The sequence below is a fragment of the Bifidobacterium tissieri genome (genome assembly GCF_002259645.1).
Taxonomy (GTDB): Bacteria; Actinomycetota; Actinomycetes; order Actinomycetales; family Bifidobacteriaceae; genus Galliscardovia; species Galliscardovia tissieri.
In genome coordinates this window covers 230,687-282,028 of the sequence record NZ_MWWV01000006.1, presented here as the reverse complement: position 1 = coordinate 282,028, position 51,342 = coordinate 230,687, and the positions used below count along the sequence as shown (strand labels likewise).

42 protein-coding genes, 2 tRNA genes and 1 pseudogene (1 of these 45 running past the window's edge) are annotated in these 51,342 nt (G+C 60.5%); 16 read left to right on the top strand and 29 right to left on the bottom strand.

The window, feature by feature from the left end:
- A pseudogene (locus tag BTIS_RS06375) lies at positions 1 to 425 on the bottom strand (IS3 family transposase); the annotation flags it as partial.
- Between BTIS_RS06375 and BTIS_RS06370 the strand changes: the two are divergent.
- From BTIS_RS06370 to BTIS_RS06360, 3 genes are all read left to right on the top strand, one after another.
- Positions 424 to 2,907: a Spy0128 family protein gene (locus BTIS_RS06370; protein ID WP_094663716.1), complete on the top strand. Its 2,484-nt coding sequence runs from the start codon at positions 424 to 426 to the stop codon at positions 2,905 to 2,907. The pseudogene BTIS_RS06375 and the gene BTIS_RS06370 overlap by 2 nt on opposite strands.
- 101 nt (positions 2,908 to 3,008) lie before the next feature.
- Positions 3,009 to 3,413 (top strand): PH domain-containing protein, encoded by a 405-nt coding sequence (locus BTIS_RS06365; RefSeq protein WP_094663714.1) that lies wholly within the window; start codon positions 3,009 to 3,011, stop codon positions 3,411 to 3,413.
- 83 nt (positions 3,414 to 3,496) lie between these two features.
- Positions 3,497 to 4,048, top strand: a complete 552-nt coding sequence (locus BTIS_RS06360; protein WP_094663713.1) for a type 1 glutamine amidotransferase domain-containing protein — start codon at positions 3,497 to 3,499, stop codon at positions 4,046 to 4,048.
- 71 nt (positions 4,049 to 4,119) lie between these two features.
- On the opposite strand, the gene BTIS_RS06355 is transcribed toward BTIS_RS06360, so the two are convergent.
- On the bottom strand, positions 4,120 to 5,055 hold the full coding sequence (locus BTIS_RS06355; RefSeq protein WP_094663784.1) for a LysR family transcriptional regulator: 936 nt from the start codon (positions 5,053 to 5,055) through the stop codon (positions 4,120 to 4,122).
- Between the two features lie 294 nt (positions 5,056 to 5,349).
- On the opposite strand from BTIS_RS06355, the gene BTIS_RS06350 reads away from it, so the two are divergent.
- Positions 5,350 to 6,792: an aspartate ammonia-lyase gene (locus BTIS_RS06350; protein WP_094663711.1), complete on the top strand. Its 1,443-nt coding sequence runs from the start codon at positions 5,350 to 5,352 to the stop codon at positions 6,790 to 6,792.
- A gap of 53 nt (positions 6,793 to 6,845) precedes the next feature.
- On the opposite strand, the gene BTIS_RS06345 is transcribed toward BTIS_RS06350, so the two are convergent.
- The 10 genes from BTIS_RS06345 to BTIS_RS06300 form a co-directional block, all read right to left on the bottom strand.
- Entirely contained in the window at positions 6,846 to 7,766 is a 921-nt protein-coding gene (locus BTIS_RS06345) for a Nif3-like dinuclear metal center hexameric protein (protein ID WP_245819338.1), read from the bottom strand.
- Positions 7,767 to 7,873: 107 nt separating this feature from the next.
- Complete coding sequence (gene polA / locus BTIS_RS06340) at positions 7,874 to 10,702, bottom strand: DNA polymerase I (protein ID WP_094663709.1); 2,829 nt, start codon at positions 10,700 to 10,702, stop codon at positions 7,874 to 7,876.
- 38 nt (positions 10,703 to 10,740) lie between these two features.
- Positions 10,741 to 11,346 carry an ANTAR domain-containing response regulator gene (locus BTIS_RS06335; RefSeq protein ID WP_375137732.1) on the bottom strand — a complete coding sequence of 202 codons (606 nt, stop codon included), beginning with the start codon at positions 11,344 to 11,346 and terminating at the stop codon, positions 10,741 to 10,743.
- A 134-nt stretch (positions 11,347 to 11,480) separates the two neighbouring features.
- A tRNA-Leu gene (locus BTIS_RS06330) sits at positions 11,481 to 11,554 on the bottom strand.
- 141 nt (positions 11,555 to 11,695) lie between these two features.
- Complete coding sequence (gene pyk / locus BTIS_RS06325; protein WP_094663707.1) at positions 11,696 to 13,138, bottom strand: pyruvate kinase; 1,443 nt, start codon at positions 13,136 to 13,138, stop codon at positions 11,696 to 11,698.
- 348 nt (positions 13,139 to 13,486) lie between these two features.
- A complete protein-coding gene (locus BTIS_RS06320; protein ID WP_094663705.1) occupies positions 13,487 to 14,476 on the bottom strand; it encodes a TerC family protein in 990 nt (329 codons plus the stop codon).
- A gap of 91 nt (positions 14,477 to 14,567) precedes the next feature.
- Positions 14,568 to 16,682 carry an excinuclease ABC subunit UvrB gene (uvrB, locus tag BTIS_RS06315; RefSeq protein WP_094663703.1) on the bottom strand — a complete coding sequence of 705 codons (2,115 nt, stop codon included), beginning with the start codon at positions 16,680 to 16,682 and terminating at the stop codon, positions 14,568 to 14,570.
- 105 nt (positions 16,683 to 16,787) lie between these two features.
- Positions 16,788 to 17,414, bottom strand: a complete 627-nt coding sequence (coaE, locus tag BTIS_RS06310; protein ID WP_094663702.1) for a dephospho-CoA kinase — start codon at positions 17,412 to 17,414, stop codon at positions 16,788 to 16,790.
- Positions 17,415 to 17,556: 142 nt separating this feature from the next.
- Positions 17,557 to 19,038: a 30S ribosomal protein S1 gene (gene rpsA / locus BTIS_RS06305; RefSeq protein WP_094663700.1), complete on the bottom strand. Its 1,482-nt coding sequence runs from the start codon at positions 19,036 to 19,038 to the stop codon at positions 17,557 to 17,559.
- 223 nt (positions 19,039 to 19,261) lie between these two features.
- Positions 19,262 to 20,290, bottom strand: a complete 1,029-nt coding sequence (locus BTIS_RS06300) for a metal ABC transporter solute-binding protein, Zn/Mn family (RefSeq protein WP_158216855.1) — start codon at positions 20,288 to 20,290, stop codon at positions 19,262 to 19,264.
- Between the two features lie 186 nt (positions 20,291 to 20,476).
- On the opposite strand from BTIS_RS06300, the gene BTIS_RS06295 reads away from it, so the two are divergent.
- The 3 genes from BTIS_RS06295 (at position 20,477) to BTIS_RS06285 (ending at position 23,303) form a co-directional block, all read left to right on the top strand.
- Positions 20,477 to 21,352 carry a bifunctional methylenetetrahydrofolate dehydrogenase/methenyltetrahydrofolate cyclohydrolase gene (locus BTIS_RS06295; protein ID WP_094663696.1) on the top strand — a complete coding sequence of 292 codons (876 nt, stop codon included), beginning with the start codon at positions 20,477 to 20,479 and terminating at the stop codon, positions 21,350 to 21,352.
- A 212-nt stretch (positions 21,353 to 21,564) separates the two neighbouring features.
- Positions 21,565 to 22,476, top strand: coding sequence for an ABC transporter ATP-binding protein (locus tag BTIS_RS06290; protein WP_094663694.1), 912 nt, complete (start codon positions 21,565 to 21,567; stop codon positions 22,474 to 22,476).
- A complete protein-coding gene (locus BTIS_RS06285; RefSeq protein WP_094663692.1) occupies positions 22,473 to 23,303 on the top strand; it encodes a metal ABC transporter permease in 831 nt (276 codons plus the stop codon). The genes BTIS_RS06290 and BTIS_RS06285 overlap by 4 nt, the downstream gene beginning before the upstream one ends.
- A 98-nt stretch (positions 23,304 to 23,401) precedes the next feature.
- On the opposite strand, the gene ispF is transcribed toward BTIS_RS06285, so the two are convergent.
- Positions 23,402 to 23,932, bottom strand: coding sequence for a 2-C-methyl-D-erythritol 2,4-cyclodiphosphate synthase (ispF, locus tag BTIS_RS06280; RefSeq protein WP_245819337.1), 531 nt, complete (start codon positions 23,930 to 23,932; stop codon positions 23,402 to 23,404).
- Complete coding sequence (locus tag BTIS_RS06275; RefSeq protein WP_094663690.1) at positions 23,932 to 24,552, bottom strand: CarD family transcriptional regulator; 621 nt, start codon at positions 24,550 to 24,552, stop codon at positions 23,932 to 23,934. Before BTIS_RS06275 ends, ispF begins: the two co-directional genes overlap by 1 nt.
- Positions 24,553 to 24,781: 229 nt before the next feature.
- On the opposite strand from BTIS_RS06275, the gene glgB reads away from it, so the two are divergent.
- From glgB to BTIS_RS06260, 3 genes are all read left to right on the top strand, one after another.
- The gene (gene glgB / locus BTIS_RS06270) at positions 24,782 to 27,028 is read left to right on the top strand and encodes a 1,4-alpha-glucan branching protein GlgB (RefSeq protein WP_094663688.1); all 2,247 of its coding nucleotides are present in this window, start codon (positions 24,782 to 24,784) and stop codon (positions 27,026 to 27,028) included.
- Positions 27,029 to 27,153: 125 nt separating this feature from the next.
- Complete coding sequence (locus BTIS_RS06265; RefSeq protein ID WP_094663686.1) at positions 27,154 to 27,873, top strand: response regulator transcription factor; 720 nt, start codon at positions 27,154 to 27,156, stop codon at positions 27,871 to 27,873.
- 97 nt (positions 27,874 to 27,970) lie between these two features.
- Positions 27,971 to 28,981 carry a sensor histidine kinase gene (locus tag BTIS_RS06260; protein ID WP_245819344.1) on the top strand — a complete coding sequence of 337 codons (1,011 nt, stop codon included), beginning with the start codon at positions 27,971 to 27,973 and terminating at the stop codon, positions 28,979 to 28,981.
- 27 nt (positions 28,982 to 29,008) lie between these two features.
- Here the strand turns inward: BTIS_RS06260 and BTIS_RS06255 are convergent, their stop codons facing one another.
- Both BTIS_RS06255 and BTIS_RS06250 read right to left on the bottom strand, forming a co-directional pair.
- Positions 29,009 to 29,761, bottom strand: coding sequence for a ComF family protein (locus BTIS_RS06255; protein WP_094663682.1), 753 nt, complete (start codon positions 29,759 to 29,761; stop codon positions 29,009 to 29,011).
- A gap of 61 nt (positions 29,762 to 29,822) precedes the next feature.
- Positions 29,823 to 30,641 carry an HAD-IIB family hydrolase gene (locus BTIS_RS06250; RefSeq protein WP_094663680.1) on the bottom strand — a complete coding sequence of 273 codons (819 nt, stop codon included), beginning with the start codon at positions 30,639 to 30,641 and terminating at the stop codon, positions 29,823 to 29,825.
- A gap of 204 nt (positions 30,642 to 30,845) precedes the next feature.
- Between BTIS_RS06250 and BTIS_RS06245 the strand changes: the two genes are divergently transcribed.
- Positions 30,846 to 31,316, top strand: a complete 471-nt coding sequence (locus BTIS_RS06245) for a metallopeptidase family protein (protein WP_094663778.1) — start codon at positions 30,846 to 30,848, stop codon at positions 31,314 to 31,316.
- A gap of 55 nt (positions 31,317 to 31,371) precedes the next feature.
- Here BTIS_RS06245 and BTIS_RS06240 read toward each other — a convergent pair whose 3' ends face one another.
- Genes BTIS_RS06240 through BTIS_RS06230 form a run of 3 tightly spaced genes read right to left on the bottom strand, consistent with a single transcriptional unit; the run spans position 31,372 to position 36,449 of the window.
- Positions 31,372 to 32,922, bottom strand: a complete 1,551-nt coding sequence (locus BTIS_RS06240; protein ID WP_143248887.1) for a DUF5719 family protein — start codon at positions 32,920 to 32,922, stop codon at positions 31,372 to 31,374.
- Positions 32,919 to 36,065, bottom strand: coding sequence for a glycosyltransferase family 2 protein (locus tag BTIS_RS06235; RefSeq protein WP_143248886.1), 3,147 nt, complete (start codon positions 36,063 to 36,065; stop codon positions 32,919 to 32,921). The genes BTIS_RS06240 and BTIS_RS06235 overlap by 4 nt, the downstream gene beginning before the upstream one ends.
- Before the next feature lie 42 nt (positions 36,066 to 36,107).
- Positions 36,108 to 36,449, bottom strand: coding sequence for a WhiB family transcriptional regulator (locus BTIS_RS06230; protein ID WP_245819336.1), 342 nt, complete (start codon positions 36,447 to 36,449; stop codon positions 36,108 to 36,110).
- A 403-nt stretch (positions 36,450 to 36,852) separates the two neighbouring features.
- On the opposite strand from BTIS_RS06230, the gene BTIS_RS06225 reads away from it, so the two are divergent.
- The 4 genes from BTIS_RS06225 (at position 36,853) to BTIS_RS06210 (ending at position 42,070) form a co-directional block, all read left to right on the top strand.
- Positions 36,853 to 38,217: an LCP family protein gene (locus tag BTIS_RS06225; protein ID WP_094663674.1), complete on the top strand. Its 1,365-nt coding sequence runs from the start codon at positions 36,853 to 36,855 to the stop codon at positions 38,215 to 38,217.
- Positions 38,218 to 38,290: 73 nt separating this feature from the next.
- Positions 38,291 to 39,643 carry an LCP family protein gene (locus tag BTIS_RS06220; protein ID WP_094663672.1) on the top strand — a complete coding sequence of 451 codons (1,353 nt, stop codon included), beginning with the start codon at positions 38,291 to 38,293 and terminating at the stop codon, positions 39,641 to 39,643.
- A 100-nt stretch (positions 39,644 to 39,743) separates the two neighbouring features.
- Positions 39,744 to 41,693 carry an FtsK/SpoIIIE domain-containing protein gene (locus BTIS_RS06215; protein ID WP_158216854.1) on the top strand — a complete coding sequence of 650 codons (1,950 nt, stop codon included), beginning with the start codon at positions 39,744 to 39,746 and terminating at the stop codon, positions 41,691 to 41,693.
- 98 nt (positions 41,694 to 41,791) lie between these two features.
- Entirely contained in the window at positions 41,792 to 42,070 is a 279-nt protein-coding gene (locus tag BTIS_RS06210; RefSeq protein ID WP_093961469.1) for a WhiB family transcriptional regulator, read from the top strand.
- Between the two features lie 218 nt (positions 42,071 to 42,288).
- Here the strand turns inward: BTIS_RS06210 and BTIS_RS06205 are convergent, their stop codons facing one another.
- Positions 42,289 to 43,770, bottom strand: coding sequence for a sensor histidine kinase (locus tag BTIS_RS06205; RefSeq protein WP_094663668.1), 1,482 nt, complete (start codon positions 43,768 to 43,770; stop codon positions 42,289 to 42,291).
- A 221-nt stretch (positions 43,771 to 43,991) separates the two neighbouring features.
- On the opposite strand from BTIS_RS06205, the gene trhA reads away from it, so the two are divergent.
- Positions 43,992 to 44,858 (top strand): PAQR family membrane homeostasis protein TrhA, encoded by an 867-nt coding sequence (trhA, locus tag BTIS_RS06200; protein ID WP_094663774.1) that lies wholly within the window; start codon positions 43,992 to 43,994, stop codon positions 44,856 to 44,858.
- A 114-nt stretch (positions 44,859 to 44,972) separates the two neighbouring features.
- Here trhA and BTIS_RS06195 read toward each other — a convergent pair whose 3' ends face one another.
- The 9 genes from BTIS_RS06195 to BTIS_RS06155 all read right to left on the bottom strand — a co-directional run.
- The gene (locus tag BTIS_RS06195; protein ID WP_094663666.1) at positions 44,973 to 45,458 is read right to left on the bottom strand and encodes a GreA/GreB family elongation factor; all 486 of its coding nucleotides are present in this window, start codon (positions 45,456 to 45,458) and stop codon (positions 44,973 to 44,975) included.
- 79 nt (positions 45,459 to 45,537) lie between these two features.
- On the bottom strand, positions 45,538 to 45,948 hold the full coding sequence (locus BTIS_RS06190; protein ID WP_094663664.1) for an FKBP-type peptidyl-prolyl cis-trans isomerase: 411 nt from the start codon (positions 45,946 to 45,948) through the stop codon (positions 45,538 to 45,540).
- A gap of 146 nt (positions 45,949 to 46,094) precedes the next feature.
- Positions 46,095 to 46,721: a 4-hydroxybenzoate polyprenyltransferase gene (locus BTIS_RS06185; protein WP_143248885.1), complete on the bottom strand. Its 627-nt coding sequence runs from the start codon at positions 46,719 to 46,721 to the stop codon at positions 46,095 to 46,097.
- Between the two features lie 144 nt (positions 46,722 to 46,865).
- Positions 46,866 to 46,945 (bottom strand) — tRNA-Leu (locus BTIS_RS06180).
- A gap of 85 nt (positions 46,946 to 47,030) precedes the next feature.
- Positions 47,031 to 48,038, bottom strand: coding sequence for a Ppx/GppA phosphatase family protein (locus BTIS_RS06175; protein WP_094663660.1), 1,008 nt, complete (start codon positions 48,036 to 48,038; stop codon positions 47,031 to 47,033).
- A complete protein-coding gene (locus BTIS_RS06170; RefSeq protein WP_094663658.1) occupies positions 48,035 to 48,673 on the bottom strand; it encodes a DUF501 domain-containing protein in 639 nt (212 codons plus the stop codon). The genes BTIS_RS06175 and BTIS_RS06170 overlap by 4 nt, the downstream gene beginning before the upstream one ends.
- The gene (locus BTIS_RS06165) at positions 48,670 to 49,173 is read right to left on the bottom strand and encodes an FtsB family cell division protein (protein ID WP_245819335.1); all 504 of its coding nucleotides are present in this window, start codon (positions 49,171 to 49,173) and stop codon (positions 48,670 to 48,672) included. The genes BTIS_RS06170 and BTIS_RS06165 overlap by 4 nt, the downstream gene beginning before the upstream one ends.
- 254 nt (positions 49,174 to 49,427) lie before the next feature.
- Positions 49,428 to 50,726, bottom strand: coding sequence for a phosphopyruvate hydratase (gene eno, locus BTIS_RS06160; RefSeq protein WP_094663654.1), 1,299 nt, complete (start codon positions 50,724 to 50,726; stop codon positions 49,428 to 49,430).
- On the bottom strand, positions 50,713 to 51,342 hold the 3' portion of the coding sequence (locus tag BTIS_RS06155; RefSeq protein ID WP_211279434.1) for a DHA2 family efflux MFS transporter permease subunit. The gene runs 966 nt beyond the window's last position; only the last 630 of its 1,596 coding nucleotides appear in the window; its start codon lies off the right edge, out of view — the gene reads right to left on this strand; its stop codon occupies positions 50,713 to 50,715. Before BTIS_RS06155 ends, eno begins: the two co-directional genes overlap by 14 nt.

The following is a 51,342-nucleotide window of genomic DNA, read 5'->3' as shown; positions in this document are numbered from 1 at the left end:
CCCTCCGCCGCCTCACGCGAGCTCGCTCCACCGGACGCGACCTTGAGCACGGCCTCGCGCTTGAGCTCCTCAGGTATGGGCCCGTGGCGAAGCCGGCGTTCGCCGGGCGCGAGCTCGTCAATCCACGAGGCCAGCAGCGTCTTGCTCGGATACCCCATTTGGCGGATCGTACGGCTCGCTCGCCGCCCGTGCGTCAGGTAATGGTCCACCGCGGCCCGCCTCTGCTCCAACGTGTAGCGCGAATACCGCTCGCCACGCGTCGAGGGTATTCCCGTCCTCTGTTCCTCGAGCCAGTCCCGATGCCACATACGCAACGCCTCACGACTGGGATACCCCAACTCCCGGATCGCGTCCGCCGCGCAGCACTCATACCTCACATACAACTCCACCGCACGCCGACGCTGCTCCCTCGTATACCTCGCCATGATGACTCCTCCCGGATCACAGTCCAAGAAAACGTCACCACCTCGCAACGCCACACTCTCCCCGCCCGATCCCACCAATCAGCCTGGCGGCAGCGATGATGGCGTGTTCACGCCCGACATCGACTACATCCATAAGCGACTCGATTCGAGCGCCTCCACGAACGATGCCGGCGAAGCCATCTGGACCTCGACCATCTACACCTCCCGCATGCCGGCTTCGACCGATCCCACCACGCTCGAGTTCGCCGACGCACTGACCGGAAAGCCACAGGGGGCGACCTTCCACTTCAAGGACAAGCCGACGTTCAAGGTCGGAGACACGATTCTCGTGGAAGGAACCGACTACGACTTCACACGTTCCTTCTTGCCCGGCGAAACGACCTCATTCAACGTCAAGTTCAAGGGAGACACAGTCAAGGCAGCCTTCGGCAAGACCGACATCATCGTCACCTACACCACCGTCTGCAGCAAGGCCCCCGGAGATTACGCTAACCGTTCCGTCGTCAAGTTCGGGAACAACCCCAGTCAGGGATACAACGCCACAGACCACGTCGAGAAGACCAATCTGGTCTCCAAAAGCGGCAAACTCAGGTGGGACAAGGACTTCAAGTGGAACACCATCGATAAGAACGACACGTCCGTGGGCGCGTGGGTGGCCGACTGGACCGTCATGGTGAACGAGGACGCCGACCCAAACAACCATCATGGTCTGGTGAACACCGAAGGCAAGCCCATCGTAGTGCAGGAGACACTGCCCGAGGGCATGCGCTACGTGCCAGGTGGCACATACGATATCCAGGCCGGTCTGGATGTTGGACCATTCACGGGTCAGGACCTCGACAAGACCATTACCTCCAACAACAATGGCCGAATCGAGTTCACCATCCCCACGGACAACCTGAGGCAGAACGACGGATACTACAAGGCCTTTGCAACGCTTACCTATAGAACCGCGGCAAAAAGCACCGGCAAGGATGTCTCCTACACCAATACTGCGAGCGCCTCGACGGGTTCCACCAATCTCGGTAGCAGCTCGGCCACGGTCACCGGCAGGAACAACGTGGTCGACAAGACGGCGGTTGCCGAGGAGAAGCTCAACCATGTTCGCTACACCATTCTGGTGAACCCCGAAGGCGTCGACATCGCGAAGGATTCCGACACGGTGACGCTCTCGGACGTCATGGACTCCAAGGGAACCTTCCTGCCCGGTTCGCTGAACATCACCGATGACACCACAGGTGATGCCATCGACGTACCGGTTCAACTTGACGACATCGTCGATGCCGATGGCAATCCGACACAGAAGCTCACACTTACCCTGCCTGATTCCATGCCGGTGAGGGTCGTGTACGCCGTCATGCCTTCCGGCAAGCCTGGAGACAAGGTGAATCTCAAGAACGTCGCCACGCTCGAGGGGCAGATGGGTGGTAGCTCCACCAACGAGAACCAGTGGAATGTCACCAACGCGCAGGCTGGCACGGTCGGCACAGCGGGTGCCATCGCCATTACCAAGGTGGATGCGTCGCATCTATCCCGGTTCCTGCAGGGGGCCGAGTTCGCGTTGTACAAGGTAGACATGGATAAGCTGGACCGGGTCCTCTCCCCCGGTAGCAAAGCCACCGACGAAATGATTGAAGGTGCCGCCACAAAGGTGTACACCGGTATGACCGGGCCGAACGGCACATTGGAATTCGGCACTGTCGATGAACCACTTGAGAACTATGCGCTCTACTATTTTGTGGAGACCAAGGCACCCACATTCACGGGATCCGACGGCGTCGTCGTGCACTACTCTCTTGATTCCGCCAAGCATTACGCCATGATCAAGGGCGATGATGACCAGGCGTATGAGAACGCTATCGCGAAAGCCCGGAGACTCGGCTTGGCGGTCTCCCCCAACACGGCATTCACGGTAACGGACAAGCGCATTCCCATACCGGTCAAGGCGTCTATGAAGCTGGGCAAGCAACTGTCCGGCCGTGCCTGGACCGACGCGGATGCGTTCGACTTCCAGCTCACGATCGACCCTAGCGGCAGCAGGGGCGTCAACGAGTCCGACCTTGTCGACGCTATGCCCAAGCCGGACACCGTCACGGTGCGTAAGTCCGGTTCGGGAGCCAATGGCAGTGTTTCACCCGTGACGTTCGGTGACTTCACATTTACCAAGCCGGGCACCTATGCCTATGGCGTGCATGAGACAAGCCAGCCCGGCAACGGTGTGACAGTCGACTCCCGCATGGCCAGAGTGACTTTCACCGTGGTCCCAAACGCTGCCGGCGATCTCACCGTCACGAGCAGGACTTCAGGGCTGAACGATGTGAATGGCACGCAGACGTTTGTCAACACGTATAGCTCGATAACTGCGCTACCACTCACCGGTGGGTTCGGTACACCACGAAGCTGGGCCATTATCGGCGGCCTGCTCGCGGCGATGTCCGGTATCACCATGGTGATACCGGACCGACGCAGGCGGGATATGTGATACACCGTGTCCGCTGTGCTTGATACTCGCGTTGCCCGTTGGCATCCGATAGTCTGGAGAAACGGACACCCGACGACGGCCGTCGGGAGGAAGGGAAAATCATGATCGATTTCAACACCACGTTCACCAAGATGGACGACATGGGTCATGGTGAAGCCAACACGTTGCTCGATGGACTGCTGCTTGACGGCGAGACCGTCCACGCCGCGTTCACCGGTACGCGCGGCTGGGTGGCATTCACCGATCGGCGGGTCATCATCGTGACCGCACAAGGCATAACGGGCAAGAAGAAGGACTACACGACCTTGCCGTATTCCGGCATTCGTGCAGCCAGCGTCGATACGACAGACGGATTCGAGACGGATGCCAATATGGAACTGTGGATCGGAGATTTGGGATTCTCCGGTCTGGTCGGAGTAGCTACGCCATGCAAGATCCGACTTGAATTCGTGCCGGGTGTCGATGTGCGTGATCTCGAACGATTCGTCGTCGATAGAATCCTGTAGTCGTTTGATGTCGTACCATGTGTTGCGTACATGGTATTGGCACACCATCGTCATCACACGACCGCTATAAGGAGAACAGGATCATGGCCATCGAAAACGCCAATGTACTGATCATCGTCAACAACTGGGGCATCGAGGAGACGGAGCTGACCCGTCCGTTGCGCGATCTCAAGGCCGCCGGCGCGAATGTGACGCTCGCCGCCACCACGCTGGACCCGTGCGAAACCGTGCAGCACGACCGTTATGAAGGTGAGACGCTCACCCCGGACGCCAAACTGTCCGACGTGCAGGCCGCCGACTACGATCTGCTGGTGATTCCCGGCGGCACCTGCAATGTCGATCGCATTCGCGTGAACGAGGACGCGATCACGCTCGCTCAGGAGTTCGCGCACGCCGGCAAGCCGATCGCCGCTATCTGCCATGGTGCGTGGCTGCTGGTCAACGCCGGTCTGATCGCGGGAAAGACGTCGTCCCCCTGCCGTTACATCGCCGCCGACATCGAAAACGCCGGTGGCCACTACGTCGACAATCAGCTGACCGTGGATGACGAGAACGGCTGGCGCCTGATCACGTCCCGCAAGCCCGACGATCTGGACTACTTCGTGGGCGCGATCAAGGACACGCTCTCGGCCTGACGCCCGCACGTTTTCGGCTCATGCGCAACATGCAGAGTCACAGGCAGCCGCATGCGCATGACGGCACAGCATCACATCACCGGCGGCCGCACTAACACCTCGTCGGCACCGTCGGCATTCGACAGCAACATGTCGACGGCAAGTCCGGCGAGGTATTTCGCCATTGGTGACAGCTCCCAGTTCTTACGAGTCACCAGTGCGAACGTATCGTAGATAGGCTCGGCGAGTGACGTGGTGTAGACGCTATCGGGGAATCCTTCCGCATCCGCCACCGCCCGAGGCAGTATCGTGTCGCCAAGTCCGAGGGAAACCAACGACAAGGCGGAATCAACCGATTCGATTTCAATCATCGGGTCCAACGTCACCCCATGCATCTGCGCCTGCTGGGCAAGCTGCCTACGCGAAGGGTCCCGCCATCCATGGTGGGCATCGTAGAGGATCAACGGCTCATCGGCTATCCGTTCCACACGCATCGGTTGCGCGCACCGCTCCGGTTTGCTGCTGGCCCATAGAATCTCCTGTCGCATCAGAGGCGTAATCGCCAGTCCGTCAGTGGGAATCGGCAGGCAGAGCAATCCGGCTTCGAGTTCGCCGTCACGCACCGCGTCCGCAACCTCGAACGAGTTCTGACCGACCAGTCGCAGATGCACGTTCGGATGGGCTTCACTGAAGACGGACGCCAGATCCGACAAGCCGTAGTAGCCGGCATTGCGCAGAATGCCGAACGACACCGTGCCGCCTCGCCCGGTCAGCAAGGCGTTCAACGCCGTGTCCGCGCCAAGCGATCCATCCATCAGACGCTTGGCCCACGGCAACAGCGTGCGGCCCGCAGTGGTGAGCACCAGACGCCGTCCACCACGTACGAACAGTTGCAGTCCGTAATTGGCTTCGATGCGTCGCACCAGTTCCGACACAGTCGGCTGGGTCATGCCCATGTATTCGGCCGCTGCGGTGAACGACCCCAAGGTGGCGGCGTAATAGAACGCCTGTATCTGCGTCAACGTCATGGCAATCATGGTGAGACCGCAGTGATGCGAAATGGTGTCGCCAATATGTTCGGCATGTAAATCGGTGTAAACGATATCGGACCTTCGCACGATCACACTTCCGATTGTCGGGCTTACCAACACCCGTGTCACCCCGTCATAGTCTTCTTCTATGGGAAATCAAGGAATCGGTGCTCTTGTATGGTGTGTCGTCTCCGCGTATGGTCTGATGTCATCGAAGCCCACCGGCAACGATGACATCCCACAACCATCACCACAAGCCCGGCACAACCGGGAAACAGGGAGGCACCTCAAATGACCGCTGTGATCCTTACCGACACGGTACGCACCAATACCACCGACCGCTCCGCCCGCATCGAGAAGGACTGCATCGGCACATTGCCGGTTCCGGCGAATGTCTATTGGGGTATTCACACGCAGCGTGCCATTGAGAACTTCCCGATCTCCGGCGTTCCGGTGAGTCACCATCCCGAACTGATTCGCGCCTATGCGCTGGTCAAGCAGGCGTGCGCCCAGGCGAACGTGGCGCTGGGTGGCATCAGTCATGAGCAGGATCGTCTGATCGAGCGGGCGTGCAAGGACGTCTACGCCGGCATGTTTGACGATCAGTTCCCGGTTGATGTGTTGCAGGGAGGCGCCGGCACCAGCACGAACATGAACATGAACGAGGTAATCGCCAACCGTGCTCTCGAGCTCGGCGGCCATGAGCGTGGCGAATATACGATCATTCATCCCAACGATACGGTGAACAAATCGCAGTCCACGAACGACACCTATCCCGCAGCGGTTCGACTGTCCCTGATCTTCGCACTGCGCACGCTGATCCGTAGCGTCGACGCCCTGTCCCTGTCATTCCTGGCCCTGTCCCGTCGCACCGCCGATGTGGTCAAGCTGGGTCGCACACAATTGCAGGACGCGGTGCCCATGACGTTCGGTCAGGAGTTCGGCGCCTTCCACGCCACCATCGCCAGTGATTCCCGTAGGCTTTCCGATATGATCGACCGGCTTGCGGTGGTGAACCTCGGCGGCACCGCCATCGGCACCGGCATCTGTGCGGACGCCCGGTTCCGGAACCTTGTCACGGAACGGCTGCGTGCCGTATCCGGAATGCCGGTGATTTCAGCGGAGGATTCGGTCGCGGCGACCAGTGACATGGCCGATTTCGTTGATACCTCGTCGGCGTTGAAGCGTCTGGCCGTTCATCTTGGCAAGATCGCCAACGATATTCGTCTGCTCACATCCGGGCCGCAGGCAGGTCTCGTGGAGATCCACATTCCGGCACGGCAGGCTGGTTCCTCGATCATGCCCGGCAAAATCAACCCGGTGATTCCGGAAAGCGTGAACCAGAGCGTATTCACGGTGATGGGCATGGACACCACGGTCAGTTTCGCCGCCGAGGCCGGACAGCTGCAGCTCAACGCTTTCGAGCCGGTTATCGCCCACTCGCTGCTCGATGGGATGATGATCCTCGCCCATGCCATGGATACGCTGCGTACCCACTGCGTGGAAGGCATCACCGTCAATGCCAAGGTCGGCCGGGAACGCGCGGAGCATAGCGCATCACTGGCCACTTCGCTCAATGGCTACGTCGGCTACGAGGAGGCCGTCCGGCTCGCGCATAAGGCTCTGGCCGAAGGTCGCAGCGTTCATGACGTGGCCATGGACGAGGGCCATATCCGCAAGGAGATTCTGGATGATGTGCTCGACCCGCTGAAGCTTGCGCATCTCGATCGCTGAATGGAGCCGAGGTCCGGTGCGGGATCGTGGAGGTTCCGCACCGGACCTCAGTTTCAGCCGACGCGGAAGGTCCACGGATCGGTGCTGGTCGTGGACAGCGTGACCTCCACATCAGCGCCGAGGGTTCGTTGGATCGCCTCAGACACATCAGGCACCAGATAGTGGAACAGCGAGCGCTCGATGGCTGAATGTGGCGTGTTGATCAACGCCGGACGGGGAACGGACGCCCCAGTCGGGGATTCCACGCGTCCGACGGCGAACCCCCGGCCGCGCAATTCCGCTTCGTACAGGGCCTGTTGCCATGCGTCGGTGGCAGGATGATGACGGAGGTCGCTGGTGATGTACACGTCGGCACCGGTTGCCCGGACCTCGTCGAACATCGAATCCCCGGAACCCGGTAGCGTGGCGACAAGCTGTACCTGCTGATCGGGGTCTCCCGCCACCTGAATGCCGAGTTCGGTATGCGGCAGCAGGTTCGCCACGCGTTCGGCGAGTGCGCGAAGCGTAACCGGTTCGGGAAGCTCGCCAACACGTCCGAGTCCGACGGCATGGTCAGTGTTTGGATCGGCGATGGGTTCCAGCGGCCTCTGGTCGACGAGGCCGAGCCGGTCGGCGAACGCGTGTGCGGTGCCGCGATAGGCGGAGTCGGCGTTGGTGTGGCCGACCCATAGTCCGCAATGATTGGCGATCAACGTATTGACGATATCACCGCGGAATCCGAGTCCGGAGATCTGATGTACGGATCGGAAGAACAGCGGATGGTGGGTGATGAGCAGGTCCGCCCCGTAGTCGATGGCTTCGGCCACGATTTCCCGGGTGGGATCAACCGCGCAATAGATACGACGGACCGGCTGGGAGAGGTCACCCACGATCAGGCCGGGTTCATCCCATTGTTCCGCATATCGGAGAGGATACAGCGTTTCCAGCACGTCGACGATCTGCTTGAGTGTGGGTGCCATGGTCGGTTCGGTCATTGTCATTCCCTTCCGAATATGCGGTTGCGATACTACACAAAATAATACGGGTCCTCAGGTCCTTGGCTTCAGAAGCCCGAGGACGTGAGGACCCGTATACCGGTGACTCAGTGCGCCGCGAGCTGCCAGTCGTCGCCGATGCCGGTGGAGACATCGAGCGGCACGTCGAGATGCACGGCGTTCTCCATGGCGTCGCGGATCAGGTCGGTGGCGGTGTCTGCCTCGCCGGGGGCGATCTCCGCCACCAGTTCGTCGTGGATCTGCAGAATGATACGACTATGAAGGTCATGATCGCGCAGTGAATCGGCGGCACGGATCATGGCGATCTTCATGATGTCGGCGGCGGTTCCCTGGATCGGCGCGTTCAGTGCGGCGCGTTCAGCCGCATCGCGGACACGGCGGTTCGTCGACTTGAGGCCGGGGAAATAGCGACGACGTCCGAACATGGTTTCCGTGTATCCGTTGCGCTTGGCTTCGGTCACCAGGGATTCCAGATAGTCGTGCACCTTGCCGAATGTGGCGAAATACTTGTCCTTGAGGACGTCCGCCTCGGCCGGTGAGATCTTGAGCTGTTGCGCGAGACCATACGTGCTCAGTCCGTAGGCCAGTCCGTAGCTCATCGCCTTGACGTGGGACCGCTGGTCGCCGGTGATCTCGTCCACAGGAATCTGATAGACGAGCGAGGCCACGTAGCGGTGGAAGTCCGCTCCGGAACGGAACGCCTCGATCAGCACTTCGTCGCCGGACAAATGTGCCATGATGCGCAGTTCCACCTGCGAATAGTCGCAGCTCATCAACGATACATATCCCTCGCCCGGCACGAACGCTCCGCGGATCTCACGGCCAGCGGCGTTGCGGTTGGGGATGTTCTGCAGGTTCGGTGCGGCCGAACTCAGCCGTCCTGTGGCGGCCACGGTCTGTTCGAAGGTGGTGTGGATGCGACCGTCGTTCTGATTCACCTCGTCCAGCAGACTCTGCACGATCTGCTTGAGCTTGTTGGTTTCACGATGCCGTAGCAACGCCACCAGGAATGAACTGGCACGCTCGTTGTTCACATTGCGCACCGCCATCTCCTGCAATGCCGCTGCGTCGGTGGTGTATCCTCCGGATTTGGTCTTGCGGGTGCCGCGCAGTTGCATGTCGTCGAACAGCACTGCCTGCAGCTGCTTGGGGCTTTGCAGGTTGATGTGTTTGCCGGCAGCGTCCCATGCCTGTTCCTGGGCGTCCCGCGCCTCGGTGGCGAACCGATCACGCATGGCGATCAGACGGCCTTCGTCCACGGCCGCCCCGACCGATTCCATGCCGAACAATACTTCGGATACCGGCAGTTCGATGGTGTGCAGCAGAGAATACTGCTTCCTCTCCACCACCTTGGGTGCAAGATCACGGGCAAGTGCGCGCACGAGCGCGATATGGCGGACCACGGACGCGGGCTTTGCCGTCTCCGGTTCCTCGTCGATGTCGAGTGCGAGTTCTCCCTGCGTCGCCCCGGCATCGGCCTCGTCCATTGGCAGATCAAGGAAGTGCGCCGCCTCGGCGTCCAATGAATCGGGATGATAATCGGATTCGACCAGATATCCGGCAAGCTGGGTGTCGAACCACGGTCGAGGCACATGCACGCCGATGGTGGCAAGCAGATGCGATTGGTCTTTGAGCCCGTGCAACACGCACACGCCCGCACGATCGTTCAGCAACTGCTGCAGCACGTCGCGGCATGCAGCGGCCGAGTCGGCCTGCAATATCACGGCATGATTATCGGGACCCAACAGCGAGATCGCCTGCAATATGGTGGTGCCGGGGTGAACGTCCCCCTCAGCGTGGAGGAACCACGAGGATTCCAAGGATTGTGAGGCATCGTCAAGCTCACTGTCGGGCACAGTCTTTGGCTGGACCGCGGAAACGATGTGGTCGTTGATCCACTGTCGTACCTCGTCCACGACCGTATCCTCATTATCTGCGATCGTGTCGATGATCGGCTCGTCCAGCACCGGTTCAGCGAGGCCGGATTCCGCGTCGGTAGCGGTCCCCTCCCCTACGATGCCACCGGGGAACGCCTTAAGCAGCCGGGTCTTGGTCCGGGGGCCGAACTCCAGCTTTGTGAACAGCACATCGATCGCGGTAAGGTTCGGCGGAGACATCACCAGATCACCCACGTTGACGCCGAGATCAAGGTCACGCACTAAGGCGTTGACCTTGCGATTGAGTTTCACCTGATCAATGTTCTCTCGCAGGGCCTCGCCCTTCTTGCCCTTGATCTCATCGGCATGCTCGATGATGCCGTCAAGATCGCCGAACTGGTTGATCCATTTGGCCGCGAAACCGTCGCCCACACCAGGGACTCCGGGAATGTTGTCCGCGGTCTCACCGCGGAGCGCCGCCAGATCGGGATACCGCTGCGGGGTGACCTTGTACTTGTCCTCCACGGCCTGTGGCGTCATATGCTTGAGGTCTTTGAAATGATGCCCGGGATAGAGCACGGTGATGCGATCATCGATCAGCTGAAAGGCATCACGATCGCCGGACAGCACCAACGCATCAAAGCCCGCCTTCTCCCCCATGGTAGCGAGCGTGGCGATGATGTCATCGCCTTCATATCCCGGCTTTTCGATATAGGTCACGCCCAATGCCGTGAGCATGTCCTGAATCACCGGCAGCTGCGGCAGCAGATCCTCCGGCGCGGCATCCCTTGTGCCTTTGTATTGCGGGAGCAGATCGTTGCGGAACGTGCCACCTTTGACATCAAACGCCACCGCAACGTGTGTGGGATGTTCGTCCAGAATCACTCGGGTGAGCATGTTGGCGAATCCCCACACCGCGTTGGTGGCGAATCCTGCGGATGTCGTGAAATTCTCGGCAGGCAACGCGAAATACGCGCGGAATGCCAGAGAATGCCCGTCGACGACGAGCAGTCTGTTCTCTGCCGTCACCTTGTCCATATCGTCAGAAGCGTGCGAAGACAGAGTCATGGATCAGCTCAGCCCTGCACCTGCTCGATGACCGCGTCGGCGACCTCCTGCATGGTCAGACGACGATCCATCGACGTCTTCTGAATCCAGCGGAACGCCTCCGATTCGGTAAGGCCCATGTTCTCCATCAGCAGGCCCTTGGCACGATCGACACGCTTGCGAGCCTCGAAGCGCGCCTTCATGTCGGAGACCTCGTCACGCAGCGCGTTCATCTGATCGAATCGGCTGATGGCCACCTCGATGGACGGGAACAGCTTTTCGGGAACGAACGGCTTGACCACATACGCCATGGCACCGGCGTCAGCAGCCTTCTCCACCAGGTTCTGCTGGGAAAATGCGGTGAGCATGACCACGGGGGCAAGATTCTCCTCAGCGATCTCCTTCGCCGCAGTGATGCCATCCTTGCCCGGCATCTTCACATCCATGACAACAACATCGGGAACCAGTTCACGGACCAGATCCACGGCCTCCTGACCGCTGGCAGCCTCACCAACCACATCGTAACCGGCGGCGCGCAGCGACTCGACGATGTCGAGACGAATCAAGGCCTCATCCTCGGCCACGACGACGGTGCGTCCCTTCGAATCCTCCGACAGCGCATCCATATCAGACATATCCGTCCCTTTCCGCGTTTTGACCATAATGAATCGCGTTACATCATCGTAACCAATTCAAATCACGTACTATGCAACGCAACACATTCAATCACGTAAGCGATGGCGGTAACGTTCCCTCATCGCCACGTCAGTGCCCCGGGTGGGACTCGAACCCACACTGTACAGATTTTGAGGCTGTCTCCTCTACCAATTGGGATACCGGGGCAATCCTTAAGAGAGGGTACACCATTTATCGAAATGACACAAAAGTTTGGGGCCCATCCGCGTGTTTCGCCACGCGGATGGGCCCCAGAATCATGCCGTACGGTTACCGATCAGCGGTACCATACCGCCGATTCATCTATGCTCACGCGGCGTTGCCGACGGTGTGCACGTAGATGGAGTCGGTGCTACCGGGCTTGTGGTCACCCTGGGAGCAGCTGAGCACGACGATGTGGTCGCCGTCCTCGACCTTGCCGGCGGCCTTCAGCGTGGCGTCGGTGAGGGCCATGACTTCCTTGCGGGTCATGTCGTGGTAATCCTTGTCCAGCAGGAAGGCCTCGGTGCCCCAGCTCAGAGCCAGCCAGTGGTAGGTGTGCTCGTTGTTGGTCAGACCGTAGATCGGGGCGGCCGGACGCTCACGGGCGATGCGGTGCACGGTGTCACCGGTCTGGGTGAAGGCGACGATGGCCTTGGCGTTGAGCTTCTCGGCCAGGTCGACGGCGGCGGAGGACACGGCACCGGACTTGGACATATCCAGGTTCTTGAGCTCCGGGATGCGCTCGAAGCCGTGGGAGGTGGCGTACTCGGAGATGCGGGACATGGTGGCCACGGTCTCGGTCGGGTACTTGCCGACGGCGGTCTCGTTGGAGGTCATCGTGGCGTCGGCGCCGTCAAGCACGGCGTTGGCGCAGTCGGAGGCCTCAGCGCGGGACGGAACCGGGGAGTTGACCATGGAGCCGAGCACCTCGGTGGCCACGATCACGGGCTTGGCGTACTTGCGAGCCAGCTCGATGATGCGCTTGGTGGCCAGCGGGACCTCTTCCAGCGGGCACTCAACGGCCATGTCGCCACGGGCGGCCATGATGCCGTCGAAGGCCTTGACGATGTCCTCGAGGTTCTCGAGGGCCTGCGGCTTCTCGATCTTGGCGACGATCGGGATACGACGGCCTTCCTCGTCCATGATCTCGTGGGCGCGGTCGATGTCGGTGGCGAAACGCACGAAGGACATGGCGATGATGTCGGCACCGGTGCGGATGGCCCAACGCAGGTCGGCCTCATCCTTCTCGGTCAGGGCGGGCAGGCTCACGGCCACGCCGGGCAGGTTGATGCCCTTGTGGGAGGAGACGGGGCCGGCCACGACGACCTTGGTGTGCACGTTGTTGCCCTCGACGCTGGTGACCTCGAGACGGACCTTGCCGTCGTCGATCAGAATCGGATCTCCCGGGTGGCAGTCGCCGGGCAGACCCTTGAAGGTGGTGGAGGTAATGGTCTCGTCGCCTTCGATGTCGTCGGTGGTGATGGTGAACTCCTGACCGGCCTTCAGGAAGACCTTGTCCTCACCATCAGCGTTCTTCTTAAACCAACCGCAACGAATCTTCGGACCCTGCAGGTCAACCAGGGCAGCCACGTTGCGACCGACGGTCTTGCCGGCCTCGCGGAGGTTGTTGTAGACCCTCAGATGGTCCTCGGGCGTGCCGTGAGAGCGGTTCAGACGAGCGACGTCCATGCCGGCCTCAACGAGCTTGGTGATGTTCTCGAGGGATTCGGTAGCCGGTCCGATGGTATCTACGATCTTGGCTTTACGCATATTGCCTGCCTATTTCTTCTAGACGGAACGAGGAACAGGATGTTTCCCCGCTGTTGCCATGGATTAGCTTACTAGCTGTTCCAGACCGAGCAAGGTGTGATTACGGCGTGTTGTGTTAGCGTTCACATATTGGACAGCCAAGCGTCACCTTCCCGAAAAACTTGGAATATCAGGCCAAAACCATCGTTAATCCATCATCATTCTTCGGGATGGCGGCGTGAAAAACAGCAATCATACGACGAGGTCCCGTGCGTGTCATCCATGCACGGGACCTCGTATCGTCACTACGTAGTGTGATGCAGACAGAACGATCATGCGTCCGTCAATGCATCGGCAGCTGGTCGGCCGTCAGTTCTGCGCGTCCTTCTTCTCCACCGCCTTCATCTTGATGACGCTGGCCGCCGCTGCAATGCCGATCGACAGCACGATCACCGCAAGGGAGAGCCACGTGGGGACTTCCGGCACGGCATGAATGGGCTGGCCACCGTTGATGAACGGCAGCGTATTGGCGTGCAGGGCCTCCATGATCAGCTTGACGCCGATAAAGCCCAGCACCACGGACAGACCGATCGGCAGGTACACCAGTTTGTCAAGCAACGCGCCCAGCAGGAAGTACAGCTGCTGCAGACCAAGCAGGGCGAACACATTGGAGGTGAACACGATGAACGGGTCCTTGGTCAGACCGAAGATCGCAGGAATGGAATCGAAGGCGAACATCACATCGGTGGTTCCGATCGCCAGGAAGACGATCAGCATGGGCGTCCAGTACTTGACGCCATCCTTGGTGGTGCGCAGACGCTCACCGTCATACTCGTCGGAGATGCGAATCACCTTGCGCAATGTGGAGATCAAGGCGTTCTCATGGTATTCCTCGTCATCGTCCTTGCCGAAGGCGAGTTTGAACGCCGTCACCAGTAGGAACGCGCCGAAGAGGAAGAACACCCATGTGAACCGGGTGATGATGGCGGCACCCAGCAGGATGAAGATACCACGCAATATCAGCGCGATCGTGATGCCGATGGACAGCACGAACTTCTGCAATTGCTTCGGGACCGCAAAGTTCGCCATGATGATGACGAATACGAACAGATTGTCGATGCTCAACGAATATTCGGTAAGCCAGCCGGAATAGAACTCCAGGGCCGGCTTGGAACCCGCCACGGCCCAGATGAGTCCGCCGAAGATCAGCGCCATGACCACGAAGAACGCGATGTGTCGCACGCATTCCGCAGTGGAGGGCACATGAGGACGACGACCGATGATCAGCAGATCGACGATAAAGAACACGGCGAGCACCACGAAGGCACTCACCATAAACCATAAAGGAGTCTCAGCCATGGGTCACCATCATACGGACCATCGGTGACCAGTGGAACCGGACATAGACAATATATGGCAATTGTCGCCGCTGCACGACGTCATTTATTCGCTATTTATTCGCTTCGGTCATCTGTCGCAGTTCCTTCTTCAGGTCACGGATTTCGTCACGGAGTCTGGCGGCCAGCTCGAACTGCAACTGCTCGGCGGCCGTATGCATCTGCTCGCTGAGCTGACGGATGAGATCGGCCAGATCCTGAGCGGGAAGCCCCGCGGACAGCAGGTCGCGATGCCGACGCTCGGCCTCTTCCGGAGACCCCCCAATGGGGACACCGAAGTGCGAGTTCCCAGCCTTGTTGGCATTGCGATATCCGCCCTCCAGCAGGGTCTGGGTGTCGACGTCCTCCTTGGCCAGCATGTCGTTGACATCGCTGATCTTCTTGATCAGCGGCTTCGGATCGATGCCGCGCTCCGTGTTGTAGGCGATCTGCTTCGCGCGGCGACGATTCGTCTCGTTGATGGCCTTGGTCATGGCCTCGGTACGACGGTCCGCATACATGATGACCGTGCCGGACACATTTCGTGCCGCACGACCGATGGTCTGGATCAGCGACCGATAGGAGCGCAGGAAGCCTTCCTTGTCGGCATCCAATATCGCCACGAGCGAAACCTCGGGCAGGTCCAGGCCCTCCCTGAGCAGGTTGATGCCCACGATCACGTCGATTTTGCCCTCACGAAGTTCCCGCAACAGCTCCACACGCCGCAACGTGTCGACATCGGAATGCAGATACTCCACCTTGATGTCACGTTCCAGCAGATAGTCGGTGAGGTCCTCGGCCATCTTCTTGGTCAGTGTGGTGACGAGCACACGCTCGTTGCGCGCCACGCGGTCCTTGATCTCGCCAAGCAGATCGTCCACCTGTCCCTCCACCGGACGGACATCGATCTTGGGGTCGACCAATCCCGTTGGCCTGATGATCTGTTCGACCACGCCATCGGACAGGCCGAGCTCATAGTCACCGGGGGTCGCCGACAGGTACACGGTCTGTCCGATGCGCTCAAGGAACTCATCCCATTTGAGCGGACGGTTGTCCATAGCGCTGGGCAGACGGAAGCCGTGTTCCACCAGTGTGCGTTTGCGCGAGGCATCGCCCTCGTACATGGCGCCGATCTGCGGGATCGTCACATGCGACTCGTCGATGACCAGCAGGAAATCGTCGGGGAAGAAGTCAAGCAGGGTATGCGGCGGAGTGCCCGGAGCACGGCCGTCGAAATGTCGCGAATAGTTCTCCACGCCCTGGCACACGCCGATCTGCGACAGCATCTCCAGATCATAGGTGGTGCGCTGGGTGAGACGCTGCGCCTCCAGATCCTTGCCCTGCTTCTTCAGCACGGCCACGCGCTCGTCAAGTTCCTCACGAATCGTCTTCAGTGCATGCTGCATGCGCTCCGGTCCCGCCACATAATGCGACGCCGGGAAGATATGGACCTCGGTCTCGTGCGCGATCTCGTCGCCGGTCAGCGGATGCAACGTGGAGATGCGATCGATCTCGTCGCCGAAGAACTCGATGCGCACCGCCAGTTCCTCGTACACGGGGATGATCTCCACCGTATCGCCACGCACTCGGAACGTTCCACGAGTGAAGGCGATGTCGTTGCGCTTGTATTGCATGTCGACGAACTTCCGGAGCAGATCGTCGCGATTGATCTCCTGCCCCTCCTTGAGGAACAGCATGCGCCCGGCGTATTCCTCCGGCGTGCCCAGTCCGTAGATGCAGCTGACGGTGGCCACCACCACGCAGTCTCGCCGCGTCAGCAGGTTCGCCGTCGCCGCATGACGCAACCGCTCCACGTCGTCATTGATGTTGGAGTCCTTTTCGATATAGGTGTCGGTCTGCGGGATGTACGCTTCCGGCTGGTAGTAGTCGTAGTAGCTGACGAAATAGCTCACGGCGTTGTCGGGCATGAGTTCGCGGAATTCTGCGCAGAGCTGTGCCGCCAATGTCTTGTTGGGTTCGAGGATGAGCGTGGGACGTTGCAGTCGTTCGATGAGCCATGCCGTCGTGGCGGTCTTGCCGGTGCCGGTGGCACCCATGAGCACCACATCGTTCTCGCCGTTCTCGATGCGCGTGGCCAGTTCCTCGATGGCCGCCGGCTGGTCCCCCGATGGCTTGTACGGCGATTTGACCACGAAGGGACGGTTGGTTCGTTCGATGTTATAGCCCATGCCATGCCTCTGTTGTGATGTCTTCCGGAGACTCTAGGAACGGCTGCCTTGCTGCACCATATGCACAGCCAATAGCCGCGGCCTCCCCGTCACCCGCATTCGCACTTAGTACGACGGATGCGTCAGTACGTGATACAGCCTATCAACATCTTCAAACATCTGTTCTAGGGGTTTGGTGGAATCGATCACATAATCGCAGATATCGAACCGCTGCTGCTGGGAGGCCTGGTTGTTGATGCGGGCGACGGCCTCATCACGCGTCATTCCCCTATTGCGAATCATGCGTCGTATTCGGGTCTCCTTGGGGGCTTCGACGGTGATGATCGCATCGAAGTAATCCCACCGCGAAGTTTCAACCAGCAACGGAATGTCATGGACAACAAGCCTGCGGGTGCCATCCTTCGGTTCGGGATGGGAGTCAAGCCATTGATATTCCAGACGCCCGGCCTCGCGGAACACAATGGGATGCACGATGTCGTTGAGCTCCTGCAGCTTTTCCGGATCGGAGAACACATGGGCGGACACCCAGACGCGGTTCATCTCGCCATCCCGTCCACGGGCACGTCGTCCAAACCGACGAATCACCTGATCGAGACCTTCGCTGCCCTTGGCCACCGCCTGTCTGGCAAGCTGATCATAGTCGATCACATAGGCGCCAAGTTGCACGAAGCGCTTGGCCACAGTACTTTTGCCGGCTGCAATGCCTCCGGTTAGTCCCACTCGAGTGAACATGCTCTTCTCCTCACATCGAACGCGGGCGTCCTTGCCCGACCGCTTTCGACTCAACCGTTTTCAGTCTACAGAAAAACCCGGTTGCCATCAGGTAATGACAACCGGGTTTTCACTGTTTAGTCAGCTATGCGACGGAACGAATTCACTTCTTCTCGTTCAGCAGCTGCTCGCGCAGGGCGGCCAGCTGATCGTCGGAAGCGAGAGTACCCTCGGAAGCGGTCTCGGAGGAGTAGTTGGACACCTCTTCCACCTTCTCTTCCTTGGCCTCGCCCTGGCCATCGGCCGCGGCGGAGGCGTCGGCGTTCGCCAGTTCCTTGGCGACGAACTCCTTGTGCTGCTCCCACAGATCGTGGGCGGCGGCGTACTGGGCTTCCCACTCCTCGCGCTGCTTCTCGTAGCCAGCGATCCACTCGTTGGTCTCCGGGTCGAAGCCTTCAGGGTACTTGTAGTTGCCCTGCTCGTCGTACTCGGCCGGCATGCCGTACAGAGCCGGATCGAAGTCCTCGGAGGAGATGTCGACGGAGTCGTTGGCCTGCTTGAGGGACAGGGAGATACGACGACGATCGAGATCGACGTCGATCACCTTGACGAACACCTCTTCGCCCGGCTTGACGACGGTCTCCGGGTTCTCCACGTGGCGGTTGGCCAGCTCGGAGATGTGCACCAGACCCTCGATGCCGTCATCCACGGAGATGAACACACCGAACTGAACGATCTTGGTGACCTTGCCCTTGACGATCTGGCCGGGAACGTGGGTGCGAGCGAAGCGCTGCCACGGATCCTCCTGAGTGGCCTTCAGGGACAGGGAGATGCGCTCACGATCGAGATCGACATCGAGCACCTCGACGGTGACCTTGTCGCCGACCTTGACAACCTCGGACGGGTGGTCGATGTGCTTCCAGGAGAGCTCGGAAACGTGGATCAGGCCGTCAACACCACCGAGATCGACGAAGGCGCCGAAGTTGACGATGGAGCTGATGACACCTTCGCGGATCTGACCCTTCTTGAGCTGCGAGAGGAAGGTCTCGCGCACTTCGGACTGGGTCTCCTCGAGGTACTGACGACGAGAGAGGACCACGTTGTTGCGGTTCTTGTCGAGCTCCAGGATCTTGGCCTGGATCTTCTGGCCGATGTAGGGGGCCAGATCGCGCACGCGGCGCATCTCGACGAGGGACGCCGGCAGGAAGCCACGCAGACCGATGTCCACGATAAGGCCGCCCTTGACGGCTTCGATGACGGTGCCTTCGACAACGCCATCGGCTTCCTTGATCTTCTCGACATCGCCCCAGGCGCGCTCGTACTGGGCACGCTTCTTGGACAGAATCAGACGGCCTTCCTTGTCTTCCTTGGTGATGACAAGTGCCTCGACGGTATCGCCGACCTCGACGACGTCGTCGGGATCGACGTCCTTCTTAATGGAAAGCTCACGGGAGGGGATCACGCCCTCGGTCTTGTAGCCGATATCCAGGAGCACTTCGTCGCGATCGATCTTCACGACGGTGCCTTCGACCAGATCACCATCATCGAAGTTCTTGATGGTGGAATCGACTGCCTTGATGAAGTCCTCTTCGGTGCCGATGTCGTTGATGGCGACCTTGGTGACCTCTGCGTTGTTCTCTGCCATGTAAATGTACTGGTTTTCTAATAGATAGGTGGATAAAATCGATATTCAGTTATTGCCTGCCCATGCGGACACGCACAAGGAGATAGTCTAGCCGAATGCATGGTCAATAAATCCGGGCGTGTCGCGCATGGCGAACACGCCCGTGAAAAGCCCACTGTTATTCGATACGACGCCACTGCTATGACTCCACTATGAACCCTAGCGGCGTCTTGTCCAATGGACGTTATTGATCACTGTCGCCTGAGGATTCCGCGGTTCCCGTCGATGACGAATCCGACGGCTGTGGCGATGACGACTCCGTCGACTGGGACGTGGCATCGTCCGTGTTCGAATCCTTGGTGAGGGCCTTGTCGAACTGCGAGATCAACGAGTTCATCCAAGCGATCAGTCCCGTCGTGCCTTCGGGCACCTGTTCGGTTACGTCGACCATCGGCACACCGGCCTCATCCGCGGACTTGGTGACCATAGCCGTCATGTCGGATTGCTCCTGCGGATTGTTGATCAGCAGGGAGGCCTCGCCGGATGTGAGGACCTTCTGTATCTTCTGCACATCCGCGGGAGCCGGTTCGCTTTCATTGAGCATGGCCTGGGCGTATGACTGAGGAGTGACGTCGGTGAACTTCAGATCACTCATCAGATAGTAGGCCACGGATTCGGTTGCGGCGTACGTGGCTCCGGGATGGTTCTTGGAAAAGACCGCCATGTTTGATTCGAGTTCATTCTCGCTTTTCGTCCAGGTGGCGAGACGCTGGGAGAAGTATGACTTCGACGATGGCGCGGCTTTGCCGTAGGCTTCGGAGATCTCTTTGGCGACCGCGGTGCGCGCGTCACTGGAGAACCACAGATGCGGGTTGTCGCCGTCCGACGCGCCAACGGTATCGGCGGCGTTCACCACGGACTGCGCGCCGGTCGTCGCCTTGGTCGCCCACTCGTCGTATCCGGCACCGTTGACGACAAGCACCGAGGCCTTGGAGATGGCGGCGATGTCGCTGGTCTGCGGTTCGAAATCGTGGGCGTCGACATTGGTGGTGCCGAGAATCGAAACGACGTCGACCTTGTCTCCTCCGATCTCCTTGGCGAGCATGCCCCACTGATTGATCGACGCGACCACCGTGATGACGTCATCACCGGACGGCGAGGAAGCGGCGCTGGCGCCATCGGATGCGGTCGAGCCGCACCCAGCGGTCGAGAACATGATGACGGCGGCTACCGCCGCGGCGGCCACTCTGCCTATTTTCGCGGAAAACGTCATGACTTCCTCCGGGTCATCCATACGCTGTCGTCCACACAACCACTCCTACAGGCACAGTCCGCACTGGAGCGCGGCCGTGGCATGATTCCGTTCTGTGGAATGATTTCACGATAGCCCATGATGCGGAGTATCGTGACAGGACGCGTTATTGACGCTGTAAGGCGATACAGGACAAGGAGCGAATCGATGGCACTTCGATTGGACGGCAAGCAGGCGTCGGCCACCATCAAGGCGGACCTGGCACGGCGCGTGGAACGGCTGAAATCCAAAGGGATCACCCCCGGACTAGGCACGCTGCTGGTCGGGAATGACGCGGGAAGCGTCAAGTACGTGGCGGGCAAGCACCGCGATTGCGCCGAAGTGGGTATCGCTTCCATCGCCGAGGAGCTTCCCGCGGATGCGAGCTTCGACGACATCGCGTCGGCAATCCAACGACTGAACGAGAACCCGGCATGCACGGGCTTCATCGTGCAGCTGCCACTGCCCAAGGGCATCGATGAGAACGCGGCGATCGACCTGATCGATCCGAAGAAGGACGCGGACGGCATGCATCCCTACAATCTCGGCGAGCTGGTGTTGCATCCGCGGGGAGAGCTGACCACGCCGCTGCCGTGCACGCCTCGTGGCGTCGTGGAGTTGCTGTCCATGAACGACATCGATCTCAACGGCAAGCATGTTGTGGTGCTGGGTCGCGGCATCACCATCGGTCGAACCATTGGTCTGCTGATCAGCCGCAAGGAGATCAACGCCACGGTGACGCTGTGCCACACCGGCACCACGAACATCCACGAGATCATGCGGTCGGCCGACGTGATCGTCGCGGCGATGGGCAGCGCCCACTTCGTCAAGCCCGAGGATGTACGACCGGATGCCGTGCTCGTGGACGTGGGCGTCAGCCGCGTAACCGATCCGGAGACGGGAAAGTCCAGGATTCTGGGTGACGTGGATCCGGCAGCACGGGAGGTATGTGCCGCATATACGCCGAATCCGGGCGGCGTGGGGCCGATGACCCGTGCCATGCTGCTGAGCAATGTGGTGGATATCGCCGAACGCATGGCCTGATGGCATGCGGTAATAGTGGCTCCAAGGGCGCCTCGTCATCGGGGCGCCCTTGTCGTTGGTCGTGGTCAGTCATGATGACCATTCATCACCTCATCGCCGGCACACGTCCATCACACCGCCACCGACGGTTGCTGACACGTCGTAATTGGACGAATTCATCAAATACTGATTATTATTCTCAATAGTAGTATGATTATCGTCAGAGGTGCATTATGTCAGCAACGCACGTCCAATCCGTCCCAACCCCGGATAACGCCACAACGGACGCCGTGGTGCTCAGCGACGCCGAGGTCCGTCGCGGAGGAAAGGTCATCTGGTCGCACGGCAACCTTGCCATTCCCTCCGGAACGGTGACCGCCATCGTCGGCACCAACGGAGCGGGAAAGACCACGCTTTTGGATGCCGAACTCGGTTTGGTGCCATTGCATTCGGGCTCCATCACCGTCATGGGACGCCCCGCAGGCCAGAACAACGCCAAGATCGGCTATGTACCGCAGTCATATATTGCAGGACTGGATTCGAACATCACCGCGCGACAGTCAGTGATTCTGGGACTTACCGGCACACGATTCGGCATTCACTTCGTCACCAGGGAGGAAAAGGCCCGGGCACAGCAGGTGCTGGAGTTCGTCGGTCTGGCGGACAAAGCCGACTATCGGCTCAATGAGCTGTCCGGCGGTCTGCGCCAGCGTGCGGCCATCGCACAGGCGCTGGTCGGCGGCCCGAAGCTGCTGCTGCTTGACGAGCCGCTGGCAAACCTCGATATGGCCAGCCAGCGCGCCGTGGTGGAACTACTGGCCCGTCTGAATCAGGAGTGGGGCATGACCATTCAGGTGGTCGCCCACGATCTCAACATGCTGCTGCCCATTCTCACCGGCGCGATCTATCTGCTTGACGGACACCCGCACTACTCCCCCATCAGCTCGGTGCTCGACTCCGATCTGCTCACTCATCTGTACGGCACACGCATCGAAGTGGTGACCACGCCACAGGGCGACATGTTCGTCACGCCCGACCGCAAGCTGGAGCCCGACGAACGCGATCAGGATACGCACGATGCAACCGAGGCGGCGCATTTCCACGAGCATCACCATACGAACCTTCCGAAGGAGAACGCACGATGAAGGTCACATTCGCTTTCGATCCCGAGTGGCTGTCGGTGCTTACCGCGCCCTTCATGACGAATGCCATCGAAGCCGGCCTGCTCATCGCCATAGCCGCTGGAATCATGGGATACTTCACCATCACACGGCACTCCACCTTCGCGGCACATGCACTGGCTCATATCGGTCTGCCCGGTGCCACCGGTGCGGTGTTGCTGGGTCTGCCCGTCTCCCTCGGTCTCGGGGCGTTCGCGCTCGGCGGCGCGCTGGTGATCGGAGCGCTGGGCAAGAAGGTGTCCGAACGCGAGATCGCCACGGGAACCGTACTGGCGTTCGCCACCGGTCTGGGTCTGTTCTTCGCCCGACTTTCCTCCAGCGCGTCGCAGCAGATGCAGTCAATCCTGTTTGGTTCGATCCTTACGATCACCGATGGTCAGATCATCGGGTTCGCGATCTTCGACGTACTGCTGCTGGCTGTGCTGGCCCTGGTATACCGGCCGCTGCTGTTCAGCTCGCTTGACGAGCAGGTGGCGCGTGCCAAGGGCGTGCCGATCTCGCTGATGAATGTGCTGTTCATGGCCATCATGGCGGGAGTGATCACCGTTGCGGTACCCGCGGTGGGCACCCTGCTGATCTTCGCGCTTGTTGTTACGCCTGCCGCCACGGCCTCGATGATCACCCGTTCGCCGTTCGCCGCCATCGTGGTGTCGTGTCTGCTGTGTCTGGTCAGCATCTGGGGCGGTCTGGTGTTGTCGGCCATGTTCCCCACTCCGCCCAGCTTCGTCATCGTGACGCTCAGCACCCTGATGTGGGGTATAGCACGAGTGGTGTGCGGCAGGAAGCACTGATAACAGATATTCGAATGGGGACGTCTACCGTCCCCATTCTTCGTTCAGCCGATACATGGTGAGATCACTATCAATACATCAATACGCTGATCAATCGATCAATCAGCGGACGGCGACGACGCGAACGGCATAGCCAATGCCGTGGCGATTGCGGCGATGCCTTCGCCCCGGCCGGTGAATCCCATGCCATCCGTCGTAGTGGCGACGATGGTCACCGGAGCGCCAAGCGCTTCGGTCATGGCCCTGCACGCCTCCTCACGTCGGCGTCCGATACGTGGCGCATTACCAATGATGGAAACCGATACATTGACGATGCGCCAGCCCCCATGCTGCACGCGGTCTCGAACCATATGCAGCATGTGGTCCCCGTGCATACCTGCACCCGAGGAATCAGCCCCGACACCGAACATGGAGCCGATATCCCCCAGACCGCAGGCCGACAAGACGGCGTCGATCACCGCATGAACGGCGACATCGCCGTCGGAGTCCCCATCAATGCCTTCTACGCCACGATGCTCATCATCGGTCCAGCGCAAGCATGCCAGCCACAGCGGCCGGTGTGTGCCGGATTCCGCAAAGCGATGCGCATCAAACCCCTGTCCGATGCGCATCGCGGTCGGTTCGATCATCACTTGGCCTTGCGGGTCGACTTCTTCTTGCCCTTGGACGCCTTCGCCTCGGCCTCGATGCGGGCGAGCGTTTCGGACGCGGGCTCCTTGGGTGCCTTGGTGTGATGCTTCTCATCCCCCGGCTCGGGATCACGGTAGCCGAGATTCACATCAAGCAGACGCTGGGTCTCCTCTTCGCTGAGCTTTTCACTGAGCGAGATCTCGGAGGTGAGAATGTTGCGAGCCTTGGTAAGCATGCGCTTCTCACCGGCGGACAGGCCATGCTCGTCGTCGTCGCGCTGCGCAAGATCCCTGACGACCTCGGCGACCTTGTTCACATCGCCGGTGGCGATCTTCTCCACGTTGAGCTTGTAACGACGGGACCAGTTGGTCTTCTCCTCAACGATCGGCGTACGAAGAATCTCGAACACCTTGGAGACGGCCTTGCCGTCGACGACATCCCTCACGCCGACCTTCTTGACGTTCTCCTCGGGAATCTGGATGACAAGACCATCAGAGGACAGCACGGAAAGCTTGAGATACGTGCGCTTGACTCCGTTCATCTCCCTTTCGGTGATCTCAACGATCTTCGCGGCGCCATGGCGCGGGTAGACAACGGTATCGCCAACCTGATAACTCATAAAGACAGCCCCTCCAAATGATTACAGAAGACATTTCATATTCGCATATCGCATGGACGACAACGAATTCCCCCATTAAGACACTCGCGGAACCAGCCATCGGGACATCTCAGACCTTCACGGCGTGTCGCCCAGAATGACGGGAAATCAAGGAGACACCCGGGTGTGAACGTTCAAACCCGGCACGGAGATGAACGATTTTATGCGGGGGTCTACGTACACTTTTGGTATGACAAACACACATGAAAACATCCCGCAGCCCGTCAAAGTCGACCAGGCAGCCCTGGATGCCGTCAGCAATGGCGTCTTCTACAACCCGCACACCATTCTCGGTGCGCACCTCAACGGAGAGGACGGCGAAGGCTTCGCCACCGTGCGCGTGCTCAAGCCCCTTGCCAAGACCGTGACCATCATCACCCCGAACGGGGAGTGGCAGGCCTGGCATGAATGGAACGGCGTGTTCGTGGCCGTCGTGCCGGCGGACAAGACCGACGACGGATATGCCGTACCTGATTATCGCGTAAGAACCGAATACGAGGACGGATCGTCCTCGCTGGCCGACGATCCCTATCGCTACATGCCCACCGTCGGGGACATGGATATGTACCTGTTCGGCGAAGGACGTCACGAGCGTCTGTGGGAGGTGCTCGGCGCCCACGTGCACACGTACGACGACGTCATGGGAGAACCGGACGGCTCCTCCGACACCACCGTGTCCGGCACCGCCTTCGCCGTATGGGCCCCCAACGCCCGCGCCGTTCGCGTGGTCGGCGATTTCAACTCCTGGGGAGGCCGTCAGTTTGCCATGCGCGAGCTTGGTTCCTCCGGCATCTGGGAGATCTTCATCCCCGGCATCGGCGCCGGCGAGCGCTACAAGTACGAGATCTTCAACGCCAACGGCGAATGGAAGCAGAAGGCCGACCCGATGGAACGCCAGCATCAGGTGCCGCCGGAAACCGCATCCATCGTCGTGGACTCCAAGCATGAATGGCATGACGACGAATGGATGGAGCGTCGCCGCACCGTCGATCCGCATGCCGGCCCCATCAGCATCTACGAGGTCCATGCCGGCTCTTGGAAGGTGGGCATGACCTACCGCACACTCGCCGACGAGTTGGTTCCCTACGTCAAGAAGATGGGCTTCACCCATGTGGAGTTCATGCCGCTCGCCGAGCATCCATTCACCGGATCGTGGGGATATCAGGTCACCGGCTACTATGCACCGCAGTCGCGTCTCGGCACCACGGACGATCTCAAGGCGCTGATCGACGCCTTCCATCAGGCGGGCATCGGCGTGATCGTGGACTGGGTCCCTGCCCATTTCCCGAAGGACGACTTCGCACTCGCCCGATTCGATGGCACGCCGCTGTACGAGGACCCGGATCCGCTGCGCGGCGAGCATCCCGACTGGGGCACGTACGTGTTCAACTTCGGCCGTAACGAAGTACGTGACTTCCTGGTGGCCAACGCCTGCTACTGGCTCGACGAATTCCATGTCGATGGCCTGCGCGTGGACGCCGTGTCCTCGATGCTCTACCTCGACTACAGCCGTGAGAACGGCCAGTGGCGTCCGAACATCTACGGCGGACGCGAGAACCTCGAGGCCATCGCATTCCTCAAGGAGGCCACCTCCACCGCATACGGACGCTACCCCGGCACCATGATGATCGCCGAGGAATCCACGGCATGGCCGGGCGTGACCGCCCCGACGTCCGAAGGCGGTCTGGGCTTCGGACTGAAGTGGAACATGGGTTGGATGCACGATACGCTCGAGTACCTGCATGAAGCCCCGATCAACCGCAAGTGGCATCATGGTGAAATCACGTTCTCGATGATGTACGCCTATTCGGAGCATTACGTGCTGCCGATCAGCCATGACGAGGTCGTGTACGGCAAGGGTGCGCTGTTCGGCAAGATGCCTGGTGACGACTGGCAGAAGTACGCTGGCGTGAGGGCCCTGTTCGCCTATCAGTGGGCGCATCCGGGCAAGAACCTCACCTTCATGGGCAACGAGATCGCCCAGTATGGCGAGTGGAACTACAAGTCCTCCGTCGATTGGGACGCCCTCAACTGGCCGGATCATCAGGGGGTGCAGAAGTTCGTCGCCGATCTGAATGAACTGTACCGGAAGAGCCCTGAATTCTGGAGTCAGGACTTCGAGCCCTCCGGATTCCAGTGGCTCACCAGCGACGACGCCGACCACAATGTCCTGAGCTTCATGCGTCTGGACAAGGAAGGCAACCCGATCGTGGTGATCGTCAACTTCTCCGGTTCGGCATGGTCCGACTATCAGGTGCCGCTGCCCAAGGGCGGCAAGTGGGTCGAGATCCTCAACACCGATGACGAGAAGTATGGCGGATCGGGTATCTCCAACACCGATATCGAGGCGGAGAAGGAGGAATACCATTCCCGTCCGTACTCGGTGAAGATCACCGTTCCGGCTCTGGGAGCCCTGTTCCTCAAGCCTCAGGAGTGACAATCACCGCCGCACCCGATCCTTCCGGACGCGGCATCCGTTAGCGTAAGGCCAGGATTCTTTTCCTGGCCTTACGTATGATGGTGGTCAACAGACATGGCAACACAAGGTGATATAAGGCAATAATGAACACTATCGATGCACACACCTCCAGACGTACGATCCTCGTGGTCGAGGATGAACCCACGCTGGCCACTGCGATCGCCCAGCGACTGACCGCGGAAGGCTGGAATGCCCGTGTCGCCGGGGACGGCGCCAGCGCGGTACAGGCCGCGAACCAGCTCAAGCCCGATCTGGTGATCATGGACATCATGCTTCCCGTGATGGACGGTCTCGAAGCCACCAAGCGTATCGTGGCCAGCCGTCCCGTCCCGGTGCTGATCCTCACCGCCCGCGATGACGAGGCCGACAAGGTGATCGGATTGGGCGCAGGAGCCGACGACTATATGACCAAGCCCTTCTCCATGCGCGAGCTCATCGCCCGTTGCAAGGCACTGCTGCGTCGCGTCGAACGGGCCAAGGTCATCGCCAAGAACTCGGAAAACGAGAAGATTCTCGATTTCGGCACGCTGGTGATCGACCCCGCCCAGCGCATCGTGACGCTTGACGGTACCGAGGTCCATCTGACCCCCACCGAATTCGATCTGCTTGCCACACTCGCCCGACGCCCCAAGTCGGTGCTTACCCGCGAAAAGCTGCTCGAAGAGGTCTGGGACTGGGTCGATGCGTCCGGTACCCGAACCGTTGACTCTCATGTCAAGGCCCTGCGTCACAAGCTCGGCCCTGAGCTCATTCGCACGGTGCATGGTGTGGGTTATGCCTTTGAACCGCCAGAAGCCAAGTAAGGGCAAGCCGGCACGTCAGTCACGACCCGTGCGTCGGAGCGGCGAGTCGCAAGGTCTGACGGCTAAGCTGGACCGTTGGAGGGACCGCCCGATCGGTATGTTCAGTTCCCTGAAGGCCGAGCTGAGCATCCTGATCACCTTGTCCACCGCCATAGCATTCGTTCTGGCCTGGCACTTCCTTAAATGGGGTTGGAGCGGCTGGCTCGCCATGCCGTTGACCTTGGTGGTGGCCTTGGGCATCACCTACTTCTTCGCCCACGGGCTCACGGCTCCGCTTCGGCAGATGCGCGATGCGGCCGAGGCCATGGCTGAGGGCGACTACACCGTGCGCGTGGAAAGCGCCAATGACAGCCGCGACGAGGTGGGACAGCTCGCCCGGTCCTTCAACGAAATGGCCGAGGAGCTGCAGCACGCCGACCAGATGCGCCGCGACATGGTCGCCAACGTCAGTCATGAGCTCCGCACGCCCGTTTCCGCCCTGCAGGCGCTGGTGGAGAATATGGCCGATGGCGTAGTGGAGCCTACTCCCGCCAATCTGGAGGGGATTCTTGATCAGACGCACAAGCTGTCCGATCTCATCGCGTTCCTGCTTGACATGTCCCGTGTGGAGGCCGGTGCCGCGAGTCTTGAAATCGAGCCCTTCGACTTCGCCGAATTCATCGATGACACCGTCAAACCGCTGGAGATCGCGGACGGCGGCCACGGCCATACCATTCACGTTGATGTACCGGAACATCTGCGGATGGAGGGTGACCCGAACCGGCTGAGTCAGCTGTTCACCAACATCATCGCGAATGCGCTCAAACACTCCCCCGACGGCACCGAGGTGCTTATCGAAACGCATGAGAACGAGGAACGCGGCACGGTCATCACGAATGTGGTGAACTATGGGTCCCGTATACCGGAAGAAGCGCGCAATGACATTTTCCGCCGGTACGTCAAAGGTACGGGACGCCCGGGCACTGGTTCAGGCGGCACCGGCCTCGGCCTGTCCATCGCCCGCTGGGCGGCGGGACTGCATGGTGGAACCGTAAACGTGGTACCCGATCCCCGAGGGGCGAACTTCGAGATCGAACTGCCCAAATATCCCACCATCGACGATGAGTAGTCAATGAACAGCCATTACAACCATTGATCAGCGTTCCGAAGGCGCTGGCACGGCGGCAAGCATAAACCCCGTATGGACATGTATGTCTGCGCTGTTCAGCGCCTTCGCACACTGGCGGACCGTCGATCCTGTGGTGATGATGTCGTCGACCAACACCGCTGCACTGCAGTCCTGCAGCAGATCTCGATTCACATGAAGCCGGTTACGCAATCGATTCGCACGCTCGCCGGCTTTGCTGGACTGCACCGACTTTGCCGTCGTGCCCGTAATGCTCAACGCCGGTACGCAGCGTGCCGGTACGCCCCGTAGACGAAGCCCATCCGCCACCGCCTGCGCAAGCAGAACCGTGTGAAAACGTCCCCTCCTGCGCATGGACGACCGTGCCGATGGCGCCGGCACCACCGCAATCATATTGCGCTGATTCTGGAAACCGTCGAATTCGTTGCTGCGTAGCAGGCAACGGGCAATCATGACGGCGAACTCTCCGTCGAGCTCCTGATCGTCGTGATCCTTCCACATCAGTACGGCACGGCGGACCGCTCCCCGATAGATGCCGCAGGCATGCACACGTCCGGAGGCCATCACCGCCGTCGGCATGGACCGAATGACATCATGATCGAACAGATCGACGCAGGATTCACACAACACCGTATCAGGACGATCACAGCCCGCACAGCCGCGAGGAAGCAGCAAATCACGCATCTCCCGTCCCAGACCGGCCATGCCACGCCATGCCTGGCGCAGACCGGTCTGATCAACACGGCTGGGATGCGTACTCATGATCCTTCTCTATTCCTCAGCCATCCGAGATTCTTCAGCCATCCGAGTCATCGCGCCACCGTCAATCATTCACCGACAACGCGGCAATCAGTCGACGGATTGCTTCAAGCGTGTCATCGGGACAGGAGACACGGATCGCATACGCGCCCGCCACCGCTGCGGGGTAATCGTTCCCGTCCGGATCCATACGATCGCCGATGAACGCGATACGGGACACGGGAACATCAAGGATACTTGACAGCTGACGCATGGCGTAGGCCTTATCGATGCCTTTGGCGACCACGTCCACGCTGGTCGATCCGCCGGATCGGACGGTCAGCTGGGGAAGATCGGCAGCCACGGCGGCCGCGAGCCTGTTCTTCTTGGCACGGTCCGGATCCCACGCCTCCTTGGCGTCCACCGGAGCAAGCTGCCCCAATGCGGAAAAGGTGATCTGGCTGCCTCGATCTTCCAGACGGTCGCCCCAGATACGATCGTCAGGCAACCATAGTCCCTGTTCCTTGGCGTGTCTGGTCAGCGATTCGATAGCCGCGTCACGATCCTCGGGACTGAGATCATGCGCATATTGGCAACGCCATTCGGAACCGTCCCAGGCATAATACCGCGTACCGCTGGTGGGCATCAGATGCAGGTTGTCACGATCCGCCATGTCCCCGATCATGGCAAGGATCTGGTTGGTGAACAGATGGTACTTTCCCCCGGACACCACGGCGCAGGGAATATGATGGGTCAGTTCGGCAAAGGCCGCAGCCATGTCGGCGGTCATCGGAGTCTTCGATTTGGCGAGCGTCGTGTCCAGATCGAATCCAATGGCATCGATCATCCCGGCCAGCCGGTCATAATCCACATCATCCCAGCGGTGAATCATCACGTCGCCCATCACATCCTCCTTCGACACCCATAGGCGTCCACGACGGACGTCTGCATTTCAGCATTATCGCACAACAACCACACCGGAAGGTGGGACGCATGTCATTGTTCACAACGCCTGCCAGCATGTCCGCCGGAGGCACCCAGACACAACTTAGGCACAGTCGCTCAGGCATATGCCCAACATCAGCACTGCCGGCTAGTGTATATCCTCATGACCAAGGAATCCGACTTCACTTCACTGTTACGTGCCAGCGGCACCGTGTTGCCCTGGGAGCACAAGATCTATCGAAACCGTCATGGCAGAGGCATCCGACAGGCCACCTTCGGAATTCGCATGCCCCGGTATCGCACCAAATCCGGGACATTCGACGGCATGGTGGTGGCCCAATTGAAGCGTCTTAACGCCGCCTGGCCGGAACTGCTGAAGAACACGGAATGCGCAGTGGAGGATGTCCCCCCGTCGGGTCCGGTGTCATGGGAGATGAAACGGGCGTTCCTGTCTCAGTCGTTCCCCGCCGAACATGGCTCCCCCGCCCGCATCGTGCTGTACCGCAAGCCGATCGAGCAGCGGAGCCAGAGCCGGCTGGACATGCAGTTCCTCATCCGTGACGAGATCGTGGCGCGGCTTGCCGATCTGACCGGCCGTCATCCCGAGGACATCGACCCGGACTGGGGACTCTGATCCGGCTGTCGGAACACTCACGGCCGGGCAGCCGGATGACTGTTCGACTGGACGACTATTTGACGACGGACAGTGACTGATCGGCTCGCACCTGTGCCTGAGCGGGCATGAGGCTCGACGATCCGATCACGCCAAGACCCGCAAGATGCGCATCGTTCACTGCATTGACGCCGATCATGGCGGACCAGACGATGGACGCCTTGTCGTCACTCATGGTCACCGTCACAACGCCATCGGCGATCTCACTCGGCTTGATCGACACTGCCTTGTGGGGTTCGACCGTGACCTCCTTCTCGCCCTTCTGCGTGCCGTCGTCACCGTATCCGATCAGTTTCGTCGTGACCGTCTGGTCGGCTGTATTCACCATGGCCAGCGTGGCGTCCACTCCGTCAGGAATGGCAACGGCACCCGACGCAACGGCGACAACGCCATTGGCCAACGAAAAATCGGTCTGATTGTCAGACGATTGCGAGCAGATCGCCGACACATACACGGCGGAACCGCTTTCCACGCGCAACCCGAGTGCGTCATCGGGAGCCTTGCCGAATCCGATGGACTTGACCGTGTTGGCGGTCACCGTGTCCTTCTTCGCCTCCGATGTACCGGATCCGGTGATCCACGACAACGTCACGTCACCGCCTTGGTCGGAGTACAGATTCACCGTGACGTCCTGTCCTCCTCCGACGCCTGCGATCGTCGTGTCGGTGGCTGCTGTGGCCGGCAACGGAGTCGCGTAGTCGGATCCCCTTGGAGCGAGCCCCTCGGCATGGACCACACGCACCACGGCCGACACCGGTGCGCCACTACTCGTCAGCGACAGATACAGACCATCCTGTGCAGGTGCGGCGGCGGAGACATCGACCACGGTCTGTGATTTGCCCGCCACGGTCACCTTGCTGTCGGTGGAGGATGCGATGGCTTGCGCGGAACCGGTACCCCACATGCTCATCGACACGGTCGTTGATTTTTCCGTCGGGTTGGCCAGCACAAGCTGCTGGGTCCACCCGGTCTGCGTGGCAGGCAGCAGGAACGACTGCCGAAGCTGAGGATTCACACATTGCACGGAGGACAATCCCTGTAGGTCGCCTTCAGTGGCCCAGGAGGCCACGGAAGCGGCCACACCGGATCCTTTGCTCACATCCAGCATCCTGGACGTGAGTAGCAGCGGATCAGCGCCCGCATCGGATCCGTATACGAACGCCTTCGTCTGATCGGTCAGATCAATGTCCGGCGTATCATGCTTGTCATCGCCGTTGAGCGAGGTGACGGCGGTGCTATACATGGAGCCGAATGCGGCAAATCTCGCCTTGCCGACGATATTGCCCTCCGAGATCTGATACGCGGAGTCGCCATACGATTCGGTATCAGCCAGTTGCATGCGCGCCGGGCAGTAGGACTGCAGCATGGTCTGCCCCACACTGACCGTATGGGAACCGGAACGCGCGTCCGACCCGTCAATGAGATGATCGGCCGGCGTCAGGACAGCAAGCAGACCGAATACCGCCAACAGGAGTATCGCCGTGACCGAGGAGACAAACACCTTGCCCACGGTGCCCCATACGCTACGGGATCGGCGGGCGGCGCCCGACCGTGTTGATCTGCTCATACCTGTCCCCCATTGATGTTGATTCGACGGAATCTCGGGAATGCGACGATGCAGTACAGCACCACGACCACGCCCATGCACCATACCCATGCCAGACGCCATCCATCGGACAGCGCACGCGATTCGGCACCCGTATCCATACTGATATCGTCGCCGGACGCGGTGGTGAGCCGCACGTAGGTTCCCGCTTCGTTGCTCACCACGGACTGGGTACCGCCGCTTGCGAGAATATTCGCCACCAGATCACGGTTGGCGGAATCATCGGAATATGGAACATATATGCCGCCGATACCCAGTGACGCCAAGGTGGCTACAGCGGAATCATCGTTGTTCTGCAGCAGGCTCGCCGCAACCTTGGACACCTTCTCAGCAGTCTGGTCCAATGGCTGGGACACGGCGCGCGCGTTGATGGCCGGGGAATTGTCGATGAAATCACCGCGTCCGCTGCGCATGTACGAGTAGTCAACCGCCGTGGACGACTCCGCATTCAGTGCAAGGATGCGATGGCCCGGATTCGCGGCCAGATAGTCCTGCGCGATCAACGGCAGCTCATGGTTCTGCACATTCAGATGCGCCCCCTGCTGCACTCTCACGCCGCAGATCGAGCCCCAGAGTCCCAGGCATGCCGCCAGCAGCACGACCAGAGTCGCGCGTGCCACAATGATGAGATTGCGACGGCCGTAGAAGCTTCGATGACGTGATTCAATGCGTGCCGCGGAATCGTCGCCATCACGCACCAGCAGCGGAGAGAACGGGCGCACGGCGCGTCCCGCGACAATGCACAGGCAGGAGAACATGCCAACCATCATGAATGCGACGCCCGGCAGAGCCATGCCGGCAATCGGTCCGTCCTGCCCCGGGGCAACGGCCACGCGCACCGCGACGATGGCGGTCAGTGCGCCCGTCAAGCCGATGGTCCACATCATGCGTGACGCGCGTAACGCGAACGGAAGGAACAAGGCTACCACGGCAGCCGCCACAACCAAGATCACCGTGGCCAGCACGGCGGCGGACTCCGGCACGCGCAGCATGGCCCATATCGAGGAATTCGCGGTAGGAGCGACGCCAAGCGTCTCGCCGAGAATTCCCAGCAGATTCGAGGCACGCACCGATCCGTTCACGGAAGACTCCGGCAGCATCATGTCGGCGAATAGCTGACGATATGAACCGGAGTTGAGATTCAACACCACGTTGAGCAACGTAGGAGCCAGCAGGAATGCACCCGGCACCGGGATGAGCAGCAGCATCACCCGGTGCGAACGCACCATGATCAGGAACGCAAGGAATACGACGACGAGCGGCAGCACCAGTTGCGGTTCGGAGGCAACGACCACGGCCAGGCACAGCGAGGCCAGTCCGGCGGATTGCACGGATGCCGTAGGGGTGAGCACCGCCTCGGTGTGGTACATGCCTACCGCACGGAACACGAACGCCATGCCCGCCGGCAGGAAGACCATCACCATGAGCATCGGAAGATTGCCCTGCGCGTAAAGCCCCAACATGCCACCAAGCATGCACCACAGCAGGCCCGTGGCCACACGCACCGAATTGGAACGGGTGAAAATACCGGCAAGCGCCCAGAAGGAGAGGGCGGAGAACGGCGCGGCAAGGAGGATGATCAGCGCCATGGCCACGGTGACATGGCCGAATGCGATCGTGGTAAGGGCCATAAGGATCAACAGGAACGGCGCCGGTGGCGCTGTGGTTCCCGGACCGTTGGCGTAGGTAAAGACGCCAGTGGCGGCCTCGGCGATCTGGGCAAGGCTGGCGGAGGACGGGACAAGGGTCGCGGAGTGGAAGGACGTTCCCGAGGTCAGCGAGGTAAGGACGCTGATATTGGCCAGAATGCCGGCGATGAGCGACAGGATCATCATGATGCTTACCCAGAGTGTACGGCGACGGCGCTGTGCACGCAGGTGCGCGAGGGCCAGCGGGCTGAGCAGCGTGGTGCCCTGCGAGTCGGCGAAGGCGCTGCTGCGTTCCCGCCATTGTGCGAGCTGATCGCGCCTGGCGACAAGTACGGATAGCTGTCGCAGACTCATGGAGGACTGTCTGGCCACCTTGCCTCGGGCGGACGCTCCCCTAGGCATCCAGAGCAGGGTGCGCCAGGGTGCGCCGAGTTCGCAAAGCGCTTCGTATGGACGCTTGCCCGCCAACTGGGTGAAGGCGAGGATGAATGACATGAGGAAGCGCAGGAGCCATGTGGGCAGCCACATGATGCCGCGGATGTCGGTGAACCGGTAGCGCTCGCGCGCATCGACCTTCATGGCGTACGGGTTGATGGAGGTGTGGCTGCCGGTGGAATGACCGGTATGGGTGCGCAGCCCTTCGAATCGCGCACGACGGTGTCGGATGACGCTGCGAGGCACGATCAGCACGCGGCCGCCGGAGAGACAGACGCGCCTGCAGAAATCGGCGGATTCGGCGAATGTTCCCATCTGCGGACTGGTGCCGTTGAGCTCCATCCACGTCTGGAGGGATATGAGGGCGCCGGCGAGATCGACCGCGTAGACGTCCTGTCTGGCGTCGTACTGTTCCTGGTCGGGTTCGCCGTCGACCACGAGGGATGCGATGCCGTGTCGCCGTGTGGCGTAGTAGCCGACGTCGTGGAGGTGGTCGCCTTCCCAGGATATCTGCTTGCATCCAAGCACGGATGCGGTGGGGGCGTTGCGCCAGGCTTCGCGCATGGTGTCGAGACAGGAGTCATCGGCAGGACGGGAATCGTCGTGCAGGAGCCAAAGTGCGCGGATCGCCGCCGTCAGACGGGCATGATCGAGTGCGCGGCTGACGGCATCGCCGAATGTGACGGCTCCTTCCGCACTGACGATCTGGATATCGACGTCATGGACCATGCTCGCATGTTCGTCGTCATATGATCCGTAGACCGGCGTCGCCAGTCGGAATGCGCATCGCACGGAGGTTTTCGTTTCCCCGGTGCAGTCGGCGATGACGATGATGCCGGGCAGTGTACGCTGCGCCAGCACGGCGCTGAGCGTGTCGGGCAGGAATCGGATATCGGATTCCACGCAGATCACCGCCGCCACGGCGGAATCCACCTCCTGTCCGGTTTGCGCCCGGTGGCCGGAAAGTACGGAGCCGACCGTCTCCTGAATGCCTTGGGCCTCGTCCATAACAGATTTCATCTTCTCCACTGTATGACAACCCGGGCGAACACGGCGTATCCGTCAGGCCTGTTCTTTACCATGTTCTTTCTTATATCGGCGACGTTCGCGCTCGCTCATCCCGCCCCAGATGCCGAATCGTTCATCATGGTCAATGGCCCACTTGAGACATTGCTCCCGCACTTCGCACTGGGCGCACACACGCTTGGCATCCCGGGTGGATCCTCCCTTTTCCGGGAAAAAGGCTTCGGGATCGGTCTGGGCGCACAGTGCCTTGTGCTGCCATGACACGTCTTCGTCGGCATCAAACAGCCCCCAGAGCTCGAACAGGGCACGTTCGGCGGACTCCGGTGTGGCGGAGTCGGAATCGTCGCCTTTTTGGGAATCGCCGAACACTCCCCACATGTCGAAACCTCCCAAAAAAATGCCGTGCAATGTCCTCCGGTACGGAAGACATGGTAAATTACACACTTGTCACTCAGTTTTTGTCAAGTTTAAGGGGTGTCGTTACCAATAATATTGACTTGAAGTGGTAGAGCACATTGACTCGTGCAATGATCACCGGTACCTAATGGAAGGGTGTTGTAAACAATTCCCATTTTGGTACCGTATTGCCTGATGTGCGTCGAAAGATGAGTCTGTATATTACGGTCTCGACGGCTTTGCCGCACCCCCGTTGTTTTCATACACCCGGTAGAAAGGCGTTCCCGTGGCTTCACACCGCCCAAGCAGTTCCCGAGGCAGGTACTCCGCCCCAAATCTGGCGAATCACGGGGGCGCGCGACCGCTCCATTCTCTTGGATACACGGTGAGCCATAGACTCCGGACCACGATCGCGCTGGTTCTTGTGGCCATATTCACGTTCGTGGCCACGGCGACCGGAGCGACGGCGACCAATCTGTTCACGCTGATCAATGACAGCAAGACAGCGGTGCTCGGACAGGCGCACGTCAAGACCAATCAGGTCATCGATCCGAACGCCGGCAAGACCGTCAATATTCTCGTGCTCGGACAGGATACCCGTGAAGGCGAGGCGAACGCCGCGATCGGCGCCGGCGGATCGGCGACCGACCATCAGTCCGACACGGCGATGATCGTGCAGATCTCCGCCGACCGCAGCTTCATCAATATCGTGTCCATTCCACGTGACTCGATCGTGAACGCGCCGAGTTGCAACACCACCAACGGCACGGTGCCGGCACGGTACAACGTACAGTTCAACTCGATTTTCGCACTGGGCTATTCCACTGGAGGCGATGTGGCGTCTGCCGCCAGTTGCACGCTCAACGCGGTCAATTCGCTGACCGGCCTCGATATCTCGCAGTTCATCGTAGCCGATTTCGCTGGTTTGAGCTCCATGATCGACGCCGTCGGCGGCGTGGACATCTGTGTGAATCAGACCATGAAGGACGATACGACCGGCATCGATCTCACGCAGGGACTGCATCATCTCGATGGCGTGGCGGCCACACAGTATGCCCGTGTACGTCACGTGGGCGATGGCACCGACATCATGCGCACCACCCGACAGCAGTATCTGGTCAAATCGCTGCTGCGCGAGGCCTCCAGCAAGAATCTGTTCACCCAGACCAACCAGCTGTATCAGCTGGCCACCGCCGGCATTCAGTCGCTGAAGATGAGCGATGGTCTGGCCGATGCCGGCGTACTCGTGGGCCTGGGTGCCGCGCTTAAGGATCTCGACACCGCGAAGATCTACGCCCAGACCGTTCCCGTGACCGAATGGTCGCGCGATCGCAATCGCGTGGTGTGGACGAAGGATGCTGACAGCCTGTGGAAGAAGCTCGCCGACGACAAGCCTCTGACGCTCACCGACGACTCCGATTCGGATGATTCCACCACCGGCGACTCCGCAGATTCGTCGTCAAGCGCCGCGCCTTCCGAGTCCCCCTCCGAATCCGACGCCCCCTCGGCTTCGCCTGAGCAGTCGAATTCCGCATCATCGTCCCCCTCCGACACCGCAAGCGCCGATTCCACGCCGGATCCGAAGACCGGTCTGATCACCAAGGCCGACGGCACGCTGGTCGATCCGAATACCGGAGGCATCGTCGATCCAAACACCGGAACCATTCGTGATCCCGTCACCAGTCAGGCCATCGGCATAGCCGACGCCTATGTGAACAGCACGTTCTGTGCCGTTACTGAGAAGGAATGACCTTCTCCGGCCTCAGGCCGGACATTATGCGTCATAGTCAGGTGAGCACATCGTCCACCACGAGAGGAGATCCATGAACGGCACGCCGGAAAACACGCCCCCGAGTTTCATACCCTCCGGGTCGCCGCGTCGCCGTTCCGCTCCGTCCCCGTCCCCGGCGCAGCCGGAGTCCTTCCAACCACGCCGAAGCGCGCCTCGTCATATCGAGCAGGCCAGCGAACCGGCCATCGAACCGATGAACGCCCCGGCCGCACCTCCGAGCTTCTCCCCAGCCGGTTCCGCTCGGCGTGCGGAGCCCCGTTCCCTGTCGGGTTCGGGAAATCACGCTTCCGCTTCGGGCTCCGTCTCGTTCGACCGCGGAGCGCATTCCCGGCTCTCGTCGGCGGCATCGAAACCGGTCACGAACCATTCCCGCGGCACACGACAGTTCGATCGCTCCTCGCTGCGTGGCTTCGGCCATCGACATGCCGGGACTGCCGTCGTCCATCGGTTCCGTCACCGTGCGCTCGCGGTACTGGCAGCGTTGTTGGTCATCCTACTGATCGCCGTATTCGGACTTGTCCACTGGGTTGACGGACAGCTCACCCACAAGAACATGCTGTCATCCATGACCAATACGCCCGCGACCACATGGCTGATTCTTGGCTCCGACGAGCGCGATGGCACCGCCGGCACCGGCACCGAACAGGACGTCCCCGGATCACGAACCGATTCGATTCTGGTGCTCACCCGTCCCAAGAGCGGAACCAGCTCCCTGATCTCTATCCCGCGTGACTCCTACGTGACCGTGGATGGACAGGACATGAAGATCAATGCGGTGGCCACGCTAAAGGGCTATTCCGCGCTGGTCACCCAGGTGGAGAGCATTACGGGCATGAAGATCGACCACGTGGTGCAGATCGGCTTTGGTGGCGTGGAGAAGGTCGTCGACGCGATCGGCGGCGTGGAGCTGTGCTACGACCGTACCGTGAACGACGCCAACTCCGGTCTGGTATGGGAGGCAGGCTGCCATCAGGCGGACGGAGGCACCGCGCTGGCATTCTCCCGTATGCGGTATTCGGATCCGACCGGAGACATCGGCCGAGCCGCGCGACAGCGTCAGGTCATCGCCGCAGTGGCGAAAAAGGCCGGATCCCCCGCAGTGCTCACCAATCCCTCAACCGTCAGCAAGCTCATGAAGGCAGGGCTGTCATCCCTGACCGTCGACGAGAAGACCGGAGCCTTCGACCTGTTCGGCATGGCGACCGCATTCAAGGCCGCGACGGGAACCAAGGGCGTAACCGGTAGCGTGTACTACAAGAGCAGCGACTATTATCCGAAGTCCGGCATCGGTTCGACGGTACTCTTGGATGATTCCCGTAATACCGAACTGTTCGACCAGCTGGAGGCCGGTACCCACGACGCCGGTACGGTGGGCGGAATGTAAATCCCAGTCATCCCATCCGACTCCACCCGGCCCATCCACATCGACGCACATTGTGCGCTGCCCCTTGCGCTGGCCGTCAGGCGCGGTTCACACTCGGGGCATGACTACCTCACGAACAACACGAGCCGGCTCTCGCACAGCAGGAGGCGATGGCTCGGGATTGCTGCTGCTGTCCATGATCGCGCCCGTCGCCGGACAGGCAATGATGCTGGTGATGATGATCATCGAACGTCGTTGGATGTTCGTAGGGCTTATCGTTCCCGGCCTCATTGGATGTCTGGCTTCGGCACTGGCCAACATCGCCATGCGTCGGCGTGCGCGGTCCAATGCGCAGACCGACGCAGGCGGCGTATCATCCGGAGGTGCGCTTCCCGGTGGTGTGGCCGGCGCATCGTCAGATGAGCGAGACACCGAAGCGGCCCGGCAATGCGCCGCAATCCACATGGAGCTGGAGGAGCTGCTCGACATCGATGCCGGAGATGTCCCATCCGCGTGGAAGGGCATGGCCCGACAATGGGAGCGCGCCCGCTCCGCACAGGATAAGGGTGATCGTCGGACGATCACGTCGCTGCACACCGTACCGGTGGGTGTCACGCCGACCGGCGTATTCTCGATCAACATGCCGAAGCAGGGACCGCACGCACTGGTAGCCGGTACCACAGGATCGGGAAAATCGGTGCTGCTGGAATCATGGTGTCTCTCGCTGGCCAGCCGATTCCCGCCGTCCATGCTCAACTTCGTGTTCCTGGATTTCAAGGGTGGTTCGGCATTCCGTGTGCTGCACCGACTGCCCCACACCGTGGGCTTCGTTTCGGACCTTGATCTCAAGCACGCCGTACGGGCACTGCGTTCCATGGAATTGGAGCTCAAACGTCGTGAGATGATCGTCTCCCGCGCGCATGTGGCGGATGTCAATGAGTTGAGGCATCCTCCCGCGCGCATCGTAGTGGTCATCGATGAGTTCCATGCCCTGAAACGGCAGCTTCCCGACTATCTCACCCAACTGACGGCGCTGGCCGCGCTGGGGCGTTCCCTCGGCATGCATCTTATCGCCTGTACGCAGAATCCCCTTGGCCAGGTCAGCAGTGAGATGAAGGCGAACATCGGGCTCAACATCTGTCTCCGGGTACGTGACCCCCTGCAGTCGTCCGAGCTGCTCGGGTCGAAAGCCGCCGCTCTGATCAGTCCGCAGGCACCGGGTACCGCATTCGCCTATGGCGGCGAGGAACGGGAGGCATTCCGATGCGCGGTGCCGGCCTCCAGCGAAGTCCTGACCCGCGGAGGACAGTGGGCGTGCCGATTCCTTGGCGAGCAGGCCCCTCCCCCACTGTTCTCCCCGCCGCTGCCTCAACGTCTTGAGGCGCCAGCCATGAACGATGTCACAGAAGCTCCCGATGCACCGATGATCATCGGCGTCGCCGATACCGGAGTCACGCTCGAACCGTTCTGTCTGCCGTTGGATCTCGGCAATATCGCGATCATCGGATCCGGCCCACGAGGCAAGACCACCGCGCTCATGGCCATGGCGAGAGCGCTGCTGCCACGACATGGCGTCGAGGTCATGCTGACCCGAAAGACCGCCGACGGCTATGTAACCGAGCATCCGTCGACGGGCACGATCATTGGCGACGCCACGCGTTACGCGACAGGCTTGGCGGAGGAATCGGCAGACCCGACCGGCCAGAAGCCCCGGACGCCGAACGCCGATTCCTCTCCGAAGCGGATCTGGCTCGTCGACGATGCCGACGAACTGCTCGATCCGCTGGGACGAGGTCCGGACCATGACGAATTCCATAACGCACTCGCCGATCCGCATCGTGTCGTGGTGTTCACCTTGAGCGCATCACGACACCTGAGGTTCCCCGATCACTGTGGTATACGACTGGTATTCCCTACGGGCGACCGGGCCATCGACATGATGGCAGGCATCCCCTCGCAGGCGCTGTCGCAGTTCGACGGCGACGACGTACGCATCCCGGGGCGCGCCGTACTGCTCGTGCAGGGCTCCGCCACGCCGGTACAGTGCCATGACTGCGACCCAATCTGGTGAATCTTGCGTCCAGTTGCGGAAAACCCTTGAAAAATCGTGGTATTCGTGGTTTGCTCATACATGAGAGTTTTGTATTTCGTTTGGGATCGAGGACACTTATGAGCAGTGCATATGATTGGCGCGCAAAGGCCGCTTGCCGTGACAAGGATCCGGAGCTGTTCTTCCCTGTAGGCAACACCGGTGCCGCCTACCAGCAGATCGAAGAGGCTAAGGCCGTCTGCCGTACCTGCAAGGTCATTGACGCCTGCCTGAAATGCGCCATGGACACCAACCAAGACTACGGCGTGTGGGGCGGTCTAAGCGAGGACGAACGTCGCGCGCTCAAGCGTCGCGCCATGCGTGCCCGTCGTTCAGCCGCCCTGCAGATGCAGGCCTGATGTCGTTCCGGCCTTACGGTCTAATCCGGCATACGTCGTACCGATAACCGTATATGACAAAGGTGCCTGCGTGATTCATCGACCAATCTGGTCTGATCACGCAGGCACCTTTGTCATATGCAAGTCGTATACGGAGTGTGCACGTGGCCGTGACCTATTTCAGTCATGATCAGCCACGCACACTCCCCTATTGCATCACCTGCATCACCGCACGTTCATCACTGGGCGGCACGCAGCTTCATGTCAAGCACCACACGAGTACCACCGTCACGCCGCGGCTCCCACCGTACCGAACCACCGAAATCGTTCTTCACGAACGTGTTGATGATCTGTGTGCCCAATCCCGAGCCGCTGGAGCACGCCATGCCCTGATCGGATTCCGACGTATAGCCGATGCCATCATCCTCCACCACGATGTTGAGGCTGCTTCCTCCACGGCCCACGGAGATCCACACATTGCCTTCGGTACGCCCCTGGAAACCATGTTCCACGGCGTTGGTGACCAGCTCGGTGAGCACCAGCGACAGCGGGGTCGCATCCTGGGCCGGCATCATGCCGAACTTGCCCAGATAGGAGATGCGAATGTGCTGGTCCTTGCTGGTGGCCAGATCAACACTCATGCGCAGCAGGTCGGCGATCACCTTGTCGAAGTCGACGATTTCGTCGGCGGTCTGGCTCAGCCCCTCGTGCACCACGGCGATGGTCTCCACACGACGCATGGCCTCCTCCAGCTCGGACTTGACCTCGGGGGACTTGGTGCGGCGGGCCTGCAGACGCAACAGGGCGGACACGGCCTGCAGATTGTTCTTCACACGGTGGTGAATCTCGGCGATGGCAGCATCCTTGGTCTCCAGCTCCTTCTCACGACGACGAACCTCGGTGACGTCGCGGCACAGCACCACGGCACCAGTGCGACCATGCGGTCCGAAGAACGGCAGGGAACGCAGGGACACCGTGGAACGGTTCGCGTTGATCTCCGAATCGACGGCGGCCTTGCCGGCGAGCACCAGCGGCAGAGTCTCCGGAAGCATGTCATTCTCGTGAATCAGGGACGTGCCGATCTGGGACAGCGACTGCCCCTCCATGACGTCGACGGATCCCAGTCGGCGGAAGCAGCTGATCGCATTCGGCGATGCGTATTCCACGATGCCGTCCTCGCTGAGGACGATGAACCCATCGGATACACGGGCATTGTGACGCTGATTGAGGATGGCGTCACGATACGGGAATGTTCCCGCGGGAATCATCTCGAAGAGATTCTTGCCGGCTGCGATGCTTTCCGATTCGTATCGACCGTTGAGCATGCGGGTGGCCATGTTGGTCTCGCGAACCACCACGCCCAGCACCTTGCCCTCGCGCCGAACCGGCGCATAAACATCGCATACCGTGGTGTTGCCCACGGCACGATAGTGATCAAGTCGTGAGATCTTCTGCTCGGTCATGGCCTTGGAGATCGCACGGGCATCCTCACCCTCGATCGTCGATCCGACCATATCCTCGAATCGTACGGACATCACCGTGGAGGGACGGCACTGTCCTGCCACAATATACTGTCCGTTCGCGCCGGGCAGCACCAGTAGCAGGTCGGCGAAGCTCAGGTCGGCGATGACCTGCCAGTCGGCCACAAGATGATGTAGCCATTCGCGATCCGCATCATTGAAATCCGGATTGTTCGCTACAAGATGTGAAAAATCAACCATGGTTCTTATGCTAGCGGGTAGTCGGGGGAAAACGGGGGCCGACACGGCTCCAATACTGTTCCGCCGCATATCGGATGTCGGCATTGACACGATAGCTACGGTAGCGTAAGTTACGGTAACGTAAGCGATGCGAAAGGATACCCATGACCAGAAAGAGACGCTCCGCATCAAGGCGGCCGGCAGCGACGATCGTCAAGCCGCGGAAGGTGTCCGGCAACCGCATGGCTCCGACCAACGACCTTCCCGGTCCGGCGCAACTGGAGCGCACCCGCAAGGCGGTGCGCGAGGCATACCTTCAGGAGCGTCAGGCCAAGGCCGATGAGGTGCGTGCACGCGCGCGAGCCAAGGCCGACCGCGTCATCGCCAAGGGAGAGCTCAAGGCCCAGCGCATCATGGACAAGGCACACGGCATACACAAGATCCGTCTTGACGTGCACGGACGTCCAAAGCCTGCGATGCGCGGCTGGATCCATGCCTGTGCCACGCCACTGGCACTGGCCGCAGGCATCGTACTCATCTGCCTATCCCCCACAGCATCACTCAAATGGGCGTGCGCGGCATTCATGGCGTGCTCGCTGATCCTGTTCGGCAATTCCGCGATCTACCATCTTGGCGACTGGTCGCCCAAGGTCACCGACGTGCTGCGGCGCATCGACCATGTGAATATCTTCCTGCTTATCGCCGGCACATACACGCCGGTCTCATTCGCGCTCGAACCCTTCTGGAGGAACCTGATCCTCATCAGCATCTGGTCTTGCACGCTGGTGGCCCTGCTCATCCATGTGGTGTGGATCTCGGCGCCACGCTGGCTGTATACCATCGTGTACATCATCTTCGGCGTCTCCGGGGCCGCATTCCTCGGCTTCTTCTGGGAATCCCCCTTCGCGGGTCCCGTGGTGGTGTGGCTTATCGTCGCCGGCGGCATCTGCTATATCGCAGGAGCCATAGTCTATGGACTGCGCAAACCGGACCCGTGGCCCAAGGTCTTCGGCTTCCACGAGATCTTCCACTGCGGCACCGTCGCCGGATACGCCTGCCATATGGTCGCCATCTATTTCGTCATCGTCAGCATCATGCTGGGGCAATGACCGCATCGTTCCCCGGGGCTATGCTCCGTGGAACGCGAATGGTCCGTCCCCTATTCATAAGGGAACGGACCATTCGCGATTCAGGTCAGCGTTGCCGTACAACGTCTGCTGGAATCACTCATCACCGAGCGGCTTGGCGCTCTTGATGGTCACCTTGATCTCACGGCCGTTGGGAGCCTTGTAGCTCACCGTGTCACCCACGCTGGCACCCATGACTGCGGCGCCGATCGGGGACTCGGGGCTGATGATGTCGTAGTCGGTGGCGGCAGACAGATCGTGCGCGCCGAGCACATAGACCATCTCGTTACCCATCAGGTCGAGCGTGATCAGCGATCCGTTGCCGACCGTGCCTTCCGGCGGTGCCTGCAGGATCTTCGCATCGCGGAGCTTGACAGTGAGCTCCTCGATACGTCCCTGATTCTTGCGCTGGGCTTCGCGTGCGGCCTGATAGCCACCGTTCTCGCTCAGATCGCCTTCGGCACGAGCTGCGGCCACCTTGGCGATGATCTCATCGTGCAGCTTGCCCTCACGGTACTGCAGCTCCTCCTGGAGCTTGTCGTATGCCTCCTGCGTCAGCAGCAGGACCTTGTCGTCTGCCATTTGTGAATCCTCCTGGATCACCTTGAATATTTCGAATTCAGCCGACGCTCCTCATTCCCACCGAGGCGCGTCCGGCACGTCATCGAGTGGAGATGATGTCGATGACGAAGACCAGCGTGTCACCGCCGCCGATGCCGGCCTGCGGAACGCCACGGGAGCCGTAGCCGTATTCCGGCGGGATGGACACCACCAGACGAGAGCCGACGTTGTGGCCCGGAACGGTCTGGTCCCAGCCCTTGATGACCTGGCCGACGCCGATGCCGAAGCTGGCCGGCGTGTGGCGCTCGAAGCTGGAGTCGAACGGGGCCTGCTTGCCCCACACCACACCGTGGTAGTTCACGGTCACGGTATCGCCCTTGCGCACCACGGGGCCATCACCCTCGATGATCTCAACGCTCTTGAGGCCCTTGGGCGCGGTCTCCGTCGGGAATTCGATCTCGGGCTTGGCACCGAACTCGGCGTTCACCTTGGGCATCGTCGAATCGCTCATCTGTCACTCCTTATACGAATATGTGAACATGCCCGCCCGATATACGGACGAGCATGGCATATAACCGTCAAAAGTATACGCAATCGAAGACAGTTTCAAGCTCCGGATCAGAAAACGTTCCGCAGGATCGACACCGGCGCGAACGATCAGTACAGCATGGCGTAGAAACGCCACAGATAGAACGCGCCCAGCAATGCGACCAGTACCAGTACGATTCCGATGACGATGGCCAGCGTCCGGCGCCTGGCAAGACGTTCGGCGAACAGCGATGCACACAGATACGAGACCAATCCGACGATCACGCAATTGAATACGATGGCATACAGGTCTCCCCGGGAAATCGGATCGATCCCGGCCGGTTCCAGCACCGAATTGATGAACGTGGGATACAGCAGACCTCCCCAGATGCCGAAAGCGATGGCGCCGATCACGGCATAGCAGATAGGGGCGCGACGTTCGGCGAAATTATGCGAGAGGTTGTCGGCCAGCCACAGAAAGGCAAAACCAAGAATCACCATGAACAGCACGGCAAGCATGCAGGCCACGGCGATCCAGGGGACCAGGGCGAACGCACCGGATGCCATGCTGATGATCAATGGTGCACAGATGATCTCGCATACGCACATCACGCCGGCAGCCACAATGGCCTGCGTGAGCATGATGGGCAGGGTCGGGGCTTCCGTGGAGACCGGCCCGGTCGAACGTGGGACGTTCGTCGACGTCTTCGATGATTGCGCTGATACCTGTGAATTGGTTTCATTCTGTCGAGTCATGCGCATCATAGTGCCACGCATTTCGAAAAACCAGGTTACGAGACGCGTGATTATGATCACGCCACCGTCGGTTGGCGTGCGATGTATCGCGCTATGTCACAGTAATACACTACGTCACAGCAATACGCGGCAAAAGAGAATACGTGCCCCCGGTGGGACTCGAACCCACAAGCCGAAGCGGCTGATTTTAAGTCAGCTGCGTATACCGATTCCGCCACGGGGGCATGCCGGCAAAAAGCCGACTTGGCTATTATGCCACGAACCGGGACGGGAACGCACCCGTCCCGAAAAGTCACCGCGCAGAAATCATCATGCGGACAGCGTCCTGCGACCGAGATCAAGAACGATGCCGTCGAGCAGACCATGCTCGCTGGTCACATAGGAGTTGAGTACACGATGGGCGCGCGTGCGCACCGCATCGCCGATACGGTTGAGCACGCAATTCCATACCAGTGCGCCGCCGCCGATCACATCGATACGGCCGGGGTGGATCACCGGATATTCGTGTCGTTCGGCGCGGGTCATGGTCAGCACCTTGTCGCAGGTGGAGCATGCGTCGGCGAATCCGATCACCGCACCGTCCACGGCATCACGATCGTAGTCCTTCAGGCCAAGCGCGATGCCGGTCATGGTGGTGACCGTCCCGGACACGCCGATCAGCGTGCCGGTCTTCCACGCCGGAACCTTGTCGAACGCCTCGTCGATATGCTCGTTGATATCCGCCACGGCCTGCTTGATTTCATCCCGCGTGGGCGGGTCGCTCAACAGATGCCGCTCGCTCATACGCACCGAACCGATGTTCATGGAGAACGCGGCGGCGACCCTATCAGTCGGCACATCCGTACCGTCACCGCCAATGACCATCTCGGTGGAACCTCCGCCGAGATCGATGACGGTATACGGGGCAGGCGGCAGCTGATCGCCGAACTGGGTATGCAGCACCGACGTGGCACCAAGAAAACTGAGTCGTGCCTCCTCCGTGCCCGGAATCACATCGGGACGTACCCCAAGGCGCTTCTCCACCTCGTTCTCGAACTCCTCCCGGTTCTCCGCGTCGCGCGTGGCCGATGTTGCCACGAAGCGCAACGCGTCCACCGGATGCTCCTTCAGCACCGCGGCGAACTCATCAATCGCCCGGTAGGTGCGTTCCAACGCATCATCGGCGAATCGATGGGTCTTGTCAACATCCTGTCCCAGCCTCACCACGCGCATGATACGGGGAACCTCGACGCTCATGCCGCGCTCTCCCACACGGGCGATCATCAGACGGATCGAATTCGTGCCGCAGTCAATGCCGGCAACCCGTACATCGCTCATCGTGCATCATCCCTTTCTATGGTCGCGTCCGAATGGTCCTCGGCATTCGCTTCTTCGTCGTCGACAACGCCATAGGGCACCGAACACCGGCATACGGACGGATCAAACTGCGCCTTGACACGTCGCAGTACGTCATCGGCAATGGGATTCACTCCCCAGCCCATCACCAGCGCCTGACCGGTCAACGCGTGCAGACACTTGACGCGCACCGGCATGCCGCCGGCGCTGATGCCGGCGATATGACTTTCGTCATCACCCAGACGCTCCGCAAGCTGATGGCGGAACTCAAGATACATCTCATGGGCGCGTTCGTATGCGGCTTTCACCTCAGGCTCCTCCTGAACCCGACGCGTATACTCGGTCATATCGCCGTCCGCCTCCAACCGGGACACCGCCTTCACCGCCTCGGGAGAGGTGAGATAGCAAGTAGTGGGGAACGGGATCCGCTGTTCGACCAGAGGCCGGGTGATCACCGCCAGAGGATTGCCGCAGACGCAACGGGCGCCCACCGCGACCATGCCACGGGGGAATCGTCCCAGCTGACGCTGCACCACATCCACGTCTCGCTGGTCGAGACCATGGCTCAGACGCTCCTGCAGAATCTCCGTCACCTTGCGGATATCGTCGTTGTTCATTGACCTTCCTTCGTAGTGTTAGCCGTGCTGTTGGAGCCGGTGTTTCCTGTGGTGCCGTCGCCACTCGAGCCGGAGGATTCGGAGGATGGGGTCTCCGACGCATCGCCGGCGCTCTTCGTGGTGTCCTTGTCCGCCTTGCCGAACGACGAGAACATGTCCTTGTACCAGGGACGCGTCTGCTCCGTGTCCGACGGAGTGGACGCCGTATCGTTCCCCGTGGCGGCATCTCCGGTCACGGCCTCGGGATGAAGCACACGTACCGAACGCTCACCGGGGAAGACGAATCCCAGACGCTCACGGGCCTGGGCCGTGACATAGGCGTCATCGTCCCAGCGTTTGATATCGTTCTCAAGCTCGGCCTTTTTCGCGACCAGAGTCGCCTCCTGATTACGCAACGAATTCAACTCGGCCAGATTCAACGCATACGTATGGAACGTGGACAGCAGCTGAATGGATCCAAGGATCACGATGATCACGGCGATGAAGAACGTTAACGGCATGGCGGAAGAGCGAACGGCTCCCTGCTGCCCTTTGGATGTCGTCTTCCTGTTCGCGGTCCCTGTGGCCTTTGGAGATTTCCCGTTTCTAACGGTGTTGCTCCCTTTTCCTCCGCGAGAGGTTTTTTTGACACCCGGTTTGATCATATCTATGAAAATACCCGCCGCATTCGACTAGAAATGCGACGGGTATGCGCTATACGCTAACGCCTATTCGGACATGTCGCCGACAGGCGTCAGGACGCCGAAGAACTCGCTCAGGCAGCGATGTACTTCTTGCAGGCCTTGAAGGCGCTGTAGCCGGCGTACTGAGCGGTGGAGCCGAGCTCCTCCTCGATCTCGAGCAGGCGGTTGTACTTGGCAACGCGCTCGCCACGGGCCGGAGCACCGGTCTTGATCTGACGGGTGTTCTTGGCGACGGCCAGATCGGAGATGGTGGTGTCCGGGGTCTCGCCGGAACGGTGGGAGACCATGGAGGTGAAGCCGTTGGCGGTGGCCAGCTCGATGGCGTCGAGGGTCTCGGTGACGGAACCGATCTGGTTCAGCTTGACCAGCAGAGAGTTGGCGGCACCCAGATCGATGCCCTTCTGCAGACGCTTCGGGTTGGTGACCAGCAGGTCGTCGCCGACGAACTGCAGACGATCGCCGAGCTTAGCGGTGATCTTGGCCCAGTCTTCCCAGCCTTCTTCCTGGTACGGATCCTCGATGGAGACGATCGGGTACTCGTCGATGAGCTGCTCGTAGAAGTCGAGCATGTACTCGGCGTCACGGTCGTCGCCCTCGAAGTGATACTTGCCGGTCTCCTTGTTGTAGAACTCGGAGGAGGCAACGTCGAGGCAGATGCCGATCTGCTTGCCGGGCTCGTAGCCGGCGGCGGAGATGGCGTCGACGATGTAGTTCAGGGAGTCCTTGTTGGACTTCAGCTTCGGAGCGAAGCCGCCCTCATCGCCGAGGCCGGTGTTCAGACCTTCCTTCTTCAGGACGTTCTTCAGGGTGTGGTAGACCTCGACGCCTGCACGCAGAGCCTCGTGGAAGGTATCGAAACCGTACGGGGAGATCATGTACTCCTGAATGTCGGTGGCGAAGTCGGCGTGGGCACCACCGTTCATGATGTTCATGTTCGGAACCGGCAGGATGTGGCCGTTGGTGCCGCCGATGTAGCGGTACAGCGGCAGTTCGGCGGACTCAGCGGAGGCGTACAGGGCGGCCAGGGAGACGCCGAGGATGGCGTTGGCGCCCAGACGGCCCTTGTTCGGGGTGCCGTCGAGCTCGATCATCAGGTCGTCGAGAGCACGCTGGTCGGAGGCGTCCATACCGATGACCTTCGGAGCGATCTCTTCGTTGACGGCCTTGACCGCGTTCAGAACGCCCTTGCCGCCGTAGACGGACTTGTCGCCGTCGCGACGCTCCCAAGCCTCGGCTTCACCGGTGGAGGCACCGGAGGGAACGAGGCCCAGACCCTGAGCGCCATCCTCGGTGTCGAGGACGACCTCGACGGTCGGGTTGCCGCGGGAATCGAGAATCTGACGCGCGTAAACGCTTTCAATAGCTGCCACAACTACTCCTTAAGACAAATATGTTGTGCTGACGAACACCAAGCGTAATGCCTTTTATGGACGAAGGGCAATGTTTCGTCGGAACGATTTCCAAAATACGGCGTGGCGTCATATTGCGTTTACCCCATCCATGGGCGCGCTCACGCGTCGACCTCGCGCAATTCCACATTGCGATCGCTGACCTTGCCATGATCAACGCGACGATCAGACCGACGACGGCAAGACCGACGAACACTGCCATGGAACGCGCAAACGCCTGCAGATACGCCGCATTCCCATTGATACCATCGGATGTCGCCTGCGCCGCGAACTCGGTGATCAGCGTACTGGCAACCGCCGTGCCGATAGCGCCGGCGAGCTGCTGCACCGTATTGAGCACGGCCGATCCGTCGGCGTTCAACCGCATGGGCAACTGGTTGAGCGTATGGGTCTGGTCGGGAACGAGCACGAAGCTCGCACCGCCCATGAACAGCAGGTAAAACGCCGCCACGGCCCAGATGGACCCGGCCATCATCAGTGCGACGTTCACCACGGCGAGCGCCACGAATCCGCAGATGATGAACTTGGGAGGATAGTGCTTTTTGAGCAACGATCCGATCAGCGGTGCCCCGATGGC

Coding starts and splice junctions, on each gene's coding strand:
- BTIS_RS06240 (WP_143248887.1), bottom strand. CDS start 32,922: ATGAGCAGATCAACACGGTCGGGCGCCGCCCGCCGATCCCGTAGCGTA.
- BTIS_RS06230 (WP_245819336.1), bottom strand. CDS start 36,449: ATGTGGGGAGTGTTCGGCGATTCCCAAAAAGGCGACGATTCCGACTCC.
- BTIS_RS06190 (WP_094663664.1), bottom strand. CDS start 45,948: ATGAGCGATTCGACGATGCCCAAGGTGAACGCCGAGTTCGGTGCCAAG.
- BTIS_RS06350 (WP_094663711.1), top strand. CDS start 5,350: ATGACCGCTGTGATCCTTACCGACACGGTACGCACCAATACCACCGAC.
- BTIS_RS06235 (WP_143248886.1), bottom strand. CDS start 36,065: ATGAAATCTGTTATGGACGAGGCCCAAGGCATTCAGGAGACGGTCGGC.
- BTIS_RS06260 (WP_245819344.1), top strand. CDS start 27,971: ATGTTCAGTTCCCTGAAGGCCGAGCTGAGCATCCTGATCACCTTGTCC.
- BTIS_RS06220 (WP_094663672.1), top strand. CDS start 38,291: ATGAACGGCACGCCGGAAAACACGCCCCCGAGTTTCATACCCTCCGGG.
- pyk (WP_094663707.1), bottom strand. CDS start 13,138: ATGCGTAAAGCCAAGATCGTAGATACCATCGGACCGGCTACCGAATCC.
- BTIS_RS06165 (WP_245819335.1), bottom strand. CDS start 49,173: ATGCCGTTAACGTTCTTCATCGCCGTGATCATCGTGATCCTTGGATCC.
- BTIS_RS06285 (WP_094663692.1), top strand. CDS start 22,473: ATGAAGGTCACATTCGCTTTCGATCCCGAGTGGCTGTCGGTGCTTACC.
- BTIS_RS06275 (WP_094663690.1), bottom strand. CDS start 24,552: ATGAGTTATCAGGTTGGCGATACCGTTGTCTACCCGCGCCATGGCGCC.
- trhA (WP_094663774.1), top strand. CDS start 43,992: ATGGCTCCGACCAACGACCTTCCCGGTCCGGCGCAACTGGAGCGCACC.
- BTIS_RS06265 (WP_094663686.1), top strand. CDS start 27,154: ATGAACACTATCGATGCACACACCTCCAGACGTACGATCCTCGTGGTC.
- polA (WP_094663709.1), bottom strand. CDS start 10,702: ATGGACAAGGTGACGGCAGAGAACAGACTGCTCGTCGTCGACGGGCAT.
- BTIS_RS06355 (WP_094663784.1), bottom strand. CDS start 5,055: ATGACGTTGACGCAGATACAGGCGTTCTATTACGCCGCCACCTTGGGG.
- BTIS_RS06290 (WP_094663694.1), top strand. CDS start 21,565: ATGTCAGCAACGCACGTCCAATCCGTCCCAACCCCGGATAACGCCACA.
- coaE (WP_094663702.1), bottom strand. CDS start 17,414: ATGTTCACTCGAGTGGGACTAACCGGAGGCATTGCAGCCGGCAAAAGT.
- BTIS_RS06345 (WP_245819338.1), bottom strand. CDS start 7,766: ATGACCGAACCGACCATGGCACCCACACTCAAGCAGATCGTCGACGTG.
- BTIS_RS06300 (WP_158216855.1), bottom strand. CDS start 20,290: ATGACGTTTTCCGCGAAAATAGGCAGAGTGGCCGCCGCGGCGGTAGCC.
- BTIS_RS06255 (WP_094663682.1), bottom strand. CDS start 29,761: ATGAGTACGCATCCCAGCCGTGTTGATCAGACCGGTCTGCGCCAGGCA.
- BTIS_RS06250 (WP_094663680.1), bottom strand. CDS start 30,641: ATGGGCGACGTGATGATTCACCGCTGGGATGATGTGGATTATGACCGG.
- rpsA (WP_094663700.1), bottom strand. CDS start 19,038: ATGGCAGAGAACAACGCAGAGGTCACCAAGGTCGCCATCAACGACATC.
- BTIS_RS06245 (WP_094663778.1), top strand. CDS start 30,846: ATGACCAAGGAATCCGACTTCACTTCACTGTTACGTGCCAGCGGCACC.
- ispF (WP_245819337.1), bottom strand. CDS start 23,932: ATGATCGAACCGACCGCGATGCGCATCGGACAGGGGTTTGATGCGCAT.
- BTIS_RS06365 (WP_094663714.1), top strand. CDS start 3,009: ATGATCGATTTCAACACCACGTTCACCAAGATGGACGACATGGGTCAT.
- BTIS_RS06195 (WP_094663666.1), bottom strand. CDS start 45,458: ATGGCAGACGACAAGGTCCTGCTGCTGACGCAGGAGGCATACGACAAG.
- BTIS_RS06205 (WP_094663668.1), bottom strand. CDS start 43,770: ATGGTTGATTTTTCACATCTTGTAGCGAACAATCCGGATTTCAATGAT.
- BTIS_RS06210 (WP_093961469.1), top strand. CDS start 41,792: ATGAGCAGTGCATATGATTGGCGCGCAAAGGCCGCTTGCCGTGACAAG.
- BTIS_RS06360 (WP_094663713.1), top strand. CDS start 3,497: ATGGCCATCGAAAACGCCAATGTACTGATCATCGTCAACAACTGGGGC.
- BTIS_RS06175 (WP_094663660.1), bottom strand. CDS start 48,038: ATGAGCGATGTACGGGTTGCCGGCATTGACTGCGGCACGAATTCGATC.
- uvrB (WP_094663703.1), bottom strand. CDS start 16,682: ATGGGCTATAACATCGAACGAACCAACCGTCCCTTCGTGGTCAAATCG.
- glgB (WP_094663688.1), top strand. CDS start 24,782: ATGACAAACACACATGAAAACATCCCGCAGCCCGTCAAAGTCGACCAG.
- BTIS_RS06215 (WP_158216854.1), top strand. CDS start 39,744: ATGACTACCTCACGAACAACACGAGCCGGCTCTCGCACAGCAGGAGGC.
- BTIS_RS06170 (WP_094663658.1), bottom strand. CDS start 48,673: ATGAACAACGACGATATCCGCAAGGTGACGGAGATTCTGCAGGAGCGT.
- BTIS_RS06295 (WP_094663696.1), top strand. CDS start 20,477: ATGGCACTTCGATTGGACGGCAAGCAGGCGTCGGCCACCATCAAGGCG.
- BTIS_RS06370 (WP_094663716.1), top strand. CDS start 424: ATGATGACTCCTCCCGGATCACAGTCCAAGAAAACGTCACCACCTCGC.
- BTIS_RS06185 (WP_143248885.1), bottom strand. CDS start 46,721: ATGACTCGACAGAATGAAACCAATTCACAGGTATCAGCGCAATCATCG.
- BTIS_RS06320 (WP_094663705.1), bottom strand. CDS start 14,476: ATGGCTGAGACTCCTTTATGGTTTATGGTGAGTGCCTTCGTGGTGCTC.
- BTIS_RS06335 (WP_375137732.1), bottom strand. CDS start 11,346: ATGTCTGATATGGATGCGCTGTCGGAGGATTCGAAGGGACGCACCGTC.